Source organism: Nostoc sp. DedQUE02 (assembly GCF_034531035.1).
In the GTDB taxonomy this organism is placed as follows: Bacteria; Cyanobacteriota; Cyanobacteriia; order Cyanobacteriales; family Nostocaceae; genus Nostoc.
The window spans coordinates 1-57671 of the sequence record NZ_JAVRBY020000032.1; the positions used below are offsets into that span (position 1 = coordinate 1).

The following is a 57671-nucleotide window of genomic DNA, read 5'->3' on the forward strand; positions in this document are numbered from 1 at the left end:
TGCTAGTTGTTTTTGCCAGTACGAGAGTTTGTTTTGCAGGACATCTCCCTGTAACCAGTTTCGCTGCCAAATTGCAAAATCTGCATACTGAATCGGCAACGGCACTAAAGGTGACGGCTGACCTATTGAATAAGCGTTGTATAGTGCTGCTAGTTCTTGGATAAACACACCCATTGACCAGCCATCAGAGACAACATGGTGCATACACACACTCAATAGGTGTTCTGTCTCATTAAGCACTACTAATGTCGCCCTGGTTAATACTTCTATTGCTAGGTCAAATGGTTGAATAGCTTGTTGTTGCGCTAATTGCTGTGCAGCAATTTCCTGTTCGGTTGTGGATAAATGTTGCCAATCAAGTACTGAAACTGTCCAAGTAGTTTCTGTTTGAATAATTTGAGAAGGTTTTCCACCATCTATGATGAAGTTTGTGCGTAATGCTTCGTGGCGATGAATAATTTCAAGTAAACTTTGTTGTAGCGCAACTTGATTAAGAGTTCCGACTAAACGTAAAGCTAAGGGGATGTTGTATACAGAACTGTTTGGCTCCAATTGGTCTAAAAACCACAAGCGCTGTTGAGCATAAGACAGTGGTAATTCGGCATTTTCTGCCCGCCTTAAGATGGGTGGAGAAATTAGTTCTAAGTCCTGTTGCTGCAATTGCCCGATCGCTGGCGCCAATTCGGCAACTGTTGCTTTGGCAAATAATTCTCGCAGTGGTAGTTCCACTTTGAAGATGTTGCGGATGCGTGAAACCACCTGCGTTGCTAATAAGGAGTGTCCTCCCAGTTCAAAGAAGTTATCATAAATCCCCACTTGTTCTACTTTCAGAACTTGCGCCCAAATTTGTGTCAGTATTTCCTCAATCGGGTTGCGTGGGGCAACGTACTTTTCTGACAGTGTGCTGTCTAATTCTGGTTTTGGCAGGGCGCGGCGGTCTACTTTGCCGTTGGGAGTCAGGGGTAAGGATTCCAAGATAACTATTGCACTTGGCACCATGTAATCTGGTAGCTTTGCTTTGAGAAATTCCCGCAGTTCGCTAATTGTGGGTGTATAGTCCTGATGTGTTACGACATAGGCGACTAAGCGTTTATCGCCCCTGTTATCTTCGCGGGCAATGACACAAGATATCTGCACATCACTGTGTTGATTGAGTACTGCTTCGATTTCTCCTAACTCAATGCGGAAGCCACGTATTTTTACTTGGCTATCTATCCGAACCAAGTATTTTAAATTACCGTCATTTAGCCAGCGAGCAAGATCGCCAGTTTTATAAATTCGTTCAGTTTTACCAAATAATTCTATTTCAATAAACTTTTCGGCAGTAGTTTCAGGACGATTGAGATAACCTCGTGCTAAACCAATGCCAGCAATACACAATTCCCCTGGTATGCCTGGGGGTAATGGTTGATGGTGTACATCTAAAATATAAATACGGATATTGGGTAACGGTTTACCAATGGGCGGTTTTTTGCCATTGGGCTGACAAAGAGCTAATACCGCAGTCACAGTGGATTCTGTCGGCCCGTAGCAATTGTAAAAACGCCGTCCCTGCGCCCACTGGGAGACTAATTCTGCTGGACAATCTTCACCGCCAACAGTTAGGCATTGCAAATCAGGTAAGTTTGCTTGAGGTAAGACAGATAAAGCCGAAGGAGATAAAAAACTGTGGGAAATTTGGCGATCGCTTAAGAAATCAACCAAGGCTTGACTTGGTAACAAGGTTTCTTTGTCAGCCAGATACAAGCTTGCACCTGCAATGAGGCTAGTAGTAATTTCGGCAACAGACAGATCGAAACTAAAAGAACCAAACTGAAGCAAACGGCTTTGGGGTTGAACTTGAAAAGTTTGCACCCAAGAATTGCTGAGATTGACAATTGCTTGATGCTCAATCATCACCCCTTTTGGCGTTCCTGTAGAACCAGAGGTATAAATTACATAAGCTAGATTAGTTGCTCGTACACTAGCGATCGGATTATCCTGACTTAGCTGAGAAAACGTCTGCCACTGAGTATCCAAACAGATAAGCTTGACTTGATGTTCAGGCAGTCTCTCAACTAGATGCTGTTGGGTTAGCAATACTGAAACTTGAGCATCTTCAAGCATAAAGTGTAACCGCTCGGTGGGATACTCTGGGTCAAGTGGCAGGTATGCCCCACCCGCCTTGAGAATTCCTAATATTCCCACGACCATTTCTAAAGAACGCTCTACACAAATGCCCACCAGTGTATCTGGTTTTACGCCCAATGAACGCAAGTAATGAGCTAACTGATTCGCACGACAGTTCAACTGCTGATAAGTCAGTTGTCGATCGCCAAACACTACTGCTACAGCATCAGGTCTACTCAAAGACTGTTCCTCAAACAATTCATGGATACACTTATCTTGGGGATAATTTGCTTGAGTATTGTTCCAGTCAACTAATAATTGCTGTTGCTCGACTTCACTCAGCAGAGGTAATTGTGAAATCTGGCATTGAGGGTTAGCCACAATTCCTTCAAGCAAGGTCACAAAATGCCCGGCCATCTGCTCGATTGTGCGCTTATCAAACAAGTCAGTGTTATAGTCCCACATACACACCAATCCATTTGGAGTGTTCTGCATTGATAAAGCTAAGTCGAACTTGGCAGTTGCGCTTTGGATTGGTAAAGAACTGAGAGTTAAGCCAGCCAATTCTACTTCAGATATCGGTGCATTTTGGAGGACAAACATCACCTGAAACAGTGGCGTATGGCTGAGATTTCGTTGTGGCTGCAATGCTTTTACCAACTCCTCAAAGGGCAAGTCGGGATGAGCGTAAGCTTGCAGTGTCGCTTGCCGCACTTGAGCGAGCAATTCCTGAAAGCTGGGGTTGCCTGACAAATCGGTGCGTAATACTAAAGTGTTAATAAAAAATCCAATTAACCCTTCAATCTCCAAGCGATCGCGGTTAGCAAAGGGCGTACCCACCAAAATGTCTGACTGTCCTGTGTAGCGATAAAGTAAGGTAACATAAGCACAGAACAGTGTCATGAATAGAGTAGCTCCCTCTTGCCTACTCAAATTGGCAAGGGCTTCACTCAGTTCGATTGATAATTCTGCATTTTGAATTGCGCCCCGGTAAGTTTGAATCGCAGGTCTTGGTCTGTCTGTAGGTAATTCTAGTAAAGTAGGAGCATCTTTGAGTTGTTGTTTCCAGTAGTCAAGCTGTGTTTGCAGTACTTCTTTTTGCAACCATTGCCGTTGCCAAATCGCAAAATCGGCATACTGAATTGGTAGCTCAGGTAGCTCTGGCGACAAGTTATTGCAGAGGGCTGAGTAAATGGTTGCTAATTCCTGCATTAATACACCCATTGACCAACCATCAAAAACAATGTGGTGTATTGTTAATATCAAAGCGTGTTCTACCTCTTTGAGTTTCACCACACAAGCTCGGATTAAAGGAGAACTCGCAAGGTCAAAGAGTTGATTAACTTCTGTTATGACTAATTGGTGACAAGCAATTTCTCTTTCATTTTCAGGTAATTCTGTTAAGTCTACTACTGGCACGCTTAAGGTTAAGTTGTCAGCAATTACTTGGACTGGCTGCTCGTTAATAGTGCGGAAGTTGGTACGTAAGGCTTCGTGGCGAGCAATAATTTTGTTGAGGCTTTGCTCTAACGCCACGACATTCAACTGACCGTGAAATTTTATCGCTGTATGTTCGTTATAAAAAGGGTTATCTGGTTCCAACTGGTTTAATAACCAGAGTCGTTCTTGGGCAAAAGACAGAGGTAAATTCTGAGGGCGATCGGCTTTAATTAAGGGTAAATCTGTATCCGTAGCTGAATTTTCCTCTTGGAGTAACAAGATAATTTCTGCTTTATTCTGAACTAATAAGTCACGAGCTTCTGGTGTCAAGACTCCTTCTGGAGCATCAATACACAAGCGTAGGCTTTTTTCGCCGCAGGCATCATCTTCAACCCACAATTGTACATCCTGATTAGAAAGTTCTAATATAAATTGCTTGAGATTCATCTAATAATATCCTTTTTGATAAATTTCAACAGAATGTGTTAACAAGTTACAAGTTATTTTGTAAATATGCATTTTTTAGGAAGAATTCATGGCTTATATTTCTATCTTTTCTCTTCCATGTTTAGCCTTTTTTGTATTTGGCTTCTCCAACTTTATTGCTATCTCAGCTATTGTGGGCGATTCAAATAAACTGGCTACAGTTAATTTAATAGAGAAAGTATTTCGTAAGCGGGATAGCACTTGCACAGCTATTAAAGAATCTCCTCCTAATTCAAAAAAATTATCATGGATACCTACTTCTTTCACTCCTAATAATTCTTTCCATATCTCGGCAATTTTTTGCTCATCTGCATGACGCGGAGCTACATAAGCATTAGGTAAATTAGGTCTTGAATGCAGTGAAAATAATGTTTCTGACTGCAAAATCTCCGGCTTTGTTTGTAATGCATTTTCAGATTTGGAATCAGTCTGTTTCTGCTCAGATTTTGCGGTAAATGCGGCTGAAGCAGATGCTTGAGCCATAATAATCTGATGTTCAATTGCTTCAGTCTCAGGAAAAGCCGCAACTTGCATAAAATCCTGTTCGTGTAATACTTCAAACCACTGGTTTAGGATAATAAAAGGCTGACCTGGGCTGCGTCTTCTATCATCTAATGGTTTCAAAAGCAAACCCCAGCTAATATCAAAGTCGATTTTCGGCTGAGTTATTTCCCATATTAAAAGGAAGCCGCCAGGAGCTAATAAAGAGCGTACATGATGGAGAGTTTTATCTATATTTCGAGTAGCGTGTAAAACATTAGTGGCGATGATAACATCATAGCTGTACTTTTCAAAACCTTGCTCGGTTGGCGGTTTATCTATGTCTAGTAAGCGATATTCAACAAATGGATATTCCTGAAACTTCTTTTGCGCTTGAGTTAAGAAGCCGCTACCAATATCCGTAAAAGTATAGCTGGTTTGTTGGGTTGGCAACACAGGTAATAATGATTGTGTAGTTACACCAGTACCCGCACCGATTTCTAAAACTCTCAGCTGCACAGATGATGGTAATGATTTGATGAGCTGTTCCAAGCTGGAACGCACAATAGAGTTGTAGTAAGTAATTAAGGCTGATTCTGAATATGCAGGTTTGTTTTCTTTTTGGTAAACCAGTTCATTGAAAATTTCTAGTGGTTCTTGTTCGCCAACAACAATAGCAGCTAAATTTTCACCACAACTTTGGATTAAATCTAAATCTATTAAAGATGAATTAGCGAACCTTGTTCTGACTTGTTCTAAATGTGCGTTAATATAATCTTGTGAACATGGTACTAGCCTAGTAAATAACCCTTCTTGTTGCTGTAGTTGTTTTTGCTCGACTAATATTTGCAAAAATCTAGAAAACAATTGCTCATAGCGAGGAGAAATATTGTATTTCTGCAATAAATTCTCTAAAGAATGCTTGTCTTGAGGATTACTAAAAGCCCCTAATTGTTGGAATGCAGAGTTAATGTAGGCTATACATAAATTATCTAACCACTGTTTATTAACTTGATAAGTTAACTCGTCGAGTTCTGCATTTCTAACGCTTGCTTGCTTTTGACCTGCTTGTGTAAGCAGTGTCCACAATTGTGATGTTGGGGGTATTTGCGAATTTTCCCAAGCTGTTTTTTGTGGCGGGTCAATCCAATAACGTTGGCGTTCAAAAGGATAAGTTGGTAAGGGAATATGATAATACTCATCCTGGCTATAAAATCCAAACCAATCTACCTTGACACCAGCTAACCAAAGTTGACCAAATGTGTTGAATAAAACATGAATATCGGATTGCTTTTCTTGAGGATGGCGTACCGAAGTCAACACTATTTGTGTGGCTGCTTTGTCTGGATGCCTTTTAGTTAATGTAGTTAGTGTATGTCCTGGCCCTACCTCTAGTAAGACTTGCTCTGGCTTTGCTAATAACTTCTCAATACCAGAGGCAAATAGTACTGTAGAACGCAGATGTTGAGCGTAGTAGTCAGGATTTGTGGCTTGGATAACTGTAATCCAATTACCAGTGAGGTTGGAGATATAAGGCAGTTTTGGCGGATTTAAAGTAACTTTTTTAACTTGCTCTCTAAATGCCTCTAAGATTGGTTCCATCATTTGGGAATGGAAGGCGTGGGAAGTATGCAGACGACGAGATTCAATATCTTGAGCAGCCAGCTGATTTTGTAGTGCATCTATTGCTGCGATGGAACCGGAAACTACGCATTGTGATGATTGATTAATTGCAGCAACAGATAGTTCTTGTCTTAACAGAGGTTGTATTTTGTCTGCGGACAGGGGAATCGAAAGCATTGCACCTGTAGGCAGTTGTTGCATCATCTGTCCGCGTGCTGCTACTAGAGATAAGGCATCTTCTAAAGAGAAGACTTCTGCTAGAGTTGCGGCGACATACTCGCCAATACTGTGACCGATCGCAGCTTGTGGTTCTACTCCCCAAGACTGCCATAATTTAGCTAGGGCATATTCAATTACAAAAATAGCAGGTTGAGCAACACGTGTTTGTTGAAGTTGCCTTGACGCTTCATCAATCTTTTCATCGCTAGGATAAAGAATATGACGTAAATCTAATCCTAGTATAGGTTTGAGAAATTCTGAACAATAATCAACTTGTTCTTTAAATACCGCCTCAGTTTCATAAATTTCCCGCGCCATGTTGACGTACTGAGAACCCTGACCAGGAAACATAAAGACAACAGGCCGTTCTGTAATCTCTGTATAGTTGGAAAATACCTGTTTTGACTCTAGACCTTTAACAGCATCTTCTAAATCACGGCAAACTAACATCCGTCGGTAATTAAAACCCCGGCGACCACTATTAAGGGTATAAGCCACATCACCTAAATTAAGTTCTGGATACTCTTTTAAATGCGTAACTAAATTAGCCGTCGCCTTCTCCAACGCACTCATAGTCTTAGCCGACAGACACAAAAGTTGATAATTTCTCCTCTGCACGCCAGTTGCTTCAAGTCGGCAGAGCCGCCCAACGCACTGGCTCCCCTCTGCCCCTCTGCCCCTCTGCTCTAACACAGGAGTTTCTTCCAAAATGACATGAGCATTCGTCCCCCCCATCCCAAAGGAACTAACCCCAGCGCGGCGAGGAGTGTTATCTGTCTTCCATTCCTTCAGAGTTGTGTTGACATAAAAAGGACTGTTAGCAAAATCAATTTTGGGATTTGGTGTCTCGAAATGCAAACTCGGAGGCAGCATTTTATGTTGCAGTGCTAACACCGTCTTTATCAAACCTGCGACACCTGCTGCTGTATCCAAATGTCCTAAGTTAGTTTTTACCGAACCAATAGCGCAGAAACCTTTTTTATCGGTAGTTTGACTAAAAGCTTGAGTTAAAGCGGCAATTTCAATCGGGTCGCCTAGAGGTGTAGCGGTTCCATGAGCTTCAATATAGGAAATTGTTTCGGCATCTACACCCGCTAAAGTTTGAGCTTCGCTAATGACGGCTGCTTGACCATTGATACTAGGGGCAGTGTAGCCGACTTTCATTGCACCATCATTATTACTTGCCGAGCCTTTAATAATTGCATGAATATGGTCGCGATCGCCGATCGCATCCTGTAATCTTTTCAATACAACAATCCCAGCACCGCTACCGGCAATTGTTCCTTGTGCCTGAGCATCAAAAGCACGGCAGTGTCCATCAGGCGAAAGAATCATTCCCTCTTGATGCAAATAACCTACTTTTTGGGGAATGCTGAGAGTAACTCCACCAGCTAAAGCCATATCACATTCACAATTTAATAGACTTTGGCAAGCTAAGTGAACAGCAACTAAAGAAGTAGAACAGGCAGTTTGCACATTCACTGCTGTCCCAGTCAAGTTGAGTTTATATGCAACTCGTGTTGGCAAGAAATCTTTATCGCTGGAAATTGCTAACTGAACAGGGTCAACCCTTTCTAATAATTGATTATTAGAGTAGAGGTTTTGAAGAAAATACCTATTCATCCCCACACCACCATAAACCCCAATTAAACCATTGTAGGTTTGTGGGTCATAACCAGCTTTTTCTATTGCTTCCGAAGCCAATTCTAAAAATAAGCGTTGTTGTGGATCTATTAACTCAGCTTCTTTGGCACTATAAGCAAAGAAATTTGCATCAAACAATTCAATGTCTTCTAGAACACCGCTTGCTTTTACATAATTAGGATGACTCAGCAAATCTGGAGAAACCCCAGAGTTGATTAATTCTTCATCTGTCTGCCAGGAGATAGATTCTACACCATCTCGCAAATTCCGCCAAAATGATTCAATATCTTTTGCGCCAGGAAATCGACCAGCAACAGCAATTATTGCAATTTCTGAATTATTAAAGTTATTATTAATGGGATTTTTTGTCATCTTTTACCTTTTCTTTGAGCAAGATACTGCTGTCTAATTTGTAATTGTTGGTTTCTCAAATCTTTACTTTCGCTTGATGATTGAGGACGAGAATTATTTGGTTTTAATGTATCTGATTTTTGTAATTTAATACTTAAATATTCACTTAAGCTGTGGATATTTGGATATTTAAACATATCAACAATTGTAACTTCCAAGCCAAATTTTTCTTGCAATTGCTGATTAATTTTTACTAGCAGTAAAGAATGACCTCCAAGTTCAAAGAAATTATCATAAATTCCCACATTTTCTAATGAGAGTGCTTTTTGCCAAATGTCAGCAATGATTTTTTCTGTTTCTGTATTTGGCATTGCATAATCTGATAGTTTCTGATGTAAATCTGGGTTAGGCAGAGCGCGGCGATCTACTTTACCGTTAGGTGTCAGAGGTAGGGACTCTAATATCAGAAAAGCAGTTGGCACCATGTACCCAGGCAGTTTATCGATGAGGAACTGATGCAGTTCCTCTGTTGTGGGCGTTAAATCTTTTTGTGGTACGACGTAAGCAACTAAGCGTTTGTTACCCCCAGTTCCCTCATGAACGATGACACAACTATTCTGGACATCACTATGTTGCTCTAGTAATGTTTCAACTTCTGCCAATTCAATGCGAAAGCCCCGAATTTTTACCTGATTGTCAATGCGACCCAAGTATTCAATATTTCCATCGGCTAAATAACGTGCCAAATCCCCAGTTTTATACAGACGCTCAAAAGAGGCAGAGGGAAAAGACAGGTGTAATTTATCTTCTGCCCCCCTGCTCCCTTGCTTCGACTAAAGGGGTTGAGAATGAATTTTTCAGCTGTTAGTTCGGGGCGGTTAAGGTAGCCTTTTGCCAACCCAACACCAGCAATGTGCAACTCTCCGGGTACACCAACCGGAACAAGTTGCAAATACTCGTCTAAAATATAGACTTGAGTGTTGGCGATCGCTTTTCCAATGTTCGGTGATATTTTATCTTGTTCCTGAGCAACTACTAACCCAGAAGTCGTAACAACAGTATTCTCAGTTGGGCCATAATTATTAACTACTTGGAAGGAGATTAAATCTGATGGGTACTGATGCAGCCGATCTCCTCCAACCAGCATGGAACGCATTGCTAAACTTGCAGTTGGCCATTCCAAAGACAATAATTCCTCTGCCAGTGGTGTTGGCAGAAAACTGATAGTAATCGCCTTTGAAATCAACCAGTCTCGTAGCTTCACTAGGGAACCCAGAAGCTGAGGTTTAACTAAATAGATGCTTGCTCCTGCGGTGAGGTAAGGCCACAATTCCCAAACCGCAGCGTCAAATGCTGTTCCTGCTAATTGAGTAGCTTTGTCAGTTGAGGTGATGTTAAAAGTACGTTGATGCCAGAACACCAAATTGAGCAATCCTTGATGGGCAATTAACACGCCTTTTGGTGTTCCTGTCGAACCGGAAGTATAAATTACATAAGCTAAGTTATTCGCTTGTACTTCAATGATGAGATTTTCCTGACTGAACTGAGAAATCACCTGAGCATCAGTATCCAAACAAACTTTGTACTGAGCGAAGTCGAAGTGAAGCTTTGCTTGATTTCGAGGCAGTCTGTCCAGGAGTGAGTGCTGCGTCAGTAATACCCTAACTTGAGCATCTTCTAACATCAAGCGCAAACGCTCAGTTGGATATTCCGGGTCAAGAGGCAGATATGCACCACCCGCCTTGAGAATCCCCAATAGTCCCACAACCATTTCTATTGAGCGTTCCACACAAATGCCTACTAGCACATCTGCAACCACACCCAAAGATTTGAGGTAGTGCGCCAATTGGTTAGCACGACAATTCAACTCCTTATAAGTGAGTTGTTCATTTTCAAAGACTACCGCCACTGCATCGGGAGTAAGTTCAGCTTGCTGCTCAAACAACTGATGAATACATTTATCCTGCGGATAATCTGCTTGAGTATTGTTCCATTCAACTAATAACTGCTGTTGCTCAACTTCTGTTAGTATTGGCAGTTGCGAAATTCGTTGTTCTGGGTTAGCAATAATACCTTCAAGTAAGGTGACAAAATGATCCGTCATCCGCTTAATGGTACTAGCATCAAACAAATCAGTGTTGTACTCCCACGCTCCTACCAGTCCACTAGAAGTGTTCTGCATTCCTAAAGTTAAATCAAACTTGGTAGTTTTACTTTTTACGTTGAGTGAACTGGCAGTTAACCCAGTTAATTCCAATTGTTGAGATATGGGCGCATTTTGGAGGACAAACATCACTTGAAACAGTGGTGTATGACTGAGGTCGCGTTCTGGTTGTAATGCCTCAACTAGCATTTCAAAAGGCAAATTCTGATGGGTGTATGCTCCCAAAGCGACTTCTCGAACACGAGTCAACAACTCGCTAAAGGTGGGATTGCCTGATAAGTCGGTACGCATGACTAAGGTATTGACAAAAAAGCCAATCAACCCTTCTATCTCGGAGCGATCGCGGTTGGCTATTGGCGAACCTACCAAAATATCTGATTGTCCGGTGTAGCGATAAAGCAAGGTATCGAATGCTGCCAACAGCGTCATGAACAGCGTTACTTCTTTGTCTTGGCTCAGTTTCACCAATCCATCAGTTAACTCCTTTGAGAGTGCAAACTGTTGATATGTGCCAGCGAAAGTCTGCAATGCTGGTCTAGGTCGGTCAGTAGGTAACGACAACAAAGCTGGTGCGTTGGCTAATTGTTGTTCCCAGTAACTCAATTGACTTTGCAGGACATCACCTTGCAACCACTGTCTTTGCCAAATTGCAAAATCTGCGTATTGAATTGGCAATGGTTCTAATGGCGACGGTTGACCTTGAGAATAAGCATTGTACAGTGCTGAGAGTTCTTGAATAAACACACCCAGCGACCAGCCATCAGAGACAATGTGATGCATACAAACTAACAGAGTGTATTCTGTCTCATTAAACACAAGTAATGTTGCCCTTACCAATACTTGTGTTGCTAGATCGAAGGATTCTTGAATTAATTGCTGTATTGTTTGCTCGCCGATTATCAAATTTTCGCACTCAACAACTTGCAGTGTGCAATTTATGTCTGTTTGAATAACTTGTATTGGTTCTCCATCAACTGTGATGAAGTTAGTACGTAAAGCCTCGTGGCGATCGATAATTTCAATTAAGCTTTGTTGTAGCGCAGATATATTGAGCGTTCCAACAAGACGCAAAGCTATGGGGAAGTTGTAGAAGGAACTGTTCGGGTTTAACTTGTCTAAAAACCATAGCCGTGTTTGGGCATAAGACAGTGGCAATGCTGCATTCTCTGTCCTCCTTAAAATGGGTGGAGAAGTTAATTCTAAGTCCTGTTGCTGCAACTGTTGAATATGTTGGGACAATTCAGCGATCGTTGGTGCAGCAAATAAGCTCCGCAATGGCAATTCTACTTTCAAGTTGCTACGTACACGGGAAACTAATTGCGTTGCTAGTAGAGAATGTCCGCCAAGTTCAAAGAAATTATCATGAATACCAACTCGCTCAACTTTCAGCACTTGCGCCCAAATTACTGCCAAGATTTCCTCAATTGGGTTACGTGGGGCAACATACCGATCTGATAATTGGCTGTGTAAATCAGGTGCAGGTAAGGCGCGACGGTCTAGTTTCCTGTTAGCAGAAAGCGGTAGAGCTTCCAAGATAACTATTGCACTTGGAACCATATACTCTGGTAGCTTTTCCTTGAGGAAGTTACGTACTTCGCTAATAGAAATTGTACTTCGACTTCGCTCAGTACAAGTCTGCTCTGGTTGCGGCACAATGTAAGCAACTAAGCGTTTATCGCCCGGTGTATCCTCACGGACAACCACACAAGACGCTTGTAAATCACTCATTTGACCCAGTACCGCTTCAACTTCGCCCAACTCAATACGGAAACCCCGAATTTTAACTTGGTTATCTATGCGTCCTAAAGATTCAAGTTTTCCGTCAGGTAAATAACGCGCCAAATCTCCGGTTTTATACAGACGCTCAGAATCAGAGAATTGGTTTTCTTTTTCTCCCCTGCTCCCCTGCTCCCCTGCTCCTCTGCTTCGACCAAAGGGGTTGGAGATAAATTTCTCTTGTGTTAACTGTGGACGGTTAAAGTAACCTTGGGCTAAAAGCGCACCTGCAATGTACACTTCTCCTTGAACACCCACAGGTACAGGCTGTAGATATTTATCGAGGATGTAAATTTGCGCGTTAGAAATGGGTCGCCCAATGGAAGGAAGTAGCGGCCAAGTGTCTATGAAGTCAGGCAGGGTATAACTGGTGGCTAAATGACTCTCTGAAGGCCCATACTGATTATGCAAAGTAATATCAGTCAGTTTGCTCAACCAGCCAGATATTGCTGGCGTAATTTGCAACTGTTCTCCAGAAGTAATAATTTCTCGCAACGCAGTGTTAACTATGTCATTTGCCAAAGCAACTTCTGCTAGTTGCTGTAAGCCGACAACAGGGAGAAACATTCTCTGAATTTGTTTCTCTTGCAGAAAACCTAACAATGCTAAAGCATCACGGCGTAATTCCTCTGTGATTAAGAACAATGTACCGCCAGAACACCAGGTAGTGAAGATTTCCTGGAATGAAACATCAAAGCTAATCGAAGCAAATTGTAGAGTTTTTGCGTCACGAGAAATTTTGAGATTGTCCCGATGCCACAAGATATGATTGCAAAGAGCAAGCTGACTCATAGCTATACCCTTTGGTTTGCCTGTGGAACCAGAAGTATAAATTATATAAACTAAATTATTGGGTTGTACGCCAGAAATTACGTTGTCCTGGCTGCACTGAGAAATTAATTCAGCATCAGTATCTATAAAAACAAGTTTCGCTTGATTTAGGGGCAGCCTGTCAATCAGTCGCTGTTGAGTTAGTAAAACTTTAACTTGAGTATCTTCTAAAATAAAGCTCAAGCGATCGCTCGGATATTCTGGATCAAGTGGTACATACGCTCCCCCAGCTTTGAGAATCCCCAGCAGTCCGATGAGCATTTCTAAAGAACGTTCGACACACAGACCAACTAAAGTATCTGGTTTTACACCCACTGACTGCAAGTAGTGTGCTAACTGATTAGCGCGGTAGTTTAATTGAGAGTAAGTTAGTTGTTGATTGCCAAACTCCACCGCTACTGCATCGGGTGTCAGTTCCACTTGCTCCTCAAATAACTGATGGATGGATTTATGTAGGGGATAATCTACAAAAGTATCGTTCCACTCCACTAATAACTGCTGTTGCTCAGGTTGTGTTAACAGTGGCAATTGAGAAATTCGTTGTTCTGGGTTAGCAGTAATAACTTCGAGCAAGGTGACAAAGTGACTTGTCATGCGATCGATGGTACTAGTATCAAATAAATCAGTATTGTATTCCCACAAGCCTACTAGCCCAGTAGGACTGTTTTGCATAATTAAGGTTAAATCAAACCGGGAAGTTGTACCTTTGATGAAGAAGGAATTGACATTTAGCCCTGTTAGTTCTAATCCAGATGTGGGTGCGTTCTGGAGAACGAACATGACTTGGAACAGTGGTGAATAACTCAGATCCCGTTCTGGCTGCAATGCTTCCACTAGCATTTCAAAGGGCAAATGCTGATGAGAGTATGCCTGCATTGCCATGTCTCGAACGCGACTTAATAATTCGCTAAAGGTGGGGTTGCCTGCTAAGTCAGTTCGCATGACTAAAGTATTGACAAAAAAGCCAATTAACCCTTCTATCTCCGAGCGATCGCGGTTAGCAATTGGCGAACCCACTAATATATCTTCTTGTCCTGTATAGCGATAAAGCAAGGTATCGAAGGCTGCCAACAGCGTCATGAACAAAGTTACACCTTGTTCTTGGCTGAGTTTGGAGAGCTTATTAGTTAGTTCAATAGACAGTGCAAATTCTTGATGTGTGCCGTTATAAGTCTGCACAGATGGTCTAGGTCGGTCTGTGGGTAACGACAATAAGGCTGGTGCGTCTTGAAGTTTTTGTTGCCAGTAAGAGAGTTGGCTTTGTAGTACATCTCCTTGCAACCACTTTCTTTGCCATAAAGCGAAATCTGCGTACTGAATTGGCAGTGGTGCTAAAGGTGACGACTGACCTATAGAATAAGCGTTGTAAAGTGTTGCTAGTTCCGAGATAAACAGACCCATTGACCAGCCATCAGCGACTATGTGGTGCATACAGACGAACAAAATATTTTCTGTGTCGGATAGCACTACTAATTTGGCTCTGACTAATGCTTCTTTTGCTAGGTCGAAGGGTTGGCTAAATTGTTGTTGCCCTAGTTGCTGTACAGCTATTTCTTGTTCATTTGCAGATAAATGTTTTAAGTCAACAATTGATAATATTCCCTGCCCCACTTCGGCTACGCTTAGTGACCACCTGCTCCCTGCTCCACTTCGGCTACGCTCAGTGACCACCTGCTCCCTGCTTTCTATTCCCCATTCCCTAATAACTTGAATTGGTTGTCCATCAATGGTGATGAAGTTGGTGCGTAATGCTTCGTGGCGTGCAATGATTTCTTGTAGGCTTTGCTCTAAGGCGTTAAGTTTCAGTTTTCCTGTTAAACGCAATGCTATGGGTATGTTGTAGAACGGGCTGTCTGGCTCGAATTGGTCTAAGAACCATAAACGCTGTTGAGCATAAGACAATTGTAAGTCTGCATTCTCTGCCCGCTTTAAGATTGGTGCTGTAGAAAGTTCTAAGTCCTGTTGCTGTAACTGACCAATTACTTGGGCTAATTCGGCTACTGTGGTTGTAGCAAATAACTCACGCAATGGTAGTTCCACTTTGAAAAGGTTGCGAATGCGTGAAACTAGTTGCGTTGCTAGTAGTGAGTGTCCGCCAAGTTCAAAGAAGTTATCGTGAATACCCACTTGTTCTACTTTCAATACTTGCGCCCAAATTTGCGCCAGCATTTCTTCAGTAGGTGTACGCGGGGCAACATATTTTTCTAACAGTGTGCTGTCTAATTCTGGTTTTGGCAGGGCGCGGCGGTCTACTTTACCATTAGAGGTAAGGGGTAAGGATTCCAGCAGTACAAAAGCATTTGGGATCATGTACTCTGGTAGTTCTGCCTTGAGAAACCCACACAGTTCTGAGACTGTAGGCGATTGTTGCACCTGCGGGATTACATAAGCCACTAAACGTTTGTCGCCCGGTTCATCTTCTCGGACTATCACCACGCTTTCCCAAATGGCTGGGTGAGAAGCTAGTAATGCTTCAATTTCGCCCAACTCAATTCGGAAACCGCGAATCTTGACTTGGTTATCGATGCGTCCTAAATACTCTAACTCGCCATTGGGTAAATACCGCGCTAAATCACCTGTTTTATATAATTTTTTAGAATTATCAAATGGGTTAGAAATAAAACGTTCTGCTGTCAGTTCGGGACGATTGAGATAACCACGCGCTACACCAGCACCACCAACATACATTTCACCCCCGACGCCTATCGGCACTGGCTGTAAATATTCATCCAGGACATATACTTGTAAGTCGGCTATTGGGCGACCTATTACACTTGCTGTGCTTTGCAAATCGGCTTTGGTCAATGGGCGGTAAGTGACGTGTACGGTGGTTTCTGTAATCCCGTACATATTAACTAACTGGGGTGAGGTGTCGCCGTGACGCTCAAACCAAGGCTGTAAACTATTGATTTCTAAGGCTTCACCACCGAAAATTACTAAACGTAAGTTCAAGTCGGTAGTAGTTGTTATTGACTGTTCGGCTTGAATTAATTGGCGGAAGGCAGAAGGGGTTTGATTGAGAACTGTGACTTTTTCTTGACACAATAAATTGTAGAAAGATTCAGGCGATCGCGTCACCAGATACGGTACTACTACCAGCTTTCCACCATACAAAAATGCTCCCCAAATTTCCCACACGGAAAAGTCGAAAGCATAAGAGTGGAACATTGTCCACACATCATCAGAATTAAATTTATACCAACCATCTGTAGCTGCAAACAGACGAGTGACGTTAGAGTGATTGACTAAAACACCTTTAGGCTTCCCTGTAGAACCGGAAGTATAGATGACATAAGCTAGATTATCGGGCGTTGTAGTGTTTTGGGGGTTTGAGAGACTGTTTTGAGCAATTTTTTCCCAATCGGTGTCTAAGCAGACGAGACGCGCTTGATGTTGGGGCAGAAATTCTACTAATCGCTGTTGGGTAAGTAGTACCCTCACTTGAGCGTCTTCTAGCGTAAAGCTCAAACGCTCTTGGGGATAGTCTGGGTCAAGTGGCACATAAGCACCTCCTGCCTTGAGAATACCAAGTATGGCCAAAATCATTAACAGCGAACGTTCCACGCACAAACCAACCAGTACATCTGCTCCTACACCTAGCGATCGCAAGTATTGAGCCAATTGATTAGCACGACAATTCAACTGCTGGTAAGTCAGTTGTTCATTCTCAAATACAACTGCTACAGCATCAGGGGTGCGTTTAACCTGCTCCTCAAATAACTGATGAATACATTTATCCTGGGGATAATCTGCTTGAGTATTGTTCCATTCCACCAATAATTGATGACGTTCTGGTGGACTCAACAGTGGTAATTGGGCAACTCGCGCAGTAGGATTAGCGACAATTGCATGGAGTAAAGTTTGAAAATGTTGCGCTATGCGACTAATGGTACTCGCATCAAATAAATCAGCACTGTAACTCCAAACGCCCTCCAAACCGCCTGCAACTTCCCAGTAGCCCACGTCCAGGTCAAATTTGACCATTTCATCAATTGGCAAAGAGATGTTCTCGATAGTTAAACCAGGCAAATCACCAAAAGATAGTGAGGCATCCTGGAGAGCAAACATCACCTGTACCAGAGGGTTACGGCTTAAATCTCGCTCTGGCTGTAACCTTTCTACCAACATCTCAAAAGGTAAATCCTGATGGGTGTATGCTGATAAAGTTGTCTGCCGTACTTGCGCTAAGAAGTCAGTAAAGCTTGGGTTTCCAGAGAGATCGCCCCTTAATGCTAAGGTATTAGCAAAAAATCCCATTAAATTCTTGAGTTGGGGACTGTTGCGGTTGGCGATGGGAGAGCCAACAACGATATCTGATTGACCGCTATAACGAGAAAGTAAGACTAAAAACGCTGCCAGTAGAGTCATGAATAACGTTGCGTCTGACTCCTGGCTCAACTGCTTGAGGCGTTGGGTGAGGTTGCGATCGAGTTGAAAACGCGCAACTCCACCTCGGAAGGTCTGAACTGGGGGTCGTGGTTTATCGGTAGGCAGTTCTAGCACACCAGAGACACCCGCTAACTGTTTTTGCCAGTAAGTCAGTTGGCGTTCTAGAACTTCGCCTGTTAGCCACTGGCGTTGCCAAAAGGCAAAGTCAGCGTATTGGATGGGTAATTCGGGTAGTGGATTGGGCAATCCTTGAATAAAAGCTGTGTATAACTGAGATAACTCACGGTTGAAGATTTCCAAAGACCAGCCATCGTAAATGATGTGGTGCATCTTCAACAGCAGTATATGCTGGCGATCGCTCAGTTGGAGTAAAGTGAATTCTACTAATGGCCCAACAGCCAAATCGAAAGCCTCAGTTGCAACTGACTCCACTATTTGCTGAATCTGGGTAGTTTGTTCAAGGGCTGATAAGCCTTGCAAATCATGGACTGGTAAAGTGAAGTCCATCGGAGGAGCAATTACTTGGATAGGTTTCCCGTCTACTGCGGGGAAAGTTGTTCTTAAAATCTCATGGCGACGTACAAGTTCGCTCAAACTCTGCTGTAGTGCAATTATATTCAGCGACCCTTCTAGCCGCAAAATCAGCAGCATATTATAAGAGCGACTATCGGGTGAAAGCTCGTGTAGAAACCAGAGACGTTGCTGGGCAAAAGATAGCGGTAGTTCACCGTCCCGTGACACTGGTTGAATCGACAATTGAGGAGCAGTTTTAACTTGCTTTGCTTGCTGTAAAAACAGCATAATTTCTTTTTTACGCGCAGCTATTTCCTGCCGCAGTGTTGGAGTTAAAACACCTTCAGGTGCATGACAACGCAAGCGTTCGCCATCAGCTTCTAGTTCAATATTCAAGCTTGTCAGTTGACGAATGAATTCAACAATGCTGTTAGTCATGCTTAAAACTCCACTACCTCACTACTAACTTCTTTAACTGATAAATCTTGTGTTACTAAATCTACGATTTCTATGTACGCTGCTATCCCGGCTACTGTGGGAGATTCAAATATCGTCTGTATACATAAGTTCAATCCAAAAACTGAGTTGATTTCTGACAGGACTTGAGTAGCTAGTAGGGAATGACCCCCAAGTTCAAAGAAGTTGTCCTTAACGCCAATGCGTTCAACTCTTAAGACTTCGCTCCAAATTTGCGCGAGTTGGGCTTCTATGGGGGTACGAGGTAAAACAAAGCCAGTAGAAAGATTCCTCGTGGCTGTATCAGGTGTTGGCAAAGCGCGACGATCTACTTTGCCATTGGGTGTTAAAGGCAGGGTATTGAGGATGACAAAAGCTTGCGGCACCATGTAATCTGGTAGCTTTTGTTGGATAAATTCGCGTACTAAAGGTACTAGCTTTTGGACTAACTTACCATGTAGAGGGTTGTTAGTGTAATCAGTCCAGGATTTGGTAGTGACGGCTGAATTATCCCAAAAAGCAATTGCGCGATGTGCTTGGTTGCGGCAGAACACAACATCATAGCAACCATCCTGGCTACTCTCCCACCAACTGGGGTGAACAGTGTAGCCGAGTTGCTGCCCCAACTGGTAAAACTGCTCTGGATCGATCCCAACTGTTGGCTGTTGTGCTAATAGTTGGCGCAGTTGCTCGACTGTCGCCACGCCTGGGGGATTTTCTAACCATTGACAAATCTCTAGTGCTTGCTGTACTCGTTGATTCGGTACGCGCCTGATTCCCAGCAGTTCTGGCTTTTCTTGTTGTAGGTAATTTTGAATTTGGGCGAACGAAAGCTTATCTAGTTGCCAATTTAACCAAGGAGCTACTGTCACTTCGGCTCCGCTCAGTGCAAGTGCTCGAACATCAGTACCGATATGGAGGGTAACATCATAACGGAATTGTGTTAACTCATTGAGGCTGTTACCGCGTTTGGGCTGAATCTCTACCCAACTAATCTGGGGAAAGCGTGGCTGAAGGGCAATGAAGAAACCCGGATCGATGACTAATTCTTCTTCAATAGCGACACTATAATGTACTTGCTGCTGCCATTGCTCAATCGTTTTGTTTGACTCTGCTTGGAACAACTGGACGGCTGCATGGTATGGTTCCAACAGAGGCAAGTTGCGGACATCCCCGACAAATAGTGTTCCCCGATCGCTAATTGCTGCGATCGCACCTTCAATTACTTGTAACAGATACTCAACGCTGGGGAAATACTGCACGATTGAGTTCAAAACTACAGTGTCAAAGTCTCCTTGAGGAATACCTTCAAAGTTATCTGCCATTTGATGCCGCAGTTGCACATGATTTAAACCCTCAACCGTGCTGCATACTTGCTCAACGTGCTGTATGGCGGCGATGGAATAATCGGTTCCCCAATACTGTTGGCAGTTTTTGGCAATGCGCGATAGCAATAACCCTGTCCCACAACCAATTTCTAATACACGCTGTGGCAAGTTTGCTTGAATGCGGCTCGTTGTATTTTCAACCCACTCCTGCATTTCCCACTCTGGGATTGGTTGCTTGGTGTACGAACTATTCCAACCAGCGATATTAAATGTTACGTCATCTGCGGATGCTTGATTATATAGTTGTTCGTAGAGCGTTAGCCAATCATTCACGTACTCACTCTGCCATTGAGCAACCTGCTGGGGTAACGTTTGACTATGAAGCGTAGGAACTAAGTAAGCTACCAGACGTTTACTTCGGCTTCGCTCAGTACAAGTATCACCAGGGGTGTCTTCTCTAACTACTACAACACTCTCTTGGACTAAGGGGTGTTGACTTAAAACGGTTTCAATTTCTCCCAGTTCGATACGGAAACCGCGAATTTTCACCTGATAATCTATACGACCGAGAAATTCAATATTGCCATCACTCAGGTAACGTACCTTATCTCCAGTTTTGTAAAGGCGATCGGAAGAGGCAGAGGGGTGGAGGGGCAGAGGAGAGGTTACAGTCAATTCTCCCTTGCTCCCTTGCTCCCCTGCTCCCCTGCCTCTTTGAAAGGGATTAGGGATGAATTTCTGTTGTGTTAACTCACTACGGTTAAGGTATTCTTTTGCTAGACCATCTCCCCCAATGTACAGTTCTCCGGGTACACCAATACCCACTGGCTGGAGTTGGGAATCTAACACATAGATTTGAGTGTTGGAAATTGGTTGTCCGATGGGAATAGTTGTCGCATTTTCACTGACTTCTTCCACCAAGTACCAGGAAGTGAAAGTTGTATTTTCTGTAGGCCCGTAAACGTGCAGTAGTCGCTGCGGCGCACCGTTTTTCAGCACTTCTTTTACCCATTTGGGATCGACTGCTTCGCCACCAAATAAAAGATGTTTTAGCGAACTGAAAGCAGAGGGAACTTCCTGAGCAATTTGATTGAATAAAGCAGTCGTCAAGAATAACACGCTGATGCGTTGCGATCGCATAAAGGCGGCTAAATTTCTGGGCGAAAGTGACAACTCTTTACTCACTCCTACCAACCGCGCACCGTTGAGTAACGCTCCCCAAATCTCGAAAGTGGCAGCGTCAAAGGCGCAATTTGCTGCCTGTGCAATGACATCTGTTGGTTCTATGTTGATGTAGTTTGTGTTCAGCACTAAGCGATTTACGGCTCGATGAGTTACCGCAACTCCTTTGGGTTGACCAGTTGAACCGGAAGTGTAGATGACATAAGCGAGATCGTCAGCTGTGACTTGGGCTGTGGGGTTTTGCTGACTTTCTTGAGCGATCGCTGCATTGGTATCAAAGCAAACAACACACCCTTGATGTTTCGGAATTCCATCAGCTAATTTCTCTGTTGTCAACAGCACCGATAACTGCGTATCTTCTACTATAAAAGTTAAACGCTCTTTAGGATATTCTGTATCCAAAGGCACATACGCTCCACCCGCCTTGAGAATTGCCAGTAACCCGACAACCATAGATACAGAACGTTCAACACAAATACCTACTAGCACGCCTGGTTTTACACCTAGTTTTTGCAGATAATGTGCTAATTGATTTGCCTGTATATTCAACTCCCGATAGGTAAGTTCTTGTTCTCCAAACACTACGGCGACTGCATCAGGAGTCCTTTCAACTTGGACTGCAAATAACTGATGGATACATTGGTTACTGGGATAATTGGTATAAGTGTTGTTCCACTCTACTAACAATTGCTGCTTTTCTTGTGCTGTCAGTAGCGACAATTCATTAACTGGTTGCTCTGGGTTGCTGACAATGGCCGCTAACAAATTTTGGAAATGCTGCATCATGCGGGCGATTGTCTGTGCATCAAATAAATCGCTGCTGTAATAGCAAATCCCTTCCAGACCTTTGGAAACTTCAAAGAAGTGAACTTCTATGTCAAACCGCACTCCATTAAGTCCCCAAGGCATTTCTTCTACTTTTAAACCAGGCAAATCCCAAGGGTCAACGGGAGCATTTTGCAGGGCAAACATCACTTGTACCAGTGGGTTGCGGTCTAAGTTGCGCTCAAGGTGCAATTCTTCGACTAACATCTCGAAGGGCAAATCTTGATTGTCATAAGCGTTTTGAGTAACTTGCCGCACCTGCTCTAATAAAGCTTGAAAGGTCGCTTCTTGAGAAAGATTGAATCTCAGTGCCAGAGTATTGACAAAAAATCCAATTAACCCTTCTATTTCTTTGCGATTGCGATTGGCAATTGGCGAACCGACTACAAGATCCGTTTGTCCAGTGTAGCGAGATAGTAATACAACAAAACCAGCCAGCAGTGTCATAAACAAAGTGCCGCCTGAATCTTGGCTCAGTTGTCTCAAAGCAGCAGTCAGCTTACTATCTATTTGAAATCGCTCTATTCCTCCTCGAAAAGTCTGGATAGCTGGGCGGGGGTAGTCTGTAGGTAGTTCTAATACAGATGGCGCTCCTGCTAACTGTTGCTTCCAGTAGGTTAACTGACGCTCTAGTACTTTCTGGGTTAGCCATTGGCGTTGCCATAAGGTAAAGTCAGCATACTGTACAGGTAATTCTGGTAATGCCACAGAACTACCTGTAGTAATGGCTCGATAATGGGCAGACACTTCGCGGATCAAAACACCTTTTGACCAACCATCAGCAGCAATATGGTGAATGGCAAACAGGATTACATACTCATCCCTCGCAACTTGCCATATCTTTACCCGTAACACAGGATCTTTCGCCAAATCAAATAGTTTGTAGGCTTCTTTAACTGCCTGTTGCTCTACTTGTTGCCAAGGTTCTGCTACATTTTGGAGATCCACCACTGGTAAAGTTATGCTGACATTAGACGCTATTACCTGTACTGGCTTGTTATCCTTAACCTGGAAGCAAGTACGCAAAACTTCATGACGCTGCACAATCTTCTGGAACGCTTCTTTTAAAGCTTGAATGTTGAGATTGCCGACTAGACGCACAGCGAAAGGTATTGTGTAGGCTCCACTTTCACCTTCCAATTGATGCAGAAACCACAGGCGTTCCTGCGCCCAAGACAGAGGGATATCTGCGTTCCTAGTAACGGGTGCGATCGCTGGAAGTATTAAACCCGAACCAGTTTGAAGTTGAGTTGCGATCGCCTCACTTAAGGAGGCAATTGTTGGCGATCTAAATAAAGACTGTACGGGTAAAGAAGTTCGGAAAGCCAAGTTTATCCGAGACACCACTTGAGTAGCTAGTAGAGAATTTCCTCCCAACTCAAAAAAGTTGTCGTGAATGCCTAATAGTGGAACTGGCATCACGTCTTGCCAACATTGAGCAATTTTGAGTTCTATCTCGTTGCGTGGTTCTATCCTTTCCCTAATTTCTTGAGAGTTAATTTCCCTAATGAGCCTGGCGCGATCGATTTCGCCGTTTTCCAGACAAGGTATTTCGGGTATTTTTATTAGGTTACAGGTGCAAGAATTTCCAAACCTATCTTGCAATCGTAAGTCTGGTAATTTAACAGCCTCGTTACTATTAGTAGTGAAATACGCAGTTAACTTCTGTAAATTAAAAGCTGACGACTGCAAACGTTGAATATTTTGGCTGCTACCATCCAAACCTATCAATAGATGCGTTGGCTGACGTTGTAAGCTGGCAAGCATTGAAGATATTGCTTGGGAACAAGACATCACACAGTAGCCTTTGGCACGGAGCAGATTTTTCATCTGATATCCTTGTCCTTGGCTCATGCCTATGTTATTCCACATACTCCAACTCAAACAATAGCTGGCTAATTTACTATGGGAATTTTGGTAATGAGAAAAGCAGTTAAGGAAACTATTAGCAGCTGCATAAGCCCCAACAGTGATACTTCCAAAAAAGCCGTGTGCTGAAGAAAAATTGATGAAAATGGTGTCTCTATTATCTTTCACTAATTGATGCAATACCCAAGCACCCAACACTTTAGGACGCAGTACTGCTGCTAAGTTCTCCTGAGTTTCTTCAACTACAAGTTGTTCGTGAAAAGTTCCAGCTAAATGAAGTATTCCATCAAGGTTATTTCCCCATCGAGATTTAGCTTTTTCAACTATTATCTGCAACTGTTTTAAATCGCAAATATCAACAGCTTCGTAAATTATCTCGCCACCAAGTTGTTCTAATTCCTGATACGCTGCCAAGCGTTTTGCAGTATTGCCTTCTGCCTCATGCCATGTATGTTTTGGCGGTAGAGGATTTCTGCCAACCAGTAGTAATCTAGCTTGATAATTTTTCAGCAAATACCGTGCAATTTCAATACCTATACCACCGAGTCCTCCGGTGATTAAATAAGTTCCTTCTAGCTTGAAAATAATTGATGATAATGGTTCCTTTGTCAAATCAATTTTTTCTAAACGAGGAACGAAACGCTGCCCATTTCTGTAAGCAACCTCGCGTTCTTTTGAAAAAACTTGCATTTCTTGGAAAATATCATTCCCATTTTTTTTAACTTCAGCAAAAGGCAAATCAATATGCCGACAGTTGAAATTTGGTAGTTCTTGGGAAATGGTTTTTAACAACCCTAATACTGTTGATTTTTCGTAAGCTACGGGGCTATCTGAAACAATCGATTGAAGATGAGAAGAAATAAATAATAATTGAACTCCATTATCAGCACCCTGAACTTTGGCTAAAGCTTGAACTAGGAACAATAAACTATACATTCCATGTTTTTGTGCTTGTTCAATAGCATTAAGGCTTGTGACTTCGCCAATATACTTGTCATAAGTCCATAGGTGAAGAATTTGTCCAATAATAATATTATCTGCTGCTAGAGATTCAAGTAATAGTTGGTAATTTTTAGGGTTGTCTGGAGTAATTGTATAGCTTGAGCGATTAATTTTACGGAAATCTTCTCCCAGAGAAACAGCGATATATGGCAGATTACATTCGGATAATATTTGACATAAATATGTCCCCAACCCGCAAGAATCTAGAAATACTAGAGTGTAATTAATAATATTTAAAGAAGAATTAAAAGTAATAGGAGATTTAGGCTGCCATACTTGGCGGTAGAACCAATCAGGAATAGTGTTGGCGTTAGCCAGTAATATGTCAATTCGTTTAATAATTGATTTAAACTCACCTTTATTAAAACGCTGACTCAGTTGAGAACGCTGAATTTTACCAATAGCGGTTTTAGGAATGATTTCTTTATTTACTGGAATTAAATAATCTGGGTTTACTCCCACCTTGTTGACAACAGCAGTGCGAATTTCCTTAATTAGACCTAGTAAACTCGCATCGTCAGTCTGGGAAGTATTGAAAAAGATAGCTAGTTTATCGGTATTTATTTCTGGTTGTCTCACTCCGCAAGCGGCTGTGTAAGAAACTTCTACTCCCTGAATTTCTTCAACAGCCGCCTCAATTTCGTGACAGTAATAGTTCAGTCCATTAATAATAATGACATCTTTCTGTCTTCCAGTAATAGTTAAACGCCCTTGATGAAGAAATCCTAAATCTCCAGTATTAAACCAACCATCGCTTGTAAAAGCTTCTTGACTTGCTTGGGAATTTTGATAGTAACCAGAAGTTACAGAAGCACCTTTGACTTGTAGTTGTCCAATTGTTTGTTCTTCAACTACTTGGTTTTGGCCATCGACAATTCGCATAGCAAAACCAGGAATAGGTGCGCCCACTTCCACAAATTTTTGCTCGTCTGTAGTTGCATCCAATAAAAAGCTGTCAGAATAGGTAACGCCTGAAGATGTTTCAGACATTCCCCATGCTGGGTGCATTGCTGTGGTGGATAAATGGAATGGTTCTAATAACTGCAAAAATTTTCTTGCTGTTTTGGCTGCGATCGCTTCACCGCCGTTGAGCAGAAATCGCATCGAAGATAAATCCCATTTAGAACTTACCTCGGTTTTGAAACTTTCTAGTTGTTGATCGATCAGCCCATAGGCAAAGTTAGGAGACCAAGTAATCGTAGCTCGATAATGAGAAATCCAATCTAACCACTTTGTAGGTTGTTGTAAAACTAGATTTGTAGGAGCCTGAATTTGCTGGCAACCTAGATATACATCCCGAATATGGAACATCACTAAACCGCCAACATGGTCTAGGGGAAACCAATTCAAGGAGACATCTTCTTGGGTAAAGCTGTTGAACATGGCACTCCCAGCACTACGACTAATCAAACTGCTATGACTTTGCATGACAGCTTTGGGTGTACCCGTGCTTCCAGAAGTCAAAAGCAAAATTGCTAAATCCTCTGGCTGGCTGGGATGCCAATTAGAGTCCGGTTCGTATTCGCGTAAATGGTCAATAGCCTCAACTTGAAAGCTTTTTAAATTTAAAAGCTTTGATAAATTACAAATCTTAGGAGCTAACGAAGTACTTGTCAGTACAAGCGGTTTCTTTAACATCTGCCAAGTGTTTTGCAGCTTGCTGATAGTACTATTGACTTGCTCGTAAGTTGGGGCAATAGATATTGGTACTGGAACAAAACCGCCTAACACACAACCCCAAAAAGCACAGATAAAATCTTGATTATCTTCTAGTTGAAAAATTACCTTATCTTGAGGTTTGAGTCCTAGCTTTCTCAATCCAGCTAAAATTCGTTGGGCATCCTGCCATAATTCTTTATAAGATTGAACTTTTTCGCTACCATCAGGTTGAATATAAATAATACCTCTAGTCGAACATTCAGCAGCTTGTTTTAGTACTTGTGTTAAAGTTTTAGGAGCATTTTGAGGTAATTGTAAAGGCTCACCATAACTAATAGCTAGTTTTTTGGAAGAGGACGAACTACTTTTTTTAATTTGTTGATTAGGTGCGGTTACTTGTAATTCTTGCTGGTAATTTTCAGAGTTGAATAATTGAGTTTCACCCAGTAAATCTTCTAAATGTACAGGAGCAATACTTCTAACTCTTGGTTCGGCAATTACTGTAACACGCTCAATTTCTGATAATGACTGTAATTGCTCTTCTATGTGACGTGTTAAGCCAGAGTCAATAACTTCTAAACTAGATAGAGTAGCTTCGTCTACTTGCCCTGTATCTTTCAAGGGGATAGCGGATACTAGTGCGATCGCCTTTGGTATTCGTTCATTAGGCAAAATTGTTTGCAAATGAGATAGCAATTGCTCTGGCGTAGATAAACCTGATGGAACTATATATGCAACTAACTCCTGTTTTAAATCTTTTGTTTGTCTCTCTAGTACTACACAATCATCTACATTTAAACTTGACAGAATAGCAATTTCTATTTCTTTGGATATATAACTTTTATTGCTTGTATTTGCTAAATTTGTATTCTGATTATCTAACTGCATTAGCTTTTATATCCTAATTAGAATTAAATTATGCTGGTTATTTTAGTTGGGCAAGAGAAGAAAATGCCTGCTTTTGGTTCCACATTATGCAGAGTTTCATCATAAATTTTAATAGGTATAGTTTCCATTACTTAATTCACTTAAGTTAATAAAAGCTCAGATTTAATTTAAAAAAAACTTTATTTTTAATCAAGACAATTGGCACAATCAAGCCACTGATAGCATCACACTCAACGGACATATTAGCTAGAGCCAATCGTTTGTTAAAGACCAGTTGTGTGAGACTTGAGCGCCAGAACTCCATGAATAATTCCATTGTCCGTTAGAAATTACTAGTAAAAATCAGTCGAATTTAATTAATATAGCTGAAACTTACAGTTAAGTTATTCATTTGTAAGTAGAACAATGTGGAAAAACCAAACTATGTTAAGAAAAATTAAATCGACTCAAACTCTCTTCCCTCTTACTTCCTGCCTTCTGCCTCCTGTCTTATCCCAATGATAAATATTCACATCGACCTACTTATGTATTTACTTATTAAATAGATAATCTCAGGTTTACCAATAAAACACAAGGACAGTTAAGACAGTTAAGAAAATAAAACAGCTAAGACAGTTAAGACAGTTAAGACAGTTAACTAGATAAAATATCCGTTACAAAATTTAATTATGAATAACGAACAAAGGGATTATTTTCATATTCCCTTTGTTCGTACCACAAAGAGGAGAAAACTCATTCTTGCAACTGCGCCCAAATTCTTTGACAGTGTTCCATAATTAGCCCTTTAATACAAGCGTTATAATCACGAAAATGGCGCTAGAAAGACCCAATCGAGTAAATTTTTTAACGATCGCATCTATTTTAGTAGGCAACAGGCAAGAGGCAATAGGCAACAGTTAAGAAAACTCTTTGATTTGTACTGATTTTTTTTATAAATCAAATATGAGTTTTATAGCTCAGTCTTGATTACTAAATTATAAAAATGCAGGCTCTTCGTTGCTCAAGTTTTGAGGAATTTCCTTCCTAAAAAAAATCATCGCGCTTCGCGCACAAAGCAAGTCAGTATGGCTACGCCAAGCTGCGCGAACAGAAATCAAAGCGGATTCCTATATATTATATATATTATAAAATTCATTCTTGGATAAAAGAAATTTACTTTATTGATCTCAACCTTTTGAGAATGCCCAGATGCTTTGAAACCCCCATTTCTTTGCAGGAAATGGGGGGAAGGGGGATTAGGCTTCTGAGGCTTAGATGTTAGCAATAATACTTTTCAAATAACCTCTGAGGCTGTGAACGGCGTGAGATGTTCCACTTGGGGAAACCCCAGGCGCGAGATCGTGTTCAGCTATTTTGGTTGATTAGGGGGATTTCCTTGGGGGGATTCTCCACGATCGCCAGGAGGATGAGGTGGAACACCTAGTGCGTCGATCAATTTTTGTTCAGTGACACCCAGCTTTGCGGCGGCGGCGGCAAAATCTGGTCTAGGTGGACGTTGATTGCGATCGCCTGGAGTTGGAGGATTAGCAGGAACTCCCAATGCTGCCTTTAACTGTGCTTCTGTGACTCCTAACTTTGTGGCGGCGGCGGCAAAATCTGGTCTAGGTGGACGTGGCTGTTCGTTTGATGGTTGTGGCGGTTGTTGCGCCTGTGCAATTTGATCGAATTGATTAGCGGCATTTGCTTGATTGAGTGAAATAAAACCAAATGTACCAACCAAAAAAGGAATCGTTGCTATAGCAAACACTCGACGAATATTCATAAAAATCAGCCTTTAAAAGGTAGGGTGTTCATATTTCTAATTGAGCCACTCCAAAATTACAGCTTGCCTATTTTAAAAATTACAGTTTTGTAATTTGAACAAAAAATAATGAATTTAAAATAGAAAAATATGTAAAGTCATAAAAGCTTGTGAACGTTCTATTTGTCGAAGATGAAGCGAAAATTGCTAACTTTGTCCGGGCTGGATTGAAGGAGCAGGGATTTGTTGTAGACTACTGCGATAACGGTGATGACGGATATCTGCGAGCATTAGACAACGAATATGATGTGATTATACTCGACATTATGATGCCGGGAAAGGATGGACTATCGATTCTAAAACTATTGCGGCGGCAAGGTCGGAATGCTCCGGTGATTTTGTTGACGGCTCGGAATGAGCTAGACGATCGCTTGCAAGGGCTAAATTTGGGAGCGGACGATTACATCGCTAAACCGTTTTTTGTGGAAGAGTTAGCGGCTAGAATTCATGCGGTTGTGCGCCGGAGTGTGAGCAATCGCCAAAATCTACTTTGCGTTGGCCCGATCAAACTCGATCGCATCACCAGGGAAGTCACTTGCAATCAGCAGGCGATAGAACTCACCAGCCGCGAGTTTAATCTTCTGGAATATCTCATGCGTTCTCCCGGACGGGTTTTCACTCGTACCCAAATACTGGAGCACGTTTGGGGCTACGACTTTAATCCCAACACCAATGTTGTGGATGTTTGTATCCAGCGAATTCGTAAAAAAATTGACCCGATTGATGAAGCAGTCTGGATTGAAAGCATTCGTGGGGTTGGATATCGATTTCGCAAGCCAGATTCTTGATCATGAAACTCCCTTCGTTTCGACTCCGCCTTGCTCTGTTGTCTGCGGCTCTAGCTGGAAGCACATTAGTTGGTTTTGGCGCGGTTTCCTGGTTTCAGATTTACAATGCTAAGATTAGCCGCCTGGATGCAGAATTATTAAATCACTTGATGCGCGCAACTCCGAACTTCGTTCCACGAGAGGAACCTCCGGTTGGTGCAGCGTCTCCCAGAAGAGAATTGAGCAAAGAAAACTCAGGCGATCGCGGGCGATCGCAGTTTTACGAAGATTCATTATCTTACTCCTTCGGAACCAATACAAAAATCCCCGTCGCCCTATTGGTGCTTGATGCAAACAACAACATAGTTTATAAATCAAACTCCTTACCTGCCGACCTTGAGCTAAATCGTCTGTTGCTTAAGCGTCTTGAGTTGACACCTCTACCACCGCCCCCAAAAAGAGAACCACCACCTTTACCCTCCAATGCAAATCCATCCTTGGAGCGGCCACCGCTAATACGTCCACGCCCACCTCAATTTGTCACTGAGCAGACAGCAACCGCAGTCTGGCGGATTGGGGCAGCTAAATTTCCCAATGCTCAGATTGCCATTGCCGTAAGCTTGCAAGCCGTAGATCAAGAAATGGCTACCATTCGCAATATCTTCCTGGTTTCAATTCCGGGAGCATTGCTGTTGGTTGCGGTGGGAGCATGGTTGGTTTCTGGTGGTGCTTTGCGTCCCATCCGTCAATTAACGGGCGTTATTCAACAGGTAACTGTCAAAGGACTAGATCAGCGAATTCCCATTGGGACAACTGATGTTGAATTTGTCGAACTGATTCAGGTATTTAACTTAATGTTGTCACGCTTGGAACGCAGTTTTACGCAAGCTTCCCGCTTTAGTGGTGACGCGGCCCATGAATTAAAAACCCCACTGACTATTTTGCAAGGTGAACTAGAACGAACACTCCAACAGGTTGATCCCGGTAGTGAAGTGCAACAGCGCTTAAGCAACCTGTTGGATGAGGTGCGCCGCCTGAGTGGAATTATGCGAAAACTTTTGTTGCTATCTCTGGCAGATGCCGGAAAAATGAGCTTGTATCTGGTTGAAGTGGATATGTCTGAGTTGCTGATGGAGATGCTAGAAGATGTGGAAATGCTAGCTCCCCATTTGACTGTGCAAACTGACTTTATTGATGGGTTGCGGGTAAAAGGCGATCGCGATCTTCTGATTCAAGTTTTGCAAAACCTGTTCAGTAATGCGATCAAATACAATCTCCCCAATGGTTGGATACGAATTCGCACTCATCAAACTCCAACAACTCTCCAGATCACAATTGTCAATGCATCAAAAGATATTCCTTTAAGTGAACGTAATCGCATTTTTGACCGATTTTATCGCGGCGATCCCTCACGTAACCGCAAAATAGAAGGAATCGGGCTAGGACTCAGCCTAGCCCGTGAAATTGCCCGCGCACATCGTGGCGACCTCACCCTTGACTTAACATCTGCCGGTCAAACAGCATTCACCCTCACCTTACCGATAAAGTTACAGAATTGAGCGATCGCTCGGTACTGATATAGCAATACGCTTGGGTTAAGCAAATTTAATCTGTTAAGGCAGGCTGTTCTTGAGCAGGGGGAGAGAAAAAAGCTTAACTGAACTGTATTGACTGAGATAGGACTCATATTTGATTTTTGAAAAAATTCGGTATACCTCAATCTTCTGAAATCCTGTTGCCTATTGCCTTTTGCCTATTGCCTACTAAGCCAAGTGATTTCAGTAATCAAACCGGATTCCTATATTAATTAAGTGGACGCAGAAGTGTAATTTTGCCCAGATGCGTCTCTTGACTGAGTTGCGCCACGTAGAGATTTCCATTGGTGGGATTCTCAACCAAATCTAATGGACTTGGGTTAAAACCAGTGAAGCCAGTAATACCCGTTTGGAAATTTACAATATCCAAGTTTGTGCCACCTGGTGTTAGCACAATGATGTCTTTCCCAACACTGAAGCGTGTCACCAGCAGTTTGCCTTGCAGCTGACTACCTAAAACATTACTACGATATTCAATGATGCCGTTAGGTGAAAAATGCTCTCCGAAATCAAAGGCAATACCCTTCCAATTTCGGTCAGGTAGCGTACCAATGGGATATTCATTTACCTGAACTGGGTCTGTAGCAGCTGTGGGATTTCCCCCACTCAACACCCACTCACAACGCTTCGGATTGGGATGACCATAATAACCATTTTTAACAACGCGAAACAGAAAGTCTCGCTGCGTGCCTATACTGCTAAGACCAGGCACAGATGGACTGGTATAAGCCCCATTAGTAGCTTTATCAATCCGGTTTTGGCAGGCAAGAGGTAAGGGGATAGGTGTATTTGGCGTATTGCCACCAGCAGCTGAACCATTAGTTGGCACATATAACTGACCATTAGTGTGCCAAACCAGATCGTAGGCATTACGTATACCGCTAGCAAAGATAGTGACAGGCACTCCCAGATTAAAGGGGTTATAAGTACCTCCATCCTCCGTCTTAACGCTCAAAGGAGGTGAGGTAATTTTGGACAGGTCAACTCGTAATACAGCAGCAGTTAATAACCGCTCAGGACGATTACTCCAGGCAGTGTTTGGTGCGCCCGTACTACTATTACTACCTTGTAACACATACAGCACATTTGGCTCATTAGGCTTAAACTCAATGCTATTGGTTAGATGATCCCGGCTAGATCGCGGTAAATCAATCACATAGTCTTTGACTGTCTCTAAATTGATACCGCTCAATCGAGTAATTTTACCACTCCATTCTGGTGCATCAACATTTTCATTCCAGTAATAGTTATTTGTTACCCAGAGAATTAGGTTGCTAGCATTTGTTGATGAGGGATCAAAGTGCATACCAATGATAGTTCGATTACCACCATTTGCAGTCTGCAATGAGGAAATGGTTTGTGGCGTACCCAGAGTACCATCAGCATTGATCGGAAAACGCAAAATCTCACCTAGTAATGTGGCAGCATAGAGTTTTTTGTCAGGGCCAATCAATACTGTGGTGTAAGATTTGGCAGGTACACTTGCTAGTGAGATTTGCTCAAAATTAATATTGCTGCCTGTGCTTACAAAGGTTCCTGTTGTGAAACTGATGCTATAGGGTAAGAATGCAACACCATTGCTATCTTTAATCCCGTCGGTGATTTGTAACAGATATTTGCTATTATTCTTCAGACGATTTATTGGAGACACCACAATTACATCTCCGCCACCAGAAGTGTTGTAATTGGCATTGACTTGTGTATTAGTGCTGCTGTCTATCAGTTTGATAGTTGAGGCGGAAATGCTATTAACTGCAATCCCACTGTTGGGAAGATTTACGTCTGCTGTAATTGATATATCTGGCGACACATTTGTTTGACTATCAGTAGGATTGCTCGTTCTGACCGACGGATGATTACCTGCTGCGATCGCAATATAGTTGAGCTTGGTATTATTACCACTTTTAGCATCAATTGTGAGCTTGCCGTCGTTAACATTAACAATTCGGGTAACTACGGTAAACTTTTTGGTTGCTGTTGGTACAAAGCCAGAAATAGCAGCCGTACCTTCTATATTAATCTGATGCTTACTATCTAAAGCATTACTAGCATCACCGACGCTAACAGTGACATTGTATGAACCATTAGATAAAGCATATTGCCAAGCCGCAGGTATCTTTACTCCTGGCCCCGAACCGTTAACAGGATATTGCAGATGAATCAGTCTATTTAATCGCTGATCGATGTTACTTTGGTTGCGATCGCGTGTATTGAGTTGGATATCAAGAGGAGTGGGTGTAGTATTGCCTAAGCTATCTTCACGCACCCAACCAAAGCCTCTAGTATCATTGTAGGCTTGACCAATGTCTTTAATATATCCAGATGGTACAGAAACGTTATTTGGTTGAAAAGTAATCGCTTGAACAATTGCCAATACCAGTATTCTAGGTTTGAGGTTGTAAATCATATATATACCTTGCCGTTGTAGTCGTAGTTGATACGTGAGTAGTCTATTGACATTAACCAACTGCAATGATTATTCCTGGCAATCTTTTACTGGCCAAAAACGAACACGATGACCCCGCTTGCAATACGGTTCGGTTAAAGGGGAAAGGGAAAAGGGGAAAGGTTTTGAATACATCCTTTACCCTTTACCCCTTACCCTTTCCCCGACCACAAGGAAAATAGCTCGGTTGTCCGTTCACTCCATTCACCAACGTTAGAGCGCACAGCATTCTGTTATTGAAGAAGGCAGCCCAATGAAAAAACTTCACCACCAAGTATAAAAAAGGGGCTGGATTGAATGATATTAATAAAAGCCAGAATGCTTTTAATTTAAGTAGTGTGTAATTAATAAATTAAGTATGTTCAATTTTTTAATCGATCCATAAGAATAATCTGCATAAAATTTATCCTTATATGAATTTTATGCTTCAATCTTAAAGATGAAATATAAGGAAGTTGTGAGGATTTTTACAGCTTTACTGACAACAGTGTAGAAGCAATAAGTAAGCCGACGGAAATAAATATAACTATATTAAGAAGGGTAAAGGGTAAGGGGTAAAGGGAAAAACTTTTCCCCTTTAACATGAGTTCCTTTCCCCATACAAAACTTTACATAGTTCGGTTTAATTGCGTCTACTTACTTACAATACTGTGTACAAATCATTTAGCAAATGTTTGAAATTACGTAACCCCCCTAAATTTATTTTTTACGGGAGAATTATCACATAATTAATTCACATAAGATTTACATAATATTTATGGGGTCTACATCAATAGTTAAACTTACAGACGAAGGACAAAGCGATCGCACTTCTTCCCAATCTGGTAATTGTGGTAATGCATCAGGGGCAAATTTAATCAATATCTGCCAGCGATAACGATTGGCTACTCGTAAAATGCTCGCTGGTGCTGGGCCTAATATCTCGAATTCTTCTTCTGTACTCAACGCTGTAGCAATAACTTGCGCGGTATTTTGTACTTGAATCGGGTCAAGACTACTTAAACGCAACAAAATTAACCGCCCAAAAGGAGGATAATTAAGTGCTTGGCGTTGTTCTAATTCAGCTTGAGAGAAAGAGTAATAATCGTGCGATCGCACTGCTGTAATTACCTGATGCTCTGTAGTATAAGTCTGCACAATTACCCTACCCGGATCTTCACCTCTACCAGCACGTCCAGCGACTTGAGTCAAGGTTTGAAATGCCCGTTCGCTGGCACGATAATCTGATAAATTTAGCAATCCATCGGCGGCGACAACGCCCACAAGTGTCACCTGTGGTAAATCCAATCCTTTGGTGAGCATTTGCGTACCGACTAATAAATCTGCTTCGCCGTTGGCAAACCGAGTGAGTAGGGTACGATGTGAGCCTTTATTGCGGGTGGTATCGCTATCAAAACGAATCAAGCGCAACTCTGGGAACTGCCTTGCTAGTTCCTGCGTGACTCGTTGAGTACCGCTACCGAAAAATTTTAGATAAGGGGAACTACAATCAGGGCAAAATTTCGGGTGCGATCGCGCATAATTACAATAATGACACCGCAATAATTCCGGCGCTTTTTCTTCGGTGTGGTGATAAGCCAGCGACACATCACAGTGCGGACATTCCAACACATATCCACAACTGCGGCAAGAGACAAAAGTACTGTGTCCCCGGCGATGGATAAATAAAATTCCTTGTTGTTTTCTTTCTTGCAACTCTTGCAAAGCTGCTTGTAGCGATCTACTAAATATAGAACGATTTCCCTGTTGCAACTCTTGCCGCATATCAACTATTTCCACCGGCGGTAAAGGGCGAGAGTTGATGCGCTCAGGCAAACTTAAATAATGAGTGCTGAGTGCTGTTAGCGGAAGCGGGGCGTTTAGCCCGTGCTGAGTGCTGAGTGAGAAGTTAGGAGTTACAAATTCTCCCCCTGCCTCCCCACGCTTACCCAAGTTTCCAACGAAGGCGTAGCAGAACCCAACACCAAGGGGCAATTTTCTAATTCGGCTCGCCACTGGGCAACGGTGCGGGCGTGGTAGGTGGGTATGGGGGAGTCTTGTTTAAAGCTGCTATCGTGTTCTTCATCTAAAATAATTAAACCCAAGTTGGGCAAAGGGGCGAAAACCGCGCTACGAGTACCAATGACAACTTGGGGTTCTCCTGTGAGCATTTGCCGCCAAGTGTCGTAACGTTCTCCGTCGGAGAGGGCGCTGTGATAAACGCTGACTTTACTGCCGAAACGGGCGCGAAAACGATCGGTTAGCTGCGGTGTGAGTCCAATTTCTGGGACTAAAACTAGGGCGGATTTGCCTTGATTAAGGAGAGGTGCGATCGCTTGCAAATATACTTCGGTTTTTCCTGAACCTGTCACCCCATGCAATAAAATTTGAGTAAATTTATCTAATGTCTGGATTGTTGCTAAGGCGCTAGCTTGAGCAGTAGTTAAAGATTTAGCGCCATCGCCTACTACAGCTGGGCCTTGTTCTGTTCGTAATACTTCCCGTTCTTCAACAACGATGTAACCCTTTTGTGCCAACGTCTTGAGAATAGAAGAACTAGCGTTGCAAATTTGCAACAATTCATTTTGCCACAACTCACCACCTTGTCGCCGCAGCACTTCTAAAATCTCTCGTTGACGAGTAGTTAACTCTTGGTCAATTGTACCTGTGAGCGTAACTGCTTTTTGCAACTTTGGTCGAGTTAATCGCGGCGGTTCTAAATAGCTTTCTACTAAACCAAATCGCAATAACTCACGAATTCCGCGATAAGCAGATTTGATTTTTTGTTGAAGGTAAACAAAACTGTAGTCTCCTGCTGGTTGCCCTTGCAAAAGTTCCCAAACTTGCCGCGCAGTCGGAGTCAAAAAAGCCAAAGGATCGGCAGATGTCAGCAAATAACTACTCTCCTCTGCCGCCCTGCCTGCAACCAGGCGGATACGACGCTGCGATCGCCCCAGCAACCCTGGTGGCAGGGCAACCCGGATCACTTGAATCAGTGGCGTATAGTAATATGCAGCGACTCGATTGAGTAATTCCCAATAAGCACTTGGGAAAAACCCAACGCTGACTATATCTTCTACTTCCCGGATTTTTTCTGGTGGTAAATCGACATTTGGTTGTGCCAGTAACCGAATCGCGATCGCTCCTAATTGTTGCGCCCCAAATGGCACACTCAAAATATCTCCTGGTTTTATTTCTAACTGGGCTGGCAATCGATAAGTAAATAGTCCTGTACTTCCTGGACAGTCTACCAATACTTCAACCCACCGATTCAGCGTTGCACCTGACTGGTATGAATTACCTGCTTGAGCCACCACTAAAGGAGATATTTTTATGTCATTAATATACATACTTGCTGACTTTATATTTAGATATTTTCCTCACATAGCTGGTGAAAATCAACCTAGCTTAGTAAACTCTAATTTTTCGCTTTGTTAAATTTAAATGGTATTTCTCAATACTGTTATTCTTCATAATACTTGATAATTTTCCTCTTATGTAATCTACTAGACAAATTCGTATCAACTATACATGCAATAAATATTTGGTGCCCACTATACAAATAAAAGCATGTTGGCTCTTGCTGTAACAGTTGCTCTATCTACTAAATATGGAGTAGGCTTTTTCCGCCTATCGGTAGATATTCAACCCTTTCTGTATATGAGATGCTTTTATACAAAGTAAGAACATCCTAAAATTAAGCTAATACTGCTGTAATTTGTATCATGTAGGTAACTTTAAATCAAATCAGGAATGCATAAACTCAGTAGTAGGTTTTCCTTTTATTCTGTTACCTCCAGCGCCTAAAACATTAGAAATATTTAGAAAAATATATGAAAGTTTAAGAAAATTGGCTGGTTAGCTGAAATTTTTATATTTGTTAAGGTTGAGAAAGTTTGAGGGGGTTTGACATATTTGATAATTCAGAAAAAAATGAAGAATATATCTGTTGGGAATCTGAGAGAAAAGTTTTGTTGGGTGGGAAGGTAAGTTTCGTTATAGGTTGTATATAACTGTAACTTATAGATTCTAGGTAGATGCTAATTTTTATTTCTGGAGACAAATTAGCATCAGCCTGTATTTCGCTATATAAACAGGTGCATCGTCCATTAGGGAAAACTACCAAGCCTCAAAGGAGTAGCTGTAACTAAATTATGTACCAAACAAAACAACAATCCCTAAAGGAAACTATGAATATTGTTGAATTCGGAAAAATGGAAATACTGGAGAATGCTGCTGATATTGAAGAACCATCACTCGATAGTTTAAATGCAGTCGCAGAAGAAGAAGCTCCAATTGTAGTAGAAAATCTGGAATCAGATGAACGCGATGGAGATGACATGGCGGCGGCTCGTCCTTCGGGATACAACAAAACCGAACATGATGATGCTGTCGGCGCATTTTTTAAGGAAATGGCGCGTTATCCGTTGCTAAAAGCTGATGAAGAAGTAGAATTAGCGCGGCGAGTTAGGTTTTTGGAGGAAGTCAGAGAAATACAAGCGGCTTTAGAGTTAAAACTGGAACATGAACCCAGCAAACTAGAACTGGCTTCCGAGCTAGAAATGACGGAAAAGCAACTAGAAAGTCGTTTGTATCAAGGGAGAGTAGCGAAACGCAAAATGATTCGCTCGAACTTGAGATTGGTAGTATCTATTGCCAAACGATATCTAAATCGGGGAGTGCCTTTTCTGGATTTAATTCAGGAAGGAGCAATGGGTTTAAATCGCGCTTCAGAAAAGTTTGATCCCGATAAAGGATATAAGTTTTCTACTTACGCATATTGGTGGATTAGACAAGCGATTACCAGAGCTATAGCTAACGATGCACGCACAATTCGGCTACCTATTCATATTGTTGAAAAGCTTAACAAGCTGAAAAAAGCACAGAGAGAACTTAAGCAGAAACTCTGTCGCAACCCTACGGAAGGCGAAATGGCAGAATCTTTGGAAATGAGTGTGCAACAACTACGTCAGCTACAACAACTACGGCGACAAGCACTTTCTCTCAACCATCGTGTCGGTAAAGAAGAAGACACAGAGTTGATGGATTTGCTAGAAGATGAAGACAACTTGTCTCCAGAAGCAAAAATGAATGAAAACATGATGCGTCAGGAGATTTGGGAAGTCTTGGGTGACGTGTTAACTCCACGGGAGAAAGATGTGATTTCTTTGCGTTATGGTTTGACAACCAGCGAACCCTGTACCTTAGAAGAAGTTGGCAATATGTTTAATCTTTCTCGTGAGCGAGTGCGTCAAATTCAAAGCAAAGCCATGCGGAAATTGCGTCGTCCTCATATAGCTAAACGCTTAAAAGGTTGGTTGATTTAATTACATTGCTCAAGATAAAGATGTAATTTGGAATTTAATTAGCTTTGCAATTCGCCAAAATCGGGCATTTTGTAGTCTTTTTCGGCTATTCTTTAGTCAATACTCAAAAAAAATTGCCCAGTTGCCTATAGACTATGGACTATAAACTATGGACTATAGACTAATGACTTCGGGTAGCAATTTGATTGTGCGTTTTGCTCAAGCAGCCGATTGCAGCGTGCTGTTTAAATTAATTGAAGGGCTTGCAGAGTATGAAAAATTATCTCATGCTGTTACTGGCAATGCCCTGGCACTTCAGGAGCATTTATTTGGTTCGCAGAGGTATGTAGAGGCAATATTAGCAGAATCTGCGGGTCAAGCTGTTGGTTTTGCCCTGTTTTTTCATAATTATTCAACATTTCTGACTAAGCCAGGAATTTATCTGGAAGATTTATTTGTTTTACCAGAATATCGCAGGCAAGGTATTGGTAAGGCTCTGCTAACTAAAGTAGCTCAGATAGCTGTAGAACGTGATTGTGGACGCTTAGAGTGGAGTGTCTTAGATTGGAACGAATCAGCCCAAGAATTCTACCGTAGCATGGGAGCATCTATATTAGATGATTGGCGAATTTGTCGCGTTACAGAAGAAGCACTTACTCAGTTAGGAACTGTTAAATAAAAAACAAAGGATGAAGTATAGAGGATGAAGTAGGACTATTTTCATCTTTAATATTTCATCCTTAAAATTTTATGATTTATTTTTTATAAAAAATTCAAACTTACATAATTTGGATTTTAATCATCAGCATAAATGCACATTATTACAAATCAGCAAGCTAGGGTGTTTTGTAGAGAAGCACCTTCCCCTCAAGCATTACTCTGTGTTAAAAACCCTAAATTTAAAATCCCCAAAATTCAAAATCCAAAAACTTTATTTAATAAAGCAAAGTTTGACAGCTTGTCATTTGACTATGGCAGCAGCTCAACTGACAATTATGGAGGATCTTGCACCGATTAAACCGTTATTGCAGAGAGAACACGAAATGAAAAAAATGATTACAGTCATACTGCTAGGCATCGCAATCTTCACCTTTGCCTTCAGTAGTCCAGCTTTGGCAGCAGATGCTGTTAGTGGAGCTAAAGTATTTAGTGCTAATTGTGCCTCTTGTCACGCAGGAGGTAAAAATCTGGTTCAAGCTCCTAAGAACTTGAAGAAGGACGCTTTAGAAAAATATGGTATGTACTCAGCCGAGGCGATTATCGCCCAAGTTACAAAAGGTAAAAATGCCATGCCTGCTTTCGGCAGTCGTTTGAAAGCTAACCAGATTGAAGATGTAACTGCTTATGTGCTTTCACAAGCAGATAAGGACTGGAAGTAGACTATAATCTAACTTCAAAAATTAGCAATTTGCGGGGCTTTTTGTCCCGCTAATTTTAGAGTTGCCGAAATTATCAAACAGGATGCTTATACCAATTTTGGATTTAGAGTCTTGACAAAAAGACTGTTCCAAGAATATCAAATAATACTACCCATCCTCATTTGGTATTATGAATAATTTCTGGCGATTATTTTTCAGTATAATTATTGCTTTTCCTCTCACTTTTTTGACTTTACCTGCACATTCTTCACCCATTTTAATTACCCAAATAATAGCGGGTGATTTCTTAGAGTTGGGTGTAGATAAGATGCGGCGCGGTGATTACCAGGAAGCAATAGAGAATTTTAACCAGGCGATTGAACTTAAGAAAGATTTGGCTGTAGCTTATAGCGATCGCTGTCTTGCTTATCTCCAACTACAAGATTACCATCAAGCTGTTACAGATTGTACTCAAGCCATAAATTTTGCACCCGATAACTTCGAGGCTTATCTGAACCGGGGAGTAGCACACTACAGACAAGGGGATTATTCTGCTGCCATTGTCGATCATAATCGAGCGATCGCACTTAAACCATCCGATTTTCGAGCCTATTACAACCGAGGGTTAGCCCGTGCTGGGGATGGGAAAGACTCGGAGGCAATTCTTGACTTTAATTTAGCCCTAACTCAAATTCCTCGAATCAGTAGCTTATTGCTTGCAGATATCTATAATGACCGAGGTTTAGCGCATTTTGTCTTGCAAGATATTCAAGCTGCGATGCTCGACTTTAATCTAGCAATTCGCCTCAATGCTAACGATTATAGAGCGTACTTTAACCGGGGTTGTGCTTGCGGACGAAATGGAGATAATTTTGGTGCAGTGCGTGATTTTTCTCAAGTCATCAGACTTAACCCCAGTAATGCCCAGGCTTACGTTAATCGGGGAGTAGCTCAGTATCGTTTAGGATATCATTTAGGAGCGATCGCTGATTTACAAAAAGCATCTGAGTATTTTGAAAATCAAGGAAAGAAAGTTGCTTACGAAAAAACTCTAGATTTACTGAAGAGTTTGCGAGAACAAATTTCATTTGCAACGGAAATCGCTCTTTTCTAACACTGTTAGGGCTAAAAATCCAACTACCTCTTCATGATCCCCCGTGGGTTTCGGCATCTCTACAATTACTCCATCATGCAATTCATAACGTTTTCCCATGTTGTCAGGATATTTAGCAACAAATTCATCAAATGTAACTACTTTGCGTAAGGTTTGAATCATAAATTATTGCCATTCGTCTCAATACTAACGATTATAGAGGGTACTTTAACCGAGGTTGTGCTTGCGGACAAAATAGAGATGACTTTGGGGCAAAGCTTTGAGGCTTATTCCCTTTCACCTTTTGGAGCCTAGCTTGTTTATGAAGCACAATATCTCTAGCCCTTGAAGATCGCACGTCTGGAAATTTAAAAGCCTGAGACAGAATAAAACATATCTCAATCCCAAGTCAGATCATATTAACAGTAGAACCGAGATCACACTTCAAAAAGTTCATATCAGCTAAACTAAATATTTATACTTAAGTATAAGAAATATTCATATAGGAACTTAACTTATGGCAATGAAGAGAGGCGATCGCAGAGATTCTAATTATGATAACAATGTTAATAATCCTCGCTCACGGCAGAAGGAACCAACTCCACCTCGTGAACTTCAACAGCTATTGATGACTGTTCGTGCCCAACGCGATGAAGCACAACAACGTGCGAAAGAAAATGAATTAGAACCTGATGTTGCTCAAATGTTTCCCAATTCGGAAGCAGTAAACGAAGCTCTGCGTTTTCTAATTAGAGTCACAAGTAAAAATGATTAAAGCATTTTATCAACTGTATATAAATAAAGATGTTTTTCTATACAGTTGACCATCTTTTTCTCTTCATACTTCTAACTAATAAGGCGTAATACCATCAGAGAGCGATCTGTAACTGGTACAGTTTGAGAGCCTGAAACTAATTTTCCCCGATCTAAAAAGCGAGGTTCATTAGTATCAATTACTATCTCCCATACCTTCTCTTTAAATTCATTAGGCAAAGCAAAGTCAATTAACTCATAGTGAGCGTTAAAAAATACTAGAAAACTTTCATCAATAATCCGCTCACCACGATCGCCTGGAGTAGCAATTCCCTGCCCATTCAAAAAAATCTCCATTACTTTGGCATAACTAACTAGCCACTGCTTCTCAGTCATTTCACTGCCATCAGAATTAAACCAAGCAATATCATTAATGCCTAAACCGTGGATAGGGCGACCTTGAAACCACTTACGTCGTCGGAATACTGGATGCTGATGGCGAAAATTAATCAGTTCACGTGTAAAGTCTAATAAATCTGCATTCGCTTTATGCAAATCCCAATGTCGCCAGGAAATTTCATTGTCTTGGCAGTAGACATTATTATTTCCGTTTTGACTACAGCCAATTTCATCCCCCTCTAATAGCATTGGGACACCTTGAGATAGCATTAGGGTTGCTAAAAAGTTTCGTCGTTGCCGTTCGCGCAAACGCATTACTCCTGGATCGTTGGTTTCGCCTTCTACACCACAATTCCAGGATCTATTATGGCTTTCACCATCTCTATTATCTTCCCCGTTTGCGTGGTTATGCTTTTCGTTATAACTGACCAAATCATTTAACGTGAAACCATCATGAGCAGTGATGAAATTAATACTTGCATTGGGGTTGCGCCCGTTTGTTTGATATAGGTCAGGGCTACCGGTAAAACAGTAAGCAAATTGTCCTAAACTATCATCGACACCACGCCAAAAATCTCTGACTGTATCCCGATATCTACCATTCCACTCAGACCAACGCAGTGGAAAATTCCCGACTTGATAGCCGCCTTCTCCTAAGTCCCAAGGTTCAGCAATCAGCTTCACATCTGCCAAGATTGGGTCTTGATGAATAATATCAAAGAAAGCTGATAGGTTATCTACTTCATATAATTCCCGCGCCAGCGCCGAAGCTAAATCAAAGCGGAAGCCATCTACATGCATTTCTGTTACCCAATAGCGCAGGCTATCCATGATTAACTTCAGAACTTGAGCATGACGCACATTCAGAGAGTTACCACAGCCTGTAAAATCCATGTAGTAGCGAGGATCGTCTTTTACCAAACGGTAATATACAGAATTATCAATACCTCGCAAAGATAGCGTTGGCCCGAAATGATTTCCTTCGCCAGTATGGTTGTATACCACATCTAAGATCACTTCAATTCCGGCAAAATGTAGTGCCTTAACCATTTGTTTGAATTCAGTGACTTGTTCTCCCCCAGTCCCACTCGCACTGTAACTAGAATAAGGAGCAAAATAATTGATGGAATCGTAGCCCCAATAATTGCTTAATCCTTTATCTTCTAAATGTCCTGGATGAGATAGAAAGTGATGTACTGGCATCAACTCAACTGCTGTAATGCCTAATTGCAGTAAGTGTTGAATTGCAGCAGGATGCGCCAAACCGGCATAAGTACCGCGTAATTCTTCTGGAATATCTGGATGTAGTTTAGTAAAACCTTTGACGTGAGTTTCATAAATAACAGTTCTATACCAAGGCGTAGTAAGCAATTTATCGCCTTCCCAATCAAAAGATTGATCGACTACAACACACTTGGGCATTAATTTGGCATCATCTAATTCCGAAAAAACTAAGTCTTTTTCCTCAGCGTCTAGAGAGTAGCCAAAGACAGCCGGATCGTTACTAAATTCCCCGTCAATTGCCTTAGCATAAGGATCTATTAATAGTTTATTTGGATTAAATCGATGACCTACCTCCGGTGCCCACATGCCATGCACTCTGAACCCATACTTTTGACCTGGGCCAACTCCTGGTAAGTAACCATGCCAAACAAAATTGTTTTTTTCTGTCAAAGGTATACGAATTTCTTCGTCATCGTTATCAAATAAACAAAGCTCTACCCCTGTTGCATTTTCCGAAAATAAAGCGAAGTTTGTCCCTTTACCGTCCCAAGTTGCGCCTAAAGGATATACATTCCCTGGCCATAAAGCTACATACATAAGTTAATCTTGAATAATTAGTTTTTCAGTAAATAATTAATTGTGATTTTTTTGAATAATTAGTTAAAATTTGAAGTTACTAATTATTGGTTAAAATCATCAATATTCTAATTTAACTTTTTAAAAATTTTATCCGCTCTATCATTAGTAATAGAAATCTCTATTCCTTTAGTTTGAGAAATTTAACGCAGAGGGGAACGATATCTATAGTGGGATGCATTAACGCTAAAAAGCAAGGGTTTAAAATCCTCACTGTTGCCACTAGCTTTCCACAGCGCAAGGCTCTTTACATGCCTTTAAATCATTCGGGGTCGAATTTTCTCCTGCTTCTTAGCCTTGTTCAAATGCGCTCGCTCTAGAGTTTAACACATAGTGAATTAACAATATAGTCTCATCTGAACTGGGGAAATATGACAGCGTGTCTTTTGACACAATTTTACTATTACAGCAACAATGCTACGTAGTGACTGTTTTTACTTGGTGTGAAAGAGAACGTGAAAAAGGATTTTTTGTTGCTAACAGTTGCTTTACCGAGTTTACTGATAGCGTCTCCTAGTTATGCTGCTGAGAGTGAAATTGAGCAGAGAAATACTAATAAATTGACCGAAGTCATTTTAGATATTCCGAGTTTGAGTGAAGTTGAGCTACCCGCCACTAATGCCGAATTATTAACTCAAGAACCTGTACCGATTGAAGTTAATCCAGAAGAAACTCAGCCAGAAACACCAGATTCTACAGATGATGCAGACATTACTATAGAAACGATCGCAGAACCAGATAACCTACCTCAATCTACTCCAACTTACGTAATCGATCGAGAAGAGATTAAAAAGCAGGGTGCTGCAAGTTTAGCCGATATTTTGAAAAGAATGCCTGGTTTTGCAATCAATGATGTCGGTCATGGTGCAGATATTCACACAGGTACATACTACCGAGGAGCCTCAATTAATCAGTCTGTATTTCTGATTAATGGCAGACAAATTAACACTAATGTCAACATTTATCATGGTGGAACTGATTTAAATAGTATTCCTGTAGAGGCGATTGAACGAGTGGAATTATATAGCGGTACTGCCTCCGCTTTATTTGGTTCCTCAGCCTTTGGAGGAGTTGTCAATATCATTACCAAAGAAGGTTATGGCAAACCTAAATTGAACGCTAGTGCAGAATTTGGCTCATTGAGTTTAAATAATCAACAAGTGTCCTATGGTGGCTCATCTGATAAGGTTAAATACAACTTTAGCTTTGAAAGATTCTTTACAGATAACCGTTACCGCGTCCCTGTAGGTGCAGCTAATCGTGATGAGCAGGGATTTTTATCGAATGCAGATACGGCGACAAGTACTTACTTTGGTAGCATTGGAGTAGATTTAAATCAGAAAAATTCTTTGAATTTAGATGTTACTGCACTCAGCAGTCGTCGCGGCTTAATTTATTTTGGATTTCCTCTTCAAAGAGATAGATTAGACCACGATGGTTTAAATATTGGCTTATCTTGGAAAACTCGGCTAGGTAATGGCGAAAGCTCTAACCTGACAACTTCAATTGGTTATAACCAAGATTATTTCAGCACTTATGGGCCTACAGGAGCATTTTACCGTACAGGAGCTTTAGATACCCAACAACTTACAGCCAGAGTAGATCATGAGTGGAGAATTACTACCAATAATAAATTGCGTTGGGGATTAGATTTAAAAAACACCGACTTAACTGGTGATGTTTTGAGTACAAATCCTAGTAGTATTGCCAAAAATGAAACTGAAGATCGAAGTTTGTTCAATACAGCTTTATTTGCTGTCAATACTTGGAATATTAGCGATAATTTTCTGATAGATTTAGGGCTAAGACAAAGCTTTGACAGCCAATTTGGAAATTATCTCAACCCTAGTGTTGGTTTACGTTATGCCGTCACACCAATAGTAGCAGTACGTGGGAGTTGGGCAGGGGGACAACGCAATCCTGGGTTGGATCAGTTGTATGTTTATGATACAGTTCATGGTTGGGAACCTAATCCTGATTTAAGACCAGAAACGGGTTCTACTTGGACTGCGGGAGTAGATGTTAATTTTTCTCAAAATCTGATTGGACAGTTTACTTACTTTGGTAGTAGTATAGGCGATCGCTTGGGAGTTATCGCCGGAAAATGGGCAAACATTGGATTAGTAGATACCAATGGTTTAGAGGCTGCATTGCAATTAAAAATTGCCACTGGCTGGTCAACTTTCCTCAACTATACTTATACAGATGCCCAAATAAAAACAGGGACAGAGAAAGGTTTACAATTAGGTTTGATTCCCTATTCTGTACTGCAAACTGGCGTGGGTTATCAAAATTCAGGTTGGCAAGCTAACTTATATGTTACCTACAATAGTGGCGCTCGCAGATCCATCTTCGTTAACTCTACTGACAAGCCCACAGATTTTGCACCGTCTTTCGTGAATTTAGATTTGAGTGGGCGTGTACCTCTAACTAGCAACTTAGGATTGACAGTTTACTTAGAAAATCTACTCGGTGAGCAATATGAGCGAGTTAATCGCATATATAGCCCTGGATTTACTTTTCGTCTGGGTTTAAGCGCCAATTTTTAGATATTAAATGTAAAAATTTTCTCATTGCAAAATCTTTACATTATTCTGTCTCAGGATTAGCCCTTTCAAGGTTACTGATAAAATCTCTATGTTCTCTGCGCCTCTGCGGTTCAATAAATAACTTTTAAACAGCAGAGGCACTACTCAAATCATCACCGATTTATTTTATGCTGCCAGTTATTGAAAGCATTGTATTACGTCAAATGGCTTCGGGCGATCGCCTCTACTTACAACTATACAAATTCATCGGCGCTCAACCCGGTAAAAAAGTATACATTCAATCAAATCTGCACGGTGCAGAAATTGCTGGTAATGCCGTAATTCATCAGCTAATTGAGTTTTGATTGACAATAAATGATACAGATTTAACTGGAGAAATTTGGTTAGTTCCCGTTTGTAATCCAATGGGGACGAATGAACGCGCTCATCATTTTTCCCCTGGACGATATTGCGTTTACGAAGCCAAAGACTGGAATCGCATATTTTGGGACTACGAGAAAGAAGCTGATGATTTAGTAGCTTTTACTAAATCTCAACTTCATAATGATCTAAAGGTCATTCGACAAAATTATCTAACTATAATTAAGCAACAATTTGCAAAAACTTTAGAAAAAATTAATTCTTCTGTTGGTGTTCCTTACACTGAGCTTTTTGCCTCCAAGCTACAAAACTTGAGTTTAGATGCAGATTACTTAATTGATTTACATAGTTCTACCAATCAAGCTTTAGACTACGTTTATTATTTCCAAAATCGAGAAGATAGTGCAAAATACTTCCTACTCGATTTCGGAATCTTACTTAATAAATATGATGGTGATGCTTTTGATGAAGCTTTTATCAAACCTTGGTTAGCACTGGAAACTTGTTTTAAAGAGTCTGGTAGAGAAATAAAGTTTGATGTGGAAGCTTGGACATTGGAATTGGGAGCAGGAATGCAAATGAACTCTGATTCAGTCTTCAAAGGTGTACGGGGTATAAAAAACTATTTAGCACAAAAAGGTGTACTGCAAATTCCCGATTTATCGAATGACACAAAAACTCATGAGATGACTTTCGCATCTAGCAGTAACAGAAAAAAATATTATGCGATCGCAGGTGGCATGATTCAATCGAGAATAGCATTAGGTACTAGAGTCAAACCTGGAGACAAGCTTTATCAAATTCTCAGTTTTAATAAAGAAGGTCAACTACCTAGTGTAATTGATGTCTGCGCTCAACATGATGGATTAGTTTATGATGTCGCAACCAATCAAGCCGTGAATGAAGGCGAGTTTGTATTGGGAATTATTAGTTAGGGGATAGCAAATATATCAATTATAGAGACGGCGATTCATCGCGTCTCTTGCCTTAACCGAACAGCATTGAAACTGTCCTTGACAAAAATGCACATCAATGAATCGATTAATTGAAACGCTTTCGATGGGAAACAGAGGTTTTTCTCGTAAATCTAGCGGCAATTTCCTGGAATTGGAGTTTATGCGTAAGTATATAAATATATCCTGGTATTTACGTTGAGCTAACTTGTGTATGGCAGTCATCACGATTCGGGAACAGCAGCCAACAGAAAACGGTTTTGCTGCAAGTTTGATTTTTGATGGTGGCGAATACCCAATCAATATTACAGACCCTTTTACACCCCAGCAAGAACAGCAACTCGAATGGTATTTTGAGCAATGGCTGACTTACCCAATGTTAGACGGGAAGAAAGCGGAAGCGGCGAAAACGAGTGTTGCTAGTTACGGGGAAAGTTTATTTAACCAGGTTTTTGATGATAAAAATGCTTATAGCCATTATTGCCAACTGCGGATAAATCTGAAGCAGGTAAAAATTGAGATAGTGGGTAATAGTCCCGAATTTCACGCGCTGCACTGGGAAGCTATGCGGGATAAGGATTTGCCGCGACCTTTGGCTGTCGATTGCGTAATGGTACGGAAGCGCCTTGATAAAGCGGCATCAGTGGCGGCGAATATGGCAGAATCGCCGATAATTAACTTGTTGGTGGTAATTGCCCGACCAGATGAGGAGCATGATGTAGGTTATCGTACCATTGCTCGTCCGTTGATTGAGGTGATTCAAAATAGTCAATTGCTTGTAAATATTGACTTATTGCGTCCGGGTACTTATGAAAGTTTAGAACGGCATTTAGAGGCCAAGGGGGCGGGATATTACCATATCATCCATTTTGACTGTCACGGGGCGTTGATGGGTTATGCAGATATTCAAGATGGGGTGAAACGCAACCGATATACCTATCAAGCGAGGTGGGGACGGGAAGATATTCAACCTTATGAAGGGGTAAAAGCATTTTTATTTTTGGATGGGGAAAGTAAGGGAAAAGCCGATCCCATAGAGGCGGGGGAATTAGCGAATTTGTTGACGGGGAAAGGGATTCCTGTTTGTATTCTCAATGCTTGTCAGTCGGGGAAGCAGGTACGAGGAAATGGGGAGCAAACCACGAGTGTCGAGCGAAGTCGAGACACGGCTACGCTCAAGGGAGCAGACTTCGACTACGCTCAGTCTACAGAGAGCTACGCTCAGTCTACAGGAAGCTACGCTCAGTCTATAGAAAGCTACGCTCAGTCTACAGGGAGCTACGCTCAGTCTACAGGGAGCTACGCTCAGTCTACAGGAAGCTACGCTCAGTCTACAGGAAGTAGAGAGACGAGTTTGGGTAGTCGGTTGATGACTGCGGGAATGCAAATGGTAGTCGCAATGGGGTATTCGGTAACTGTTTCGGCTGCGCGGTTGATGATGGAACAGGTTTATAAAAACTTGTTTGGGGGGAAGGAGATAACCGAAGCAATCCGGTTGGGGAGAAGAGAGTTATTTAATAATAAGACGCGGAAGGCTTATTTTAATTTAAATATCGATTTGGAAGATTGGCTGTTGCCTGTAGTTTATAGTAACCAACAGGTGAATTTGAATTTGCGGGAATTTGGAGCAGAAGAAGCCGAAAAGTATTATGATAGCTTAGGTAATTTATATCAATATACGCCGCCAGAATATGGATTTATTGGGCGAGATTTGGAGATTCTGAAGATTGAGAAGGCTTTATTTCGTCATAATATTTTACTGTTGCAGGGAATGGGCGGAACGGGGAAAACTACGCTGTTAAATTATTTGCGTAGTTGGTGGCAGACGACGAATTTTGCACCGGAGATATTTTATTTTGGTTATGATGAAAAGGCTTGGACGCTGACACAGATTTTATTTGAGATTGGCAAGCGGGTATATAAAAAATTTGAATTTGCGAATTTTCAGGCGATAAATTTAACTGCTCAAATGCAGAAATTACTGGCTAAATTACGGTCAGAATTTCATATTTTAATGTTGGATAATTTGGAGTCGGTGACGGGACAAGCTTTAGCGATTCAAAATACCTTACCAGAAGCCGAGCAAAAGCAATTGCAAGATTTTATCACGCGGTTGGTAGGGGGAGAGACGCGGGTAATTTTAGGTTCTCGCAGTGATGAAAGTTGGTTGCAAGGTGCTTTTAAACAGAATATTTATAAGTTGCAAGGATTGGATGTAGAAGCGAGGACGGAATTATCAAATAAGATTTTAGAGCGAAATGTGGGGGATGAAAGCAAGATTGTCAAGATTCGGGAAGATGGGGATTTTCAGAAATTGATGAAGGTGTTAGCGGGGTATCCGTTAGCGATGGAAGTGGTGTTAGCGAATTTGAAAAATCTGTCATCTCAGGAGATTTTGGCAAAGTTAGCAGCAGCAGATATTAATTTAGATACGGGAAGTGAGGATAAAACCCAGAGTATTCTCAAATGTGTGGAATATTCTCATAGTAATTTGTCACCGGATGCTCAGAAGTTATTATTGTGTTTGGCTCCCTTTAGTGGGTTTATTGATAGGAGCGATATTCCTAATTATGCCAAGCAATTACAGAAGTTAGAGCCGTTTCATGATTATGATTTTGATGGATTTAATAGGGCAATTCAAGAAGCAATAAATTGGGGTTTGCTCTCGCTAATCAATGAAGATATCCCTCGATTATTACAAATTCAACCTGTTTTTCCCTTCTTTTTGAAAGCGAAATTAGCAGAATTAGATGCAGCTACCCGTGAAGCATTACGAGAGGGTTTTAAAAACCACTATATCGGTTTAGCTCTTTCCTACAATCGCTACATGAAATCGAAGGAACCGCAAGAACGGCAAATCGGGATTTTCTTCTGTCGGTTGGAATATGAAAACTTATATAATGCCTTGCAGATTTGTTTAGAAAAACAAGAAACTATTGATATTTTCTTTTGCTTGGATAAATACTTTGAGTTAATTAATGATATTCCAAGTGGTTTAAAACTGTCGGAATTTGTGTGTAAGGCACAAGTCGCTTATCCACCAGAAATTAGAACAGGTAAAATAGGTTTGGAAATTGTCATGGCACTCGATCGCCTTGCTATGGGTTATTTGCAAACACAAAATTATCCCCAAGCCAAAGAATCTTATTTGCGGACTCTCGAATTATCCCAAAAACTCCAAGGTGTAGAAGCAGCACAAATCAAGTCTTCCTTAGCTAGCACTTACCACCAGTTGGGGTACGTTGCCCAAGTGTTGCGGGAATACGACCAGGCACGGGATTATTATCAACAAGCCCTGGAAATCAAAATCGAATTTGGCGAGCGCTACTCCTGTGCTAGCACTTACCACCAGTTGGGAAACGTTGCCCAAGATTTGCGGGAATACCACCAGGCAAGGGATTATTATCAACAAGCCCTGGAAATCGATATCGAATTTGGCGAGCGCTACTCCTGTGCTAGCACTTACCACCAGTTGGGAATCGTTGCCCAAGATTTGCGGGAATACCACCAGGCACGGGATTATTATCAACAAGCCCTGGAAATCAATATCGCATTTGGCGATCGCTACTCCTGTGCTAGGACTTACCACCAGTTGGGAATCGTTGCCCAAGAATTGCGGGAATACCACCAGGCACTGGATTATTATCAACAAGCCCTGGAAATCAAAATCGAATTTGGCGATCGCTACTCCTGTGCTAGCACTTACTATCACCTTGGGAAAGTAGCAGAAGAATTAGGAGAGTTGGAGGAAGCAAAAGCCAATTACCTACAAGATTTGGTAATTACAACTGAGTTTAATGACGAGCATGGTTTGGGTATTTCGCTGCGTAATCTTGCCCGTTTTTATCAAACTACCCAGGATGAGGATTTATTGAGGGAGGTAGCGAAGATATTCAAGACAACGGTGGAGGCATTGAAGGAGGCAATAATCAATAGTGAGGAGTAATCGATCGCGTTTGAGTTGTGGAGAGGTGCGATTGCGCTTGAGTTTGTGGAGGTGCGATCGCTCTGCCGTTATCCTTAAAAGTTACAATGAGTATGGTATTTACAGGAAAAGCAGAAATGACTGCAAAAGACAAAATTCATGCTGAAATTGATAGCCTTAACGAAGAATATCTAGATGAACTATATCTTTTAATCAAAGATTTTGCCCAATCTAAACAAGATTTGAAAAAACCGAGTTTCATGTCAAAATTGAAACAAATCAAGATAAATGCTCCAGAGGATTTTGCTAGCAATCTTGATTCTTATCTAGCTGGGGATGAGGGTGATAAATAAAATCTTTGTTGATACATTATTTGTGGTAGCATTAATTAATCAGCGTGAACAATATCACCAGCAAGCCTCTGAATTAGCCGATAGCTTAGAAACTCAACTCTTAATCACAACTGATGCATTACTTTTAGAAATTGGTAATGCATTAGCTCGTAACTACAAAAATGAGGCTGTTGAAATTATCGAGCATTTCTTTGGCTCAGATGAAGTAGAAATTGTGCAACTCACTCCAAAATTATTCGCACAAGCATTCATACTTTACAAAACCCATCAAGATAAAGCATGGGGTTTAACGAAGTCGGAAATAGGAAGTCGGAAGTCGGAAGTAAAGACAACAATTTCCGACGCTTAGGGGTTAAAATCCCCATCCCCTATGGGTTGCGCGTTTTGCGTTGGGGTTAAAATCCCCATTGCAAAACCGTACTTCCGACTTCCGACCTACGACTTCCGACTTCGGTTTAATTGATTGTATTTCGTTTGTAGTTATAAAGCAAGCTGAAGTCTCTCAAGCTTTGACTTTTGATCAGCATTTTGTACAAGCAGGTTTTCAAGCTTTAATGAGATAAGTTGGAAAATGAGTTATATATGTAATTAAATTATAAATGCGATGTCTAGCGACAAGCCGCGTTGCGTCTACGCGTTTGGGGTTTGTGGAGATGCGATCGTTTTGTAGAAAATCAATTTAACTTCAATGACTTTGTTGCTGTTCCAACCAAGTTACTAAATCATCCATCTCAGACATTCTTAATAACGATCGACATAAAGCCTCTAATTGTTCAATTTTCAAACCTTGAACTTTTTGATAAATTGATTCTTCAATCTCACCAAAACGTTCTTCTACCAGAGACATACATAAAGAAAAAGCTTCTTGTTGTTTACCCTGTTCTTGTCCCTTCTGCAATATATCTTGATAAATGACTGATTCTTGCATAATATCCTCACTTAACAATTGACGAATCAAAGTTTTATCGAATCGCAAACCAGCTAAAATTTCTGTATACCCGGCAATATTTTGTTTTGTCTCCCTATCTGAAATTGTAGCCACTTTTTCAGCAACCTGGGACAATAAACCTTGTGGGGAATCAGTACGACTCAGAGTAGCCAGAGGTAATAAATTTGCATTATTTAAGAATACACTCGAATCTTGCTCCCACATCCGTATTACTTGATAGCGGTGTACAGTCGTATCATCGACATATTCTTGGGTAAAAGCAATTTCATCGTTTGTTTCTTGCAAAAAGATGACTACTTGCACAACTTGGTATAAAATGGTTCAGTAATTATTGAGTGAGCGCCCTTGGCGGCTCCTGAACGAGGATCGCGCAGATGAAGATGCGATCGCATCTGTATTTTATTTCCGGCGTTGCATAATTGCGGGATGATTTCGCAAGTTAAAAATCTCCCCCCCTGCAACGCCAGCACCCCCTGCCTCCCCTGCCTGCCTAAATTCATCCCTCTGTTCTGCAACGCCTTATTTCCCTGGTGGTAAAGTTTTCCCGTCACCTACATCGGTATATTTACAATAAACATTCAAGCCGATTTTAAGGATGTAGAGAACAACAATAGTAGCGATCGATGGATCGAGAGGAATTGCGGTTAAAGCCATGAGGGATGTAATCGCTGCCGTAAGTAACACAGCATTTTCTGGACTTTTGGTATAATCGCTCAAACGTGCCCGAAAACCTTCATCTCCGCAAAGTTCATCCCGCAACACATCTAATGTAGTTTGCCAGACTTTTTTTACTCCCATCGCCGATTGTCCGTGTTGCTCAATCCACAGTTCCTCAAAGGAGGTTTCGAGATTACCGTCGTGACGTTCTACAGCATCAATGGCTTTATTTGCTGGTTGATATTCTTTGAGTAATTCGCGTGCTGATTTTATTTCGTCTATAGTTAGTTGTGCATTCATATTATTTTAGATTTAAAGCAACCATAGAAAACTATTTAACAAGTAAATCTTAAACTATTAAACTGGGATAAATCTAGATGATTGCAATATTTAGTATGGTTCTAATTTTTAAGTCAGGATTCACAGGATAATATTCTTCCAATCACCAATGTAGAAAACTAGCATTTTTAATTTTCAACATCTGTGCAATGTCAAATTCTACTAAACTTTGTACTTTGATAGGCACAGCTATGCTGTGCCTGTACCATCTATTTTTAGTCTCCTAAATAAATACCCATACCACGGGCGGTTTTAACTAAAGTACCATTGGGATCGACGGCACTATATTGAGCGATCGCTTCTGTAATTGGTACACTTAAGACTTGGCGATTTTGCCAAGTCACCATGCGATCGTATTTATCCTCTGCAATCAGATTAACTGCTGCAACACCAAAAGCTGTTGCAACTAACCTGTCTAGTGGTGAAGCAGTTCCACCGCGTTGAATGTGTCCTAAAACTGTAACTCGTGTTTCTACACCAATGTGTTCAATAATTTTATCTGCCAAATACTCGCCAATTCCACCGTATCGAGATTGACCTAAGCGATTTGTAATCGTCACATTTTCCCCATCGTGGGTACGAACCGCTTCAGAAACAATTATCAAACAATAGTTTTTGCCTTTCTCTTGGCGTTCTTTGATTTTGTGGCAAATATGCTCAACTGTGTAAGGAATTTCGGGAATTAAAATTACATTTGCTCCCCCCGCAATTCCCGCAGCTATTGCTATGTGTCCGGCATCACGCCCCATTACTTCCAAAATCATGACTCGGCTATGGCTTGCAGCAGTAAAATGCAACCTATCTAATGCTTCTGTCGCAATATTGACTGCTGTATCAAAACCAATAGCATGTTCGGTAACGCCAATATCGTTATCAATTGTTTTGGGAATACCTACTAGATTAATACCGCCTTGTTGGGCGAGACGACGCAAAATTGCCAAGCTACCATCACCGCCGATACCAATCAAAGCGTCTAAACCTAGCTGATGATAACCTGCAATGATTTCTTCGGAGCGATCGCATAAACTTCCATCCGTCATTGGAAAAGCAAAAGGGTCGCCTTTATTGGTTGTTCCCAACATTGTGCCACCCGCAGTTAACAGCGAGTCAACTTGATCGACTTCCAGCTTGGTAAATTGTGGGGGACGCGCCATTAATCCTAGAGTCGCTTGACGAATTCCCAAAACCTCCCAGCCGTAAGTATCCACAGCACAATTCACTACAGCCCTAATCACAGCATTTAAACCAGAACAATCACCTCCACTGGTAAGAATTCCTATGCGTTTGCGTTCTCCCATATCTTTCATTGACATTTTGATCCAAATGTATTTAGTAGCCGATGAAACTTTAGCCAAAGTTAGTAAGAAATTAAACTTCAGTAACAGCCTTCACCGTAAATGCCAAAGTAATTTTATGTTTCTTTTGTGCCTAAAAACAAAACAAAGTTATCTCAGCTGTAAAATATAGGTGTAGAGCCAGTAGTAGATTAAACCTAAGTAAAAGCAATCCCCGAAAATGCTAGGGTGTTTTTATGCTTGTTTTGTGTCTAAGAAAAAATCAAGTTATCCCAGCTGTAAAATATGAGGGTGGAGCCAAAGGTGACTAGTATTGATAATTACAACTTCTCTTTTCCAGGAGAAGTCACAATCCCACAGGCTCCTCCTGAATTTAAATCAGGTTTTATCGGCATTGTTGGTCGTCCTAATGTCGGTAAATCTACTTTGATGAATCAATTGGTCGGACAAAAAATAGCCATTACTTCACCAGTAGCACAAACTACACGTAACCGTTTGCGCGGCATTTTAACTACACCAGAGGCGCAATTAATTTTCGTAGATACGCCAGGAATCCATAAGCCCCATCATCAATTGGGTGAAGTGCTGGTGCAAAATGCCAAAATTGCCATTGAATCGGTAGATGTAGTGCTATTTGTAGTAGATGGAGGAGTAGCTTGTGGATCGGGCGATCGCTATATTGCCGAATTGCTGTGTCGCAGCAAAACACCAGTGATTTTGGGCGTGAACAAAATCGACCAACAACCCACTGATTCTCAGTTTCTAGATGATAGTTACGCTCAAATGGCCCAGTCTCATGAATGGAAAATCGTGAAATTTTCTGCCAAGACTAATGCAGGATTACCGCAACTTCAAGAATTATTAATTGAACATTTAGAAATTGGGCCATTATATTATCCTCCAGACTTGGTAACTGATCAGCCAGAACGCTTTATTATGGGTGAATTGATCCGAGAACAAATTTTATTGTTGACTCGTGAAGAAGTACCCCATTCAGTTGCGATCGCAATTGACTTAGTAGAAGAAACTCCTAGCATTACCCGTGTACTTGCTACCATCAACGTTGAGCGCGATTCCCAAAAAGGCATACTCATTGGCAAAGGTGGAGCAATGCTCAAAGCAATTGGGAGTGAAGCCCGCGAACAAATCCAAAAATTAATCGCTGGTAAAGTTTACCTCGAATTGTTTGTGAAAGTTCAGCCAAAATGGCGACAGTCGCGGATCAGTTTAGCAGAGTTAGGCTATCGCGTAGAAGAATAATAATTGGTCATTTGTCATTGGCAGGCAAAGAAAGCAAATGACAAATGACAAATGACAAATGACTCTTAATTAATAAAAATGTCTTTAGATACTCGATATCCTTTAAATTTACCAGCGAATGCTCCGCCATTGCGCGTGTTAATTGTCGAAGATGATCCGATGATGCAACTGGGATTAGAGCAATCATTAATGGCTCATCCTCAGTTAGAGATAGTTGGACAAGCTGAAGATGGTTATTTGGGAGTTCAAGCTGCACTGCAACTGAAACCTGATTTAGTAGTTATGGATATTGGGTTGCCGCGATTGGATGGCATTGCAGCGACACAGCAAATTAAGGCGGCTTTGCCAGCAACTCATGTAGTGATGCTGACATCTCATCAAACGGAGACAGAAATTATTGCGGCACTCTCTAGCGGTGCAGATGCGTATTGTATTAAAGG

The 57671-nt window shown here is 41.4% G+C and carries 24 protein-coding genes and 4 pseudogenes (1 of these 28 running past the window's edge); 14 read left to right on the forward strand and 14 right to left on the reverse strand.

Annotated elements, in window-relative coordinates; all coding sequences use genetic code 11:
- The 6 genes from RMX98_RS22035 to RMX98_RS22060 all read right to left on the reverse strand — a co-directional run.
- On the reverse strand, positions 1-3996 hold a 3996-nt coding region (locus tag RMX98_RS22035; RefSeq protein WP_322678757.1), incomplete at its 3' end, for an amino acid adenylation domain-containing protein.
- A 93-nt stretch (positions 3997-4089) separates the two neighbouring features.
- Positions 4090-8373 (reverse strand): beta-ketoacyl synthase N-terminal-like domain-containing protein, encoded by a 4284-nt coding sequence (locus RMX98_RS22040; protein WP_322678758.1) that lies wholly within the window; start codon positions 8371-8373, stop codon positions 4090-4092.
- On the reverse strand, positions 8370-9098 hold the full coding sequence (locus RMX98_RS22045) for a phosphopantetheine-binding protein (protein ID WP_409881730.1): 729 nt from the start codon (positions 9096-9098) through the stop codon (positions 8370-8372). Before RMX98_RS22045 ends, RMX98_RS22040 begins: the two co-directional genes overlap by 4 nt.
- On the reverse strand, positions 9083-18463 hold the full coding sequence (locus tag RMX98_RS22050) for an amino acid adenylation domain-containing protein (RefSeq protein ID WP_409881732.1): 9381 nt from the start codon (positions 18461-18463) through the stop codon (positions 9083-9085). Before RMX98_RS22050 ends, RMX98_RS22045 begins: the two co-directional genes overlap by 16 nt.
- Before the next feature lie 2 nt (positions 18464-18465).
- A complete protein-coding gene (locus RMX98_RS22055; RefSeq protein ID WP_322678760.1) occupies positions 18466-27234 on the reverse strand; it encodes a non-ribosomal peptide synthetase in 8769 nt (2922 codons plus the stop codon).
- A gap of 1348 nt (positions 27235-28582) precedes the next feature.
- On the reverse strand, positions 28583-28996 hold the full coding sequence (locus tag RMX98_RS22060; protein ID WP_409881733.1) for a hypothetical protein: 414 nt from the start codon (positions 28994-28996) through the stop codon (positions 28583-28585).
- A 149-nt stretch (positions 28997-29145) separates the two neighbouring features.
- On the opposite strand from RMX98_RS22060, the gene RMX98_RS22065 reads away from it, so the two are divergent.
- Complete coding sequence (locus RMX98_RS22065; protein ID WP_322678762.1) at positions 29146-29823, forward strand: response regulator transcription factor; 678 nt, start codon at positions 29146-29148, stop codon at positions 29821-29823.
- 2 nt (positions 29824-29825) lie between these two features.
- Positions 29826-31361, forward strand: coding sequence for an ATP-binding protein (locus RMX98_RS22070; RefSeq protein WP_322678763.1), 1536 nt, complete (start codon positions 29826-29828; stop codon positions 31359-31361).
- A 244-nt stretch (positions 31362-31605) separates the two neighbouring features.
- Here the strand turns inward: RMX98_RS22070 and RMX98_RS22075 are convergent, their stop codons facing one another.
- Together RMX98_RS22075 and priA are read right to left on the reverse strand one after the other, a co-directional pair.
- Positions 31606-33870, reverse strand: coding sequence for an Ig-like domain-containing protein (locus RMX98_RS22075; RefSeq protein WP_322678764.1), 2265 nt, complete (start codon positions 33868-33870; stop codon positions 31606-31608).
- Between the two features lie 717 nt (positions 33871-34587).
- Positions 34588-37172 (reverse strand): annotated as a pseudogene (gene priA, locus RMX98_RS22080) (primosomal protein N').
- Positions 37173-37976: 804 nt separating this feature from the next.
- Between priA and RMX98_RS22085 the strand changes: the two are divergent.
- The 4 genes from RMX98_RS22085 (at position 37977) to RMX98_RS22100 (ending at position 41600) form a co-directional block, all read left to right on the forward strand.
- Positions 37977-39149, forward strand: coding sequence for an RpoD/SigA family RNA polymerase sigma factor (locus RMX98_RS22085; protein WP_322678765.1), 1173 nt, complete (start codon positions 37977-37979; stop codon positions 39147-39149).
- Positions 39150-39312: 163 nt separating this feature from the next.
- Complete coding sequence (locus RMX98_RS22090) at positions 39313-39807, forward strand: GNAT family N-acetyltransferase (RefSeq protein WP_322678793.1); 495 nt, start codon at positions 39313-39315, stop codon at positions 39805-39807.
- 364 nt (positions 39808-40171) lie between these two features.
- The gene (gene petJ / locus RMX98_RS22095; protein WP_322678794.1) at positions 40172-40507 is read left to right on the forward strand and encodes a cytochrome c6 PetJ; all 336 of its coding nucleotides are present in this window, start codon (positions 40172-40174) and stop codon (positions 40505-40507) included.
- Positions 40508-40676: 169 nt separating this feature from the next.
- A complete protein-coding gene (locus RMX98_RS22100; protein ID WP_322678766.1) occupies positions 40677-41600 on the forward strand; it encodes a tetratricopeptide repeat protein in 924 nt (307 codons plus the stop codon).
- 9 nt (positions 41601-41609) lie between these two features.
- On the opposite strand, the pseudogene RMX98_RS22105 reads toward RMX98_RS22100, so the two are convergent.
- A pseudogene (locus tag RMX98_RS22105) lies at positions 41610-41762 on the reverse strand (Uma2 family endonuclease); the annotation flags it as partial.
- Positions 41763-42096: 334 nt separating this feature from the next.
- Here RMX98_RS22105 and RMX98_RS22110 point away from each other — a divergent pair.
- Entirely contained in the window at positions 42097-42354 is a 258-nt protein-coding gene (locus RMX98_RS22110) for a hypothetical protein (RefSeq protein ID WP_322678767.1), read from the forward strand.
- A gap of 71 nt (positions 42355-42425) precedes the next feature.
- On the opposite strand, the gene glgX is transcribed toward RMX98_RS22110, so the two are convergent.
- Positions 42426-44552, reverse strand: coding sequence for a glycogen debranching protein GlgX (gene glgX, locus RMX98_RS22115; RefSeq protein WP_322678768.1), 2127 nt, complete (start codon positions 44550-44552; stop codon positions 42426-42428).
- A gap of 494 nt (positions 44553-45046) precedes the next feature.
- Here glgX and RMX98_RS22120 point away from each other — a divergent pair, with 494 nt between their 5' ends.
- The 5 genes and pseudogenes from RMX98_RS22120 to RMX98_RS22140 all read left to right on the forward strand — a co-directional run bounded on the left by RMX98_RS22120 (position 45047) and on the right by RMX98_RS22140 (position 53080).
- Complete coding sequence (locus RMX98_RS22120) at positions 45047-47140, forward strand: TonB-dependent receptor (protein ID WP_322678769.1); 2094 nt, start codon at positions 45047-45049, stop codon at positions 47138-47140.
- Between the two features lie 167 nt (positions 47141-47307).
- Positions 47308-48435, forward strand: a pseudogene (locus RMX98_RS22125) (succinylglutamate desuccinylase/aspartoacylase family protein).
- Between the two features lie 232 nt (positions 48436-48667).
- The gene (locus RMX98_RS22130) at positions 48668-52399 is read left to right on the forward strand and encodes a tetratricopeptide repeat protein (protein ID WP_409881734.1); all 3732 of its coding nucleotides are present in this window, start codon (positions 48668-48670) and stop codon (positions 52397-52399) included.
- A gap of 92 nt (positions 52400-52491) precedes the next feature.
- A complete protein-coding gene (locus tag RMX98_RS22135; RefSeq protein ID WP_322678771.1) occupies positions 52492-52731 on the forward strand; it encodes a hypothetical protein in 240 nt (79 codons plus the stop codon).
- On the forward strand, positions 52715-53080 hold the full coding sequence (locus tag RMX98_RS22140; RefSeq protein ID WP_322678772.1) for a PIN domain nuclease: 366 nt from the start codon (positions 52715-52717) through the stop codon (positions 53078-53080). The genes RMX98_RS22135 and RMX98_RS22140 overlap by 17 nt, the downstream gene beginning before the upstream one ends.
- 336 nt (positions 53081-53416) lie before the next feature.
- Here the strand turns inward: RMX98_RS22140 and RMX98_RS22145 are convergent.
- The 4 genes and pseudogenes from RMX98_RS22145 to RMX98_RS22160 form a co-directional block, all read right to left on the reverse strand.
- Positions 53417-53986 (reverse strand): annotated as a pseudogene (locus tag RMX98_RS22145) (DUF4351 domain-containing protein); the annotation flags it as partial.
- On the reverse strand, positions 53974-54180 hold the full coding sequence (locus RMX98_RS22150) for a hypothetical protein (protein WP_322678773.1): 207 nt from the start codon (positions 54178-54180) through the stop codon (positions 53974-53976). The gene RMX98_RS22150 and the pseudogene RMX98_RS22145, both read right to left, overlap by 13 nt.
- A gap of 19 nt (positions 54181-54199) precedes the next feature.
- On the reverse strand, positions 54200-54637 hold the full coding sequence (locus RMX98_RS22155; RefSeq protein ID WP_322678774.1) for a hypothetical protein: 438 nt from the start codon (positions 54635-54637) through the stop codon (positions 54200-54202).
- A gap of 254 nt (positions 54638-54891) precedes the next feature.
- Positions 54892-55974 carry an ATP-dependent 6-phosphofructokinase gene (locus tag RMX98_RS22160; RefSeq protein WP_322678795.1) on the reverse strand — a complete coding sequence of 361 codons (1083 nt, stop codon included), beginning with the start codon at positions 55972-55974 and terminating at the stop codon, positions 54892-54894.
- A 282-nt stretch (positions 55975-56256) separates the two neighbouring features.
- Here RMX98_RS22160 and era point away from each other — a divergent pair, with 282 nt between their 5' ends.
- Positions 56257-57231, forward strand: coding sequence for a GTPase Era (era, locus tag RMX98_RS22165; RefSeq protein ID WP_322678775.1), 975 nt, complete (start codon positions 56257-56259; stop codon positions 57229-57231).
- A gap of 78 nt (positions 57232-57309) precedes the next feature.
- Positions 57310-57671, forward strand: the 5' portion of a protein-coding gene (locus RMX98_RS22170; RefSeq protein ID WP_322678776.1) for a response regulator transcription factor. Its footprint extends 316 nt past the window's final position; the window shows 362 of its 678 coding nt (coding positions 1-362); its start codon is at positions 57310-57312; its stop codon lies off the right edge, out of view.

Excerpts from the sequence above, each read along its gene's own strand:
- RMX98_RS22070 (WP_322678763.1), top strand. The coding sequence starts at position 29,826 with ATGAAACTCCCTTCGTTTCGACTCCGCCTTGCTCTGTTGTCTGCGGCT.
- era (WP_322678775.1), top strand. The coding sequence starts at position 56,257 with ATGAGGGTGGAGCCAAAGGTGACTAGTATTGATAATTACAACTTCTCT.
- RMX98_RS22100 (WP_322678766.1), top strand. The coding sequence starts at position 40,677 with ATGAATAATTTCTGGCGATTATTTTTCAGTATAATTATTGCTTTTCCT.
- RMX98_RS22050 (WP_409881732.1), bottom strand. The coding sequence starts at position 18,463 with ATGACTAACAGCATTGTTGAATTCATTCGTCAACTGACAAGCTTGAAT.
- RMX98_RS22155 (WP_322678774.1), bottom strand. The coding sequence starts at position 54,637 with ATGAATGCACAACTAACTATAGACGAAATAAAATCAGCACGCGAATTA.
- RMX98_RS22160 (WP_322678795.1), bottom strand. The coding sequence starts at position 55,974 with ATGGGAGAACGCAAACGCATAGGAATTCTTACCAGTGGAGGTGATTGT.
- RMX98_RS22090 (WP_322678793.1), top strand. The coding sequence starts at position 39,313 with ATGACTTCGGGTAGCAATTTGATTGTGCGTTTTGCTCAAGCAGCCGAT.
- glgX (WP_322678768.1), bottom strand. The coding sequence starts at position 44,552 with ATGTATGTAGCTTTATGGCCAGGGAATGTATATCCTTTAGGCGCAACT.
- RMX98_RS22055 (WP_322678760.1), bottom strand. The coding sequence starts at position 27,234 with ATGCAGTTAGATAATCAGAATACAAATTTAGCAAATACAAGCAATAAA.
- RMX98_RS22060 (WP_409881733.1), bottom strand. The coding sequence starts at position 28,996 with ATGAATATTCGTCGAGTGTTTGCTATAGCAACGATTCCTTTTTTGGTT.
- RMX98_RS22140 (WP_322678772.1), top strand. The coding sequence starts at position 52,715 with ATGAGGGTGATAAATAAAATCTTTGTTGATACATTATTTGTGGTAGCA.
- RMX98_RS22085 (WP_322678765.1), top strand. The coding sequence starts at position 37,977 with ATGTACCAAACAAAACAACAATCCCTAAAGGAAACTATGAATATTGTT.
- RMX98_RS22150 (WP_322678773.1), bottom strand. The coding sequence starts at position 54,180 with ATGAATTTAGGCAGGCAGGGGAGGCAGGGGGTGCTGGCGTTGCAGGGG.
- RMX98_RS22135 (WP_322678771.1), top strand. The coding sequence starts at position 52,492 with ATGGTATTTACAGGAAAAGCAGAAATGACTGCAAAAGACAAAATTCAT.
- RMX98_RS22130 (WP_409881734.1), top strand. The coding sequence starts at position 48,668 with ATGGCAGTCATCACGATTCGGGAACAGCAGCCAACAGAAAACGGTTTT.
- petJ (WP_322678794.1), top strand. The coding sequence starts at position 40,172 with ATGAAAAAAATGATTACAGTCATACTGCTAGGCATCGCAATCTTCACC.
- RMX98_RS22040 (WP_322678758.1), bottom strand. The coding sequence starts at position 8,373 with ATGACAAAAAATCCCATTAATAATAACTTTAATAATTCAGAAATTGCA.
- RMX98_RS22110 (WP_322678767.1), top strand. The coding sequence starts at position 42,097 with ATGGCAATGAAGAGAGGCGATCGCAGAGATTCTAATTATGATAACAAT.